This window comes from Burkholderia sp. HI2500 (assembly GCF_002223055.1).
Classification (GTDB): Bacteria; Pseudomonadota; Gammaproteobacteria; order Burkholderiales; family Burkholderiaceae; genus Burkholderia.
In genome coordinates, this window is the sequence record NZ_NKFL01000006.1 from 685,873 (window position 1) to 741,847 (window position 55,975).

Below are 55,975 nucleotides of genomic sequence, written 5' to 3' on the forward strand. Positions count from 1 at the left end.
CGTGCTCGACCTGAAGCGCGCGGTCGAGGCGACGTGCGGCGCGCGCTTCAACAGCGTGCTGCTCAATCGCTACCGCAACGGGCAGGACAGCCTCGGCTGGCATGCGGACAACGAGCCCGAGCTGGGCGATGCGCCGGTGATCGCATCGGTGAGCCTCGGGGCGATGCGCGTGTTCGACCTTCGCCATCGCAAGACCGGTGTCACTCATGCGTATCGCCTCGGGCATGGCAGCCTGCTCGTGATGCGAGGCCGCACACAGGCCGAATGGCAGCATCGCGTGCCGAAGGCGCCGGGCGTGCAGGGCGAGCGCGTGAACCTGACGTTTCGGCGCGTGATGCCGACGGGTACGGGCAGGTAACCCCGCCCATCACCGACGTGACTGGATCGCCGGGCAATGCGCGCCCCGTTTTTGCGATTCATGGGCGATCGATACAGGCAAGCGGTCGCGTGTGCGGCACGTTGCCGCACGACTGCTGAACCATGCGCGCTGAAACGCCGCTGAGGCCCGTGCCATATGGGGTTTCAGGAAATTTGATCGACCGCCCGGTTCCGATAGATGAGTGAAACCTCTGATGGTGCGTCGCAACAATCCTTGACTAGACTGTCGAATGGCAAAAGCGCGTCGCATCCCGGCGCGATCCTTTCGACATGCCCCGAGCGCTGCCGATGCGGTGCGCAAGGGGGCAGGAGCAAACCGCGTGACCGTATTCGACCCTTCCTTCGAACCCTCGCTGCACGTCTTCGAACAAGACGGCGGATGGCAATGGGCGCTGACGGTGAAGCGGGCGACCGGCGTTGGCGTGAAAGTCGTTGCGTTCAGCCGGGACGGCTTTCGCGGCGAAGCCGAGGCCTACGCCGCCGGCCAGCTTGCCCGCGCCGCGTATGACGCCGCCGTGACGGCCTGACGCCGTCGCGTCGATCCCGCCGCCCGAGGATCGTCTTCATCGCTTGCCGCCCGCCGCCGGGTGGCTTTTCCCGATCGTTTTCAGTTTTCCGTCGCCTGTCGCGCTCTGCGCGACAGCGCGTGCGGCGCGCTTGCGCGCCTGTCCGCCCGAGCTCGCCGCGCCAAATGGTCCGTACCATTCGACACGTGTGTGCCATACGCCGCGCTTAACGTCCCTGCACAGGGTCCGTCGCGCCGGCGATGCGCCTTCGCGCTGCGATTGGAGTGCCGGACGCCGGACGCCGACCCATCGACAAGAACGCAGGCCTGCGATGACAGAACCGACTACAACCGCCATGCGCGCGGCGGCTCGCGCACGGCGCGGGCGCCGGAACGGGGATTCACGCTGATCGAGGTGCTGATCGCGCTGGCGATCGTCGCCGTGGCGCTGGGCGCCGTGATGTGCGCGATTGGCGCCGGACGTGCACGCGCTGTCGGATCTCGGGTGCGATCGTCGGCGAGCCGCCGCCGCCCGATATGCTGCAGCCGTTGCGCGTGCGCCTGCGGCTCGCGCCGAATCCTGATGCGGCCGCCGCGTGCCGGCGTCGGCGGCGCGCATGCCGTGACGCACGGGGCCGTGCCCGGAAGTGGCGCGATATCGTAATAACATATGACGTTATTGCGTTGGCGGGACGATGACGTCCTGCTTCTTCACCAGGAGCCACCCATGCAACTCTCCCAGCTAGGCGGGCATGTCGCCCAGTCCGGTTTCGCCGAACGGCAGAAGCACGCCCAGGCGCTGATGTTCGGCATGGCCGACATCAACGAGTATGTTTCCGGCGGCGTCTGCTACGACGCCGCGGCTTATGTCCGGTACCTGCTGCGCAGCGATGCGATGATCGCACCCGGCGCGCTGCTCGACACGATCGGCCAGCACTGGCGAACCCGTTTCAACTTCGAGACCGGCGGTGAATGGGACGGGCGCGCGAGCATTCCGGCGGGAACCGCGGTCGGCTTCTCGCGCGGCGGCACGGTCTTTCATGCGGCGATTGCCGTCGGCGGCAGCCGGATCCGGGCGATCAACGGGGGCCGCCTGGGCAGCGGATGGATGTATGCGGTCGACTTGGCGCGCGTGCTCGAGCCGGATGCGGCCGGCGGCTTCACGTACGATCGCGCGAACATCCGGGTTCACCTGTCGCGCCTGTAGGCCGCCCGGCCTTGCCTGCCGCGCCGGCCGCCATGCGTTGGCCGGCCGCCGCGCACGCGGCTGCCTTCCCGCGCTGCCGGCCATTCCGTCATGGCGTCGCGCTGTCCATCGCTGCTATCCTCTCGACCGTGATTGACTCTCCACGGCGTCACGATCCGCATGCTGCGGTGCGGCGATGCACGCGGTGTGAACCCCGTGCGCGCTGAGGTAGCATGACTGAATATCCACGACGATCCGTGACCTGTTACGTGACTGATTTCCTACCGTCCATGTCCACATGGTCAAGACAACCATGAGCGACGCACCTGAAACCGCGACGCCCGGCGACGACGAAGCGTCCGGCGGCGCGTCGTCCTATCTGGTGCCGGGGCTCGAACGCGGGCTGCGGATCCTCGCCGAATTCTCCGCGCGCGAGCCGGTGCTCGGCGCGCCCGAGTTGTCGAAGCGCATCGGCATTCCGCGCACGACCACGTTCCGCCTGCTGCAGACGCTCGAAGCGCTCGGTTTCCTCGAGCGCGTGAACGGCGACCGCTATTTCCGGCTCGGCGTCGGCGTGCTGCGGCTCGGCTTCGAATACCTGAATTCGCTCGAACTGACCGATCTCGGCGCGCCTGTGCTCGAACGGCTGCGCGACGCGACCAGCCTGTCGACGCATCTGCTGATCCGCGACCAGCGCGACGTCGTGTTCGTCGCGAAGGCGCAGAGCAACACGTCGATGTTCGGTTCGGTGAAGGTGCACGTCGGCACGCGCCTGCCCGCGCATGCGACCGTGCACGGCCACGTGCTGATGGGCGACCTGACGCGCGACGCACTTCGCCAGCTTTATCCGGAAAAGCGGCTCGAGCAGTTCACCGAGCGCACGCCGGGCACCGTCGACGAACTTTACGAACGCGTGCGCCATTACGCGCGGCTCGGCTACGCGGTGAGCGAGGCGGCGTTCGAGAGCGGCATTTCGGCCGTGACCGCGCCCGTACGCGACCATTCGGGCTCGATCGTCGCGGCGATCACCGCGACCGTGCCGCGCTCGGAGATCGGCGAGGCCCGCGAGAAGGAACGGCTCGTCGAAGCCGTGTGCGGCGCGGCGGTCGACCTGTCACAGCGGCTGAACTATCGTCCGCTCGAAAGCGATCCGACCTTCGCGCACGCGCGCCACAAGGTCGCGATGTTCTGAGTGTTCCGATGCGCGGCCGGCGGTCGTGCAAATGCAATACGCGAATGACAAAAGCGGCCTGCGGGCCGCTTTTGTCGTTTCAGGCGACGCACGCCCGACATCGTTCAGAACGAGTGGTGGATCCCGGTGAGCACGATCACCTGGTTCGCCGTGCTCGATACACCCGCCGTGAAGAACGCGGCCTTTGCACCGCCCGAACCGTGCTCGTACAACACGTTCGCGTAAAGCTGCGTGCGCTTCGACAGCGCATAGATGTCGCCGAGCTCGACCTGCGTCCAGCGGCGGCCGGCCAGCGTCGTAGTCGCCGCGCCGCCCGCGATCGTGTTGAACGCGCTGCTGCGGTAGTTCACCCCCGCGTCGTAGCTCTGGAACGTGTCCGAAAAGCCGTTCGACTGCATCTTCGTGCGCGTGTACAGGCCGTGCACGAGGAAGTCGCCGAACTGGTAGGACGCGCCCGCGCCGATGTTCTCGACCTTGCTCGCGGTGTAGCCGTTCGCGGTGTTCTGCCCCTGGAACGACGTGATGCCGGTCGTGCTGATCAGGATCGCGCGGTCGTGCTCGTTCGAGTATACGGCCGACGCCTTGAACGGCCCGTTCGCATAGTTCAGCGCGACGCCGACCGACTTGCCGGTCGAGAAGTTCGTCGTGTTGCCGAGCGCCATCGTCGCCGCGGCCGAGAAGCCCGCGAAAGTCGGTGAGCGGTACTTGACCGAGTTGTTGTACGGCACGTTGCCGGTCGCGGCGAGCCCGTCGATGTTGCCGGGGTGGAACGCGTACCAGCTCATCGCGAGGTAGGCCGTGCTGAGCGGATCGAGATAGTCGAACGACAGCGGCGTCTGGCGGCCGAGCGTCAGCGTGCCGTAGCGCTCCGAGCCGAGGCCGACGAAGGCCGCGCGGTTCCAGATCGTGTTCGCGGTCGCGAACTGGCCGTTGTTCGTATAGAAGCCGTTTTCGAGCTGGAAGATCGCCGACAGGCCGTCGCCGAGGTCTTCCTTGCCCTTCAGGCCCCATCGGTCGGGCTGCGTATTGCCCTGGATCATCGCCCATTTCGCATGGCCGCCGACGTTGTTCACGTACGCGACGCCCGCATCCATGCTGCCGTACAGCGTCACGCTGCTCTGCGCCCACGCGCCCGACACGGCGCCCACTCCGATCACTGCTGCTGCTACCGCATGCTTGACCATTTGATCTCCTGAATCTCCAACCTGATGAATACGTGCCGTGGCGGCATGCGCGGGAACGGCCGGCCGTCGCGCGTGTTCGCCATCGGGTGGGCATTCGTATGTTCCATATAAGGAACAGTGTGCCTCTGATGGAATGGAGTATAGGGGTGTCTCGCACCGTATCAAAAATAATTTTTTCGGGACGGATGGGTTTCGGACCGCTGCTCGGCGTCGGGCAGCGAAGCCCGCGTAAACCCGGTAACTCCCCGTCGTATAACAAAAAATTTCATTTGATGAGATAGACGAACGTGATTGCCGACCCGGCGGTCAGTGTTTTCCCTAGGGCGTGCAGCTTTTTGTTTTACTCGTGGAAAGTCGCTCCTATAATCACCATCCATAAACTGCTGTTCCGGATATGGAACAAATCGGAACAAACCGAGAGTCGATCAGAAGGAAGGGTGTGAGATGTCTGAACAATGGGTTTGCGCCGGGCACGCCGGCGCGCTGTCGGAAGACACGCCGATCGAGTTCAAGCGGACCGACGGCGTCGAAATCGGGATCTACCGCGTCGGCGACGACGTGTATGCGCTCGAGAACGTGTGCCCGCATGCGTACGCGCTGCTGACGCAGGGGTTCGTCGACGAAGGCACGGTCGAATGCCCGCTGCACGAGGCCGTGTTCGACATCAAGACGGGCGAATGCCTGAAGGGTCCGGGCGGACGCGCACTGAAGCAGTACGCGGTGCGGCTCGCCGGCGAGGAAATCCAGATAAAGGTGGAGTGACATGAAAGAAGCGACCGTGAATTTCAATCCCTTCCTGAAGCCGTGGGTGGCGCCGCAGCCGAACAACGTCGCGGGCAAGGGGCAGATCGAGATCCCCGGCCAGGTCGAGAACCAGGTCTGGCAGAACCGCAAGGCCGCACCGACCCAGTACGAAAACGACCTCGGCGATGCGCTCGAACGCGTGTTCGAAGCCGGCGCGATCGAGCTGGACGAGGTCGTCGCGGGCCTGAACCGCATCGGCTTCCGCGCGCCGGACGGCACGGTCTGGACACCTGAGCGCTTCCGCGCCGAAATGGCCTCGCTCGCGGAATGACCGCGTAAGCGCCGACCGCCGACCCGACGACAACCGCATCCGGAGCACACTGATGACGTCCCCCGAACAACACGCAGCACAACACGACCCGGTCCGTGCCTATCTCGACCGCGGCATCAAGAACTACTGGTATCCCGTCGCGCCGAGCTGGCAGGTGTCGAATGCACCGGTCGGCCTCACGCGCCTGTCCGAGCAGATCGTGCTGTGGCGCGATCACGACGGCAAGGTCCACGCGCTCGAGGATCGCTGCCCGCACCGCGGCGCACGCCTGTCGCTCGGCTGGAACCTCGGCGGCAACATCGCGTGCTGGTATCACGGCATCGAAGTCGACGGCGGCGGCACGGTCAACCGCGTGCCGGCCGTATCGAACTGTCCGCTCGAAGGCACGAAGTGCGTGAAGTCGTATCCGGTCGAGGAGAAGGCCGGCGCGATCTTCCTGTGGTTCGGCGACGAAGCGCACGGCGAGCCGGCGCCGTTGAACCTGCCCGAGGAACTGGTCGACGACGCGTACGGCCACTTCCTGTGCGTGTCGAACTGGAAGTGCAATTACCAGTACGCGATCGACAACGTGATGGACCCGATGCACGGCGCGTACCTGCATGCCACCTCGCACTCGATGGCCGAAGGCGACAAGCAGGCCGACATGCGCGTGCGCAAGACGGAAACGGGCCTGATGTTCGAGAAGATCGGCCAGCGCGACGTGAACTTCGACTGGGTCGAGCTTGGCGAAACGGGCTGCCTGTGGATGCGCCTCGCGATCCCGTACAAGCAGAAGTTCGGCCCGGGCGGCAACTTCGGGATCATCGGCTTCGCGACGCCGGTCGACGGCGACAACTGCCAGGTCTATTTCTGGCGCACCCGCAAGGTCAGCGGCTGGCAGCGCGACGTGTGGCGCTTCATGTATCGCAACCGCCTCGAGGGCCTGCACTGGGACGTGCTCGAGCAGGACCGCTACGTCCTCGAAAGCCTCGCGCCGAATGCGCGCGATCACGAATACCTGTACCAGCACGACGTCGGCATGACGCGCGTGCGCCGGATGCTGCGTACCCGTGCGCAGGAGCATCTTGCGGCGCTCGACGCACATCGCGCGGCGCAGGCGCAGGTCGCCTCGGAGCCGGCAAATGGCTGAGCGCGCTCCGGTCGTGTCGCTCACGGGGCGCCGCGTGCTCGTGACGGGTGGCGCGCGCGGGCTCGGCGCGGCGTTCGTGAAGGCGCTCGTCGAAGCGGGCGCGCAGGTCGCGTTCGGCGACGTGCTGGCCGACGAAGGCCGCGCGCTGGCCGCGCAACTCGCCGAAGCCGGCCATGTCGTGCATTGCTTCGCGCTCGATCTCGCCGATCCGGCGAGCGTCACCGCGTTCGTCGCGCAGGGCGCGGCGGCGCTCGGCGGCATCGACGCGCTGATCAACAACGCGGCGATCACGAACTCGGGCGGCAAGCTGTCGACCGAGCTCGACGTGTCGACCTGGGACGCCGTGATGAACGTAAACGTTCGCGGCGTGTGGCTCGTCAGCAATGCGGCGCTGCCGTATCTCGCGCAGTCGGGCCGCGGCGCGATCGTGAACCTCGCGTCGGACACCGCGCTGTGGGGCGCGCCGAAGCTGCTCGCGTACGTCGCGAGCAAGGGCGCGGTGATCGCGATGACGCATGCGCAGGCACGCGAGTTCGGCGCGCACGGCGTGACGGTCAATGCGATCGCGCCGGGGCTGACCGAAGTCGAGGCGACCGCCTACGTGCCGGCCGAGCGCCACGCGTTCTACCTGCAGGGCCGCGCGCTGACGCGTGCGCAGGTGCCCGACGACGTGACGGGCCCCGTGCTGTTCCTGCTGTCGGACGGCGCGCGCTTCGTGACGGGTCAACTGCTGCCGGTGAACGGCGGCTTCGTGATGAATTGATTGAATTGAAGTTTTCACTCTGATGAAGGAGAGGACGATGGCGGACGCCGATCTCGAACGCAAGTCGTGGGACCAGCCGGAAGGCGCAAGCTTCAACGACTGGATGGAAGGGCGCGTGGCGCGCTACGCAACCCGTCGCTACGACTGGGACGCACTGAAGTTCCAGGCCGACTACGACCCGAAGTACCGCCGTGCGCAGATGCGCTACGTCGGCACGGGCGGCACGGGCGTCGCGAAGGACGTCAACACGGTGCCGGCCGGCGGCTTCACGTTCTCGACGATGGTCATCCCGGCCGGCAACATCGGCCCGAGCCACATCCACATGGACGTCGAGGAAATCTTCTTCGTGCTGCGCGGCAAGATGAAGGTGATCTGCGAGCGTGACGGCGAGACGTGGGAAGCGATCCTCGGCGAGCGCGACCTGATCTCGGTGCCGCCGGGCGTGTATCGCACGGAAATCAACATCGGCGAGGAAGATGCGCTGATGTGCGTGATGCTCGGTTCGCCGAAGCCGGTCACGCCGACCTATCCGCCCGATTCGCCGCTCGCGAAGATCAAGCGCTGAGACGGAGCGGGTGAGGCAATGAGTGTCATCGACAAACGTGAACGCGACCGCACCGCGGCGTTCGCCGCGCTGCTCGGGCAGTTTCCGGAACAGCGTTGCGCGGCCGGCGCGGCGGGCACGATCGGTTATCGCGAGGCCGGCGCGCAGCATGCAGGCCGTGCGCTGCCCGTCGTGCTGCTGCACGGCATCGGCTCGGGCGCCGCATCGTGGGTCCGCCAGCTCGACACGCTCGGCGCATCGCGGCGCGTGCTCGCGTGGGATGCGCCCGGTTACGGCGTGTCGACGCCGGTGCACGGCGCGTCGCCGACCGCCGCCGATTACGCGGCATCGCTGAACGCGTGGCTCGAGGCACTCGGCATCGAACGCTGCGTGCTGGTCGGTCATTCGCTCGGCGCGATCATCGCAGGCGGTCTCGCCCGCGTGATGCCCGCGCGGATCGCCGGCCTGCTGCTGGTGTCGCCCGCGGGCGGCTACGGCAGCGCACCGGCCGAAACACGCGAATCGCGCCGCGACGCGCGGCTCGCGATGCTTGCCGAACTCGGCCCGGCCGGGCTTGCCGAGCAGCGCAGCAGCAACATGCTGTCCGGTTTCGCGAACGAGGATGCGCGTGCGTGGGTGCGCTGGAACATGGCGCGCATCGTGCCGGCCGGCTACGCGCAGGCCACGCATCTGCTCGCGAACGCCGATCTCGCCACCGATCTCGCCGGCTTTCGCGGCCGCACGGCCGTGGCCGTCGGCGCGAACGACGCGATCACGCCGCCCGCCGCGTGCGAGCGGATCGCCGCGGCCGCGCACGTCGGGCTGCAGGTGATTCCGCAAGCAGGCCATGCCGGCTACGTGGAAGCACCGGCTGTCTATTCCGCACTGATCGACACGTTCTGCCGTCAGTGCGACCAACAGCGGGGACTGGCATGAACGAACCGCTGCAACAACCCGAACTCGAAAGCGGCAAGGCCGAAGCCAGCTACGTGGTCCCCGGCCTTGAACGCGGGCTGCGGATTCTCGCCGAATTCTCGCCGCGCGAGCCCGTGCTCGGCGCGCCCGAATTGTCGAAGCGGCTCGGCATTCCGCGCACGACGGTATTCCGTCTGCTGCAGACGCTCGAATCGCTCGGCTTTCTCGAGCGCGCGGACAAGGATCGCAACTACAAGCTCGGCATCGCCGTGCTGCGGCTTGGCTTCGAATACCTGAGCTCGCTGGAGCTGACCGATCTCGGCCTGCCCGTGATCGAAAGCCTGCGCGATGCGACCGGCTTCACGACGCACATCGTGATCCGCGATGGCCGTGACGTGGTGTTCGTCGCGAAGGCGCAGAGCCAGGCGCCGGTGTTCAGCTCGATCCGCGTGAACGTCGGCACGCGCTTGCCCGCGCATGCGACGACGCACGGCCACGTGCTGATGGGCGACCTGTCGCTGAAGGAGCTGCATGCGCTGTATCCGGAAGGCGCGCTGAACCGGATGACGAACGCGACGCCGGAAACGGTCGACGCGCTGTACGAAGTGATCCGCGAGGATGCGCTGCGCGGCTACGGCGTCAGCAATTCGTCGTTCGAGCGCGGCATCTCTGTGGTCACCGCGCCGGTGCGCAACGAGACGCAGAAGATCGTCGCGTGCATCACCGTGACGGTGCCGAGGCCGGAAATCGACGCGGCGCTGATCGCGGACGGCCTGATCGACAAGGTGCAGCGCGCGGCGGCGGAACTGTCGCGGCGGCTCAATTACCGCTCGGATGACGAGCACACGTTTCTCAAGGCATTAGGACTCCGATGATTCAGATCGATCTGACCGGGCAGGTGGCGGTGGTGACGGGCGGTTCGTCCGGCATCGGCCTGGCGACCGCCGAACGGTTCCTGCAGGCGGGCGCGTCGGTCGCGATTTGCGGCCGCGACAGCGAGCGCCTCGCACGCGCCGAAGCGATGCTCGTCGAAAAGTATCCGGGCGCGCAACTGCTCGCCGCGCGCTGCAACGTGCTCGACGAAGCCGACGTGGCTGCTTTTGCGCAAGCCGTATCGGCGCGCTTCGGCCGTGCCGACATGCTGGTCAACAACGCCGGCCAGGGCCGCGTGTCGACCTTCGCCGACACGACCGACGACGCATGGCGCGAAGAACTCGAGCTGAAGTATTTCAGCATCATCCGCCCGACGCGCGCATTCCTGCCGCTGCTGCGCGACGCGCAGGCGCCGACGATCACCTGCGTGAACTCGCTGCTCGCGCTGCAGCCGGAGCCGCACATGGTCGCGACGTCGTCGGCGCGCGCGGGCGTGCTGAGCCTCGTGAAGTCGCTCGCGACCGAACTCGCGCCGCAGCGCATCCGCGTGAACTCGATCCTGATCGGCATCGTCGAGTCGGGCCAGTGGCGCCGCCGGTACGAAACGCAGGCGCAGTCCGGCGAGAGCTGGGAGGACTGGACGGGCGCGATCGCCCGCACGAAGAACATTCCGCTGAACCGCTTCGGCAAGCCTGACGAGGCCGCCTGGGCACTCTTTTATCTCGCAACGCATCTGTCGTCCTACACGACGGGCAGCCATATCGACGTTTCTGGAGGCTTTGCACGCCATGTCTAAAAAAACCACGGTTGGCGAGCTGATTGCCGCCTTTCTCGAGCAGTGCGGCGTGAAGACCGCATTCGGTGTCATCTCGATCCACAACATGCCGATCCTCGACGCGATCAACTCGCGCGGCAACATCCGGTATGTCGGTGCACGTGGCGAAGCCGGCGCCTTGAACATGGCCGACGGCCTGGCCCGCGTGTCGGGCGGCCTCGGCGTCGCGTTCACGAGCACGGGCACGGCGGCGGGCAACGCGGCCGGCGCGATGGTCGAGGCGCTGACGGCCGGCACCGCGCTGCTGCACGTCACGGGGCAGATCGAGACGCCGTACCTCGACCAGGATCTCGCGTACATCCACGAAGCGCCGGACCAGCTTTCGATGCTGCATTCGATCTCGAAGGCCGCGTTCCGCGTGCGCACCGTCGAAACCGTGCTGCCGACGATCCGCGAAGCCGTGCGCATCGCGCAGACCGCGCCGACGGGCCCCGTGTCGGTCGAGATTCCGATCGACATCCAGGCCGCTGAAATCGAATGGCCGGAAGACCTCGCGCCGGCACACGTCGCGGTGCGCGAGCACGACACCGCCCGCGTCGCGAAGCTGGCCGATGCCCTCGCGGCCAAGCGCCGCCCGCTGCTGTGGCTCGGCGGCGGCGCGCGCCAGGCACGCGCGGAAGTCGAACGCCTCGTGAAGCTCGGCTTCGGCGTCGTCACGAGCGTGCAGGGCCGCGGCGTGCTGCCCGAAGATCACCCGGCGACGCTCGGCGCGTTCAACGTGCACGCGTCCGTCGAAGCGTTCTACAAGACCTGCGATGCGCTCGTCGTCGTCGGCTCGCGCCTGCGCGGCAACGAGACGCTGAAGTACAAGCTCGCGCTGCCGCAGCCGCTGTTCCGTGTCGACGCCGACGCGCTCGCCGACAACCGCGGCTATCGCAACGAGTTGTTCGTGCACGGCGATTCGAAGCGCGTGCTGGCCGAGCTGGCCGACCAGCTCGAAGGCCGCCTGTCGGTCGATCCGCAGTTCGCGGCCGATCTCGCGGCCGCCCGCGAGCAGGCGGTGGCCGACGTGTCGAAGGGCCTCGGGCCGTACAAGCAGCTCGTCGATACGCTGCAGGGCGCGGTCGGTCGCGACTACAACTGGGTGCGCGACGTGACGATCTCGAACAGCACGTGGGGCAACCGCCTGCTGAAGATCTTCGAGCCGCGCTCGGGCGTGCATGCGCTCGGCGGCGGCATCGGCCAGGGCATCCAGATGGGCATCGGCGCGGCGCTGGCGGATGCGGCGGCGAAGACGGTCTGCCTCGTCGGCGACGGCGGCCTGATGGTCAACGTCGGCGAGCTCGTCACGGCCGTGCAGGAAAACGCGAACGTGATGATCGTGCTGATGAACGACCAGTGCTACGGCGTGATCCGCAACATCCAGGACGCGCACTACGGTGGTCGCCGCTGCTTCGTGCAGCTGCACCAGCCCGATTTCGCGCAGTTCTGTGCGAGCTTCGGCCTCACGCACTACCGGATCACGTCGCTCGACGACGCGGAAGCGATCGTGCGCGAAGGGATGGCGAAGGCAGGCCCCGTGATGGTCGAGGTCGACATGCTGTCGGTCGGCGCGTTCGCGTCGAACTTCGCAGGCCCGCCGGTCAAGAAGGAAGAGCCGTCGGAGCGCCAATATGCTTAACGGGCACAAGCGGGCTCACGCCCCCGTCGACGTCGCGATGATCGGCTTCGGTGCGATCGGCGCGGCCGTGTACCACGCGGTCGAGCACGATGCGTCGCTGCGCGTCGCGCACGTGATCGTGCCGGAACACCAGCGCGCGGCGGTGCAGGGCGTGCTGGGCGGCGCGGTGGAGGTCGTGTCGTCGGTCGACGCACTGGCCCGCCGCCCCGAGTTCGCGCTCGAATGCGCGGGCCACAGCGCGCTCGTCGATCACGTCGTGCCGCTGCTGAAGGCCGGCACCGATTGCGCGGTCGCGTCGATCGGCGCGCTGTCCGATCTCGCGCTGCTCGACGTGCTCGCACAGGCGGCCGACGAGGGCGACGCGACGGTCACGCTGCTGTCCGGCGCGATCGGCGGGATCGACGCGCTGGCGTCCGCGAAGCAGGGCGGCCTCGACGAAGTGCTGTACGTGGGCCGCAAGCCGCCGCTCGGCTGGCTCGGCACGCCCGCCGAGGAGCTGTGCGACCTGCGTGCGATGACCGCGGAGAAGGTGATTTTCGAAGGCAGCGCGCGCGACGCAGCGCGCCTGTATCCGAAGAACGCGAACGTCGCGGCCACCGTCGCGCTCGCGGGCCTCGGCCTCGACGCGACGCACGTGCGCCTGATCGCCGATCCGGCGGTCGAGCGCAACGTGCACCGCATCACCGCGCGCGGCGCATTCGGCGAGATGTCGCTGGAAATGAGCGGCAAGCCGCTGCCCGACAACCCGAAGACGTCCGCGCTGACGGCGTACAGCGCGATCCGCGCGCTGCGCAACCGCGCGGCCCGCTGCGTGATCTGACCGGGCCCTTGAATGCCTGCCCGCGCCACCGCGAGGGTGGACGTGCAGAGACAGATTTGTGGGACTTGTGACATGACTCCTTTCGATACGAGCCTCGTACCCGACGGCAACATCCTGATCGGCGGCGAATGGCGGCGCGGCCGTGGCGCGCCTTACGCGAGCATCTATCCGGCCGACCAGTCGCTGAACATGGAAGTGTCGACCGCGAATGCGGACGACGCGGCCGAAGCCGTCGTGGCCGCCGATGCCGCATGGCGCCGCGCCGACTGGGCCGGGCTGAAGCCGCACCAGCGCGCGCAGGTGCTGTACCGCATCGCCGATCTGATCATGCAGCGCCATGAGGCGCTCGCGAACCTGCAGCGCCGCGACAACGGCAAGCCGATCGGCGAGACGCGCGTGCTGGTGGCGAGCGCCGCGAACACGTTCCGCTATTTCGCGGCGTGCCTTGAAACGCTCGACGAGGAACTGACGCCGTCGCGCGGCGATTACCTGACGATGAGCGTGTACGAGCCGATCGGCGTGATCGCGGCGATCACGCCGTGGAATTCGCCGATCGCGTCCGATGCGCAGAAGCTCGCGCCGGCGCTGGCGGGCGGCAATGCGGTGGTGCTGAAGCCGGCCGAAGTCACGCCGCTCGTGTCGCTCGCGCTGGCGCGCATCTGCGAGGAAGCGGGCGTGCCGAAGGGCGTGCTGAGCGTGCTGCCGGGCAAGGGTTCGGTGATCGGCGACGTGCTCGTGCGTCATCCGCTGGTGAAGAAGGTGTCGTTCACCGGCGGCACCGAAGTGGGCCGCGGCATCGCGCGCATCGCGGCCGAGAAGCTGATGCCCGTGTCGCTCGAACTCGGCGGCAAGTCGCCGACCATCGTGTGCGACGACGCCGATCTCGACCACGCGGTCAACGGCGTGCTGTACGGCATCTTCAGCTCGTCGGGCGAAGCGTGCATCGCGGGCTCGCGGTTGTTCGTGCAACGTTCGGTGTACGACGAATTCATGAAGCGTTTGGTGGCCGGCGCACGCAAGCTGCGCGTGGGCGATCCGACGCGCCCCGACACGCAGATGGGGCCGTTGATCACCGCGAAGCATCGCGAATCGGTGGAGCGCTACGTGGCGCTCGGTCTCGAGGAAGGCGGCCGCCTGCTGTGCGGCGGCGAGCGGCCTGCGGGCGACGGGCGCGAGGACGGCTTCTTCTATCAGCCGACGATTCTCGAAGGGCTGCCGAACAGCGCGCGCATCTGCCAGGAAGAAATCTTCGGCCCGGTGCTCGTCGCGATGCCGTTCGACGACGAAGCGTCGCTGATCGCGCAGGCGAACGACAGCGTGTTCGGCCTGGCGGCCGGCATCTGGACGCGCGACTACAAGCGCGCATGGCGCATCGCACGTGCGCTGGAGACGGGCACCGTCTGGATCAACACGTACAAGCTGTTTTCGATCTCCACGCCATTCTCGGGCTGGAAGGAGAGCGGGATGGGGCGCGAGAAGGGGCGTCTCGGCATCCGCGAGTACATGCAGCAGAAGAGCCTCTACTGGGGCTTGAACGACGCGCCGCTGCCGTGGGCGAACTGAGCGAAGGGGAATGACGCAATGAGCATTTTGGGAATCGAGCAGATCACGTACGGCGTCGACGACCTCGCGACCTGCCGGCGCTTTTTCGCCGACTGGGGGATGAAGGAAGTCTCGCACGACGACACGCGCGCACGCTTCGAGACGCTGAACGGCTGCACCGTGCTGGCCGTCAAGGCCGACGATCCGTCGCTGCCGCCCGCGTTCGAAGCGGGCCCGACGCTGCGGGAAGTCACGTGGGGCGTCGCGACGCGGCAGGAACTCGACGCGCTGCGCACGAAGCTCGCCGGCCAGCCCGGTTATTACGCGCAGGACGATGCGGTCGGCTGCATCGACCCGAACGGGATGGCGATCCGCATCGAAGTTACGCGCAAGCGCGCACTCGACATCAAGGGCTCGCCGTCGAACGTGTGGGGCCAGACGCTGCGCGTCGACCAGCCGAGCCCGATCTATGCGCGCGCGGAGCCGGTCGAGGTCGGGCACGTGGTGTTCTTCACGAACTGCCTCGACGCGCAGGAAAAGTTCTATCACGACCTGCTGGGCTTCGAGACGTCCGACCGTTATCCGGGGCGCGGCGCGTTCATGCGCTGCGCGCCGCACGGCGGCCACCACGACCTGTTCCTGCTCGCGCTGCCGAACGGCAAACGTGGCCTGAACCACGTCGCCTTCACCGTGCGCGACATCCACGAGGTGTTCGGCGGCGGCATGCACATCGACCGCTGCGGCTGGGAAACGCAACTCGGCCCGGGCCGCCACCCGGTGTCGTCCGCGTACTTCTGGTACTTCCAGAACCCGGCCGGCGCGCTGATCGAGTACTACGCGGATGAAGACGTGCTGACGCCCGAATGGCAGCCGCGCGAGTTCGAGCCGGGCCCGACCGTGTTCGCCGAATGGGCGGTCGACGGCGGCCTCGACGGCAACACGCGCCGGCAGAAGAACGCGAAGGCGCCGGAAGGGAAGTTCATGACGGAGCGCAAATCATGAGCGAAGGGAACGCACAGGAGCATGCCGCGCCCGGCACGGTCGTCGTGATCGGCGGCGGCCAGGCCGCCGGCTGGGTGTTGAAGACGCTGCGCGCGGAAGGCTTTGCGGGCCGCCTCGTGATGATCGCCGATGAACCGCATCTGCCGTACGAGCGCCCGCCGCTGTCGAAGGCCGTGCTGGCCGGCGACGCCGACATCGAAACCGTGCGCGTCGTGCGTCCGGACGAATTCGACGCGCTGAACGTCGAGGCGTGGCAGCCGGAGCGCGCCGCATCGATCGACCGCGCACGCCGCGTCGTGACAACCGAAAGCGGCCGCGAGATCGAGTACGACCGCCTCGTGATCGCGACCGGCGGCACGTCGCGCCGCTTGCCGGACGCACTCGTGAGGACCCCGAACCTGCATTACCTGCGTACGCTCGACGAAGCGGCCGCGCTCGGCGAGAAGCTGCGTGCGAGCCGGCGCGTGCTCGTGATCGGCGGCGGCTGGATCGGCCTCGAAGTCGCGGCGACCGCGCGCAAGCTCGGCGTCGACGCGGTGGTCGTCGAAGGCGCGCCGAGGCTGTGCGGCCGCTCGGTGCCGCAGATCGTGTCGGATTTCCTGCTCGACCTGCACCGCGCGAACGGTGTCGACGTCCGCCTCGGCGCGGCACTTGCGTCGCTCGACGCGCAGCCGGACGACGCGTCGAAGGTGCGCGCGACGCTCGCCGACGGCACGACGATCGACGCCGATTTCGCGGTGGCCGGCATCGGCCTCGCGCTGAACGCGTCGCTCGCGGGCGACGCGGGGCTGGCGATCGACGACGGCATCGTCGTCGACGAATTCGGCGCGACCAGCGACCCGGCGATCTTCGCGTGCGGCGACGTCGCGAACCATCTCAACGGCTGGCTGAAGCGGCGCGTGCGGCTCGAATCGTGGGCCAACGCGCAGAACCAGGCGATCGCGGCGGCGAAGGCCGTGCTCGGCGTGCGCGCCCCGTACGCGGAGATTCCGTGGTTCTGGTCCGATCAGTACGACGTGAACCTGCAGATCCTCGGTGATCTGCCGGCCGATGCGCAGCTCGTCGTGCGCGGCGATCTTGCCGCGCGCCGCGCGACGCTGTTTTTCGTGGGCGAAGGACATGTGAGAGGTGTCATCGCCGTCAACAACGCACGTGAGCTGAAGCTCGCGCGCAAGTGGATGAACCAGGGCCGGGCAGTGGATACGGAAGCCCTGGCAGACACGAGCAGGACACTGGCCTGACCGGGCGACGAGACACAGGAGACTCCCCGCATGAGCACTTTCGACAACGTCGTGGCCGGTCGCGCCACGATGGAAGCTGCCGCCTCCACGCCCGGCGCGATCATCGCGCGGCTCGAGCGGCTTCCCGCCAACGCGATGCAGATCCGCGCGCGCGTGCTGATCGGCACCGCGACGTTCTTCGACGGCTTCGACGTGATCACGATCGCGGCGACGCTGCCGCTGCTGATTCACAAATGGGGGCTGTCGCCGACACAGATCGGCATGCTGATCGCGTCCGGCGCGATCGGCCAGCTGATCGGCGCGTTCCTGTTTCCCGCGCTGGCGGAGAAGCACGGCCGCGTGAAGGCGATCGCGTGGAGCTCGGCCGTGATCGGCATCACGAGCATCGCGTGCGGCTTCGCGCCGACCTTCGAGATCTTCGTGCTGCTGCGGATTTTGCAGGGCCTGGGTCTCGGCGGCGAGTTGCCGGTTGCCGCGACGTACATCAACGAGATCACGCGCGCCCATGGCCGCGGCCGCTTCGTGCTGCTGTACGAGATCGTGTTCCCGATCGGCCTGCTCGTGTCGATGGCGCTCGGTGCGTGGCTGGTGCCGCGCTTCGGCTGGGAAATCATGTACTTCGTCGGCGGGTTGCCGCTGATCCTGTCGCTGGTGCTCACGCGCCTCGTGCCGGAATCGCCGCGCTGGCTCGCGTCGCGCGGGCGGCTCCCGGAAGCCGGACGGGCGGTCGGCGTGTTCGAAGCGTCGGTGCGCGGCGAACTGCCGCCGGTCACGCAGGCGGCGGCGTTCGACGAGATGGTGCGCCAGCATCCGAAGCGCAAGATGAGCGACCTGTTCAGCGCCGCGTATCGCAAGCGCACGCTCGCGGTGGCGACGTTGTGGGCGACCTGCGGGTTCATCCAGTACGGGCTGTCGACGTGGCTGCCGACGATTTACAAGAACTTCTATCACGCGCCGTTGCAGCTCGCGCTGAACCTCGCGGTGATCGGCTCGGTGATGGGCGTGCTCGGGTCGCTGGCGTCGGCGCTGCTCGTCGACAAGCTCGGCCGCAAGCCGGTGATCGTGTGGTCGTTCGTGCTGTGCGCGCTGTCGCTGGCGTTCGCGGGCTTCTATCACGCGTCGTCGGTGTATGTCGTGTCGATCTTCTGCTCGCTGTCGCTCGGGTTGATGGCGTCGGGGTTCATTACCGCGTACGTCTATACGCCGGAGCAGTATCCGACGAGCATCCGCGCGTCGGGCTGCGGGCTCGGCAGCGCATGGCTGAAGATCGCGTCGTTCGTCGCGCCGATGGTGGTGCCGCACGCGATCATCGGCGGCAACCTCGCGCCGGCGTTCTACCTGATCGGCGTCGTTCCGTTGATCGCGGCGGTGACCGTGCACTTCGTCGGGATCGAGACGAAGGGCAAGGTGCTGGAGGCGCTCGAAGCGTAAGCGCTGGCGGCGGTAACGGATGAGGTGAGTAGGTCCGGGCGATGCCCGGGCCTTTTTGTTGGGCGGCGGTCCGATTGCTGCGGAGGGGCGGGGCGTGCGGATGCACGAAATGGCCGACTTGCGCCGTGCATGTTCTAATTCACGATCCCGTTTTTTGACCGACCGTCGCCATGCCCCTGTTCGAACCCGTCACGCTGCATACTTCCGGCCTCGTCCTGCGGCCGCTGCGCGAAGCCGACGCGCATGCCTTCTTCGAGATCTGGTCGGATGCGGAGGCGATGCGCTATTTTTCATTCTCGCCGATGACGCAGATCGAGCAGGCCGAAGCGCGCGTCGCGCGCAACGTGCAGACGTCCGCGAGCGGGGAGAGCCTGACCTGTGTGCTCGAATCGCGGGAAACCGGTGAGGCGCTCGGCGAATGCGCGCTGTTCCATGCGAACGAGCAATGCCGGCGCGCCGAGATCGGCTTCAGCTTGCGGCGAAAGTACTGGCGCGGCGGATACATGCGCGAGGCGGCATCGGCCGTGATCGATCACGCGTTCGGCACGCTGCGGCTGAACCGGCTCGAAGCCGATATCGATCCGCGCAACGTCGCGTCTGCGGGGCTGCTCGAACGACTGGGCTTCGTGCGGGAAGGGCTGCTGCGCGAACGCTGGATCGTCGGCGACGAAGTGTCGGACAGCGCGCTGTACGGGTTGCTGGCGAGCGATCGGCGCGGGTGACTTGCCGGATTCACGGCGCGAACGTACCCTTGGTCGACACCATCCTCCATCGGCAGGTGCTCGACCATGCAAGCCCACCCTCTGCGTCTTTCCCCCGGCGACGACCTGCGCGCGTCGATCGAGCATGCATTGCGTCAGCACGACGCGCACGCGGCATTCGTGATCCAGGGCATCGGCAGCCTGAGCGTCGCGCAGCTGCGCTTTGCCGGGGCCGACGTGCCGACCGAGTTGCGCGATGACCTCGAAATCCTGACGCTGGCCGGCTCGGTATCACCGGACGGTGCCCACTTGCACATGGCCGTTTCCGATGGGGTCGGCCGCGTGTCGGGTGGCCATGTGGCCAGCGGCTGCGTGGTGCGCACGACCGCCGAGATCCTGCTGGCCGTGCTGCCCGGGCATCGCTTTGCGCGCGAACCCGATCCGCACACCGGCTTCAACGAACTGGTGATCCGCCGCGAACCGGGTGGCGAGGACGCGTGAGCGTCGCGACGCAGCGGCAGAAACGCCGGTCATCGCGGCTTTCCCGCTATCTCCGGAGAGGCTTGTTTCGAAACCGCATAAAAAAATGGCGCCGCGGGCATTCAGCCTGCGACGCCATTGCGCGGCGAGCTGCGACGTCAACCACCCGTCGCAGCGCGCTCCGCGTGCTTACATCTGCACGGTGTCGGCCACTTCCTTGAAGTCTTCGATCTGGTCGAAGTTCATGTACTTGTAGATCTGGTCGCCGTTCGCGTTGAGCACGCCCATGTCGGCCATGTACTCTTCCTTGGTCGGGATCTTGCCCAGGCGCGAGCAGATCGCCGCCAGTTCCGCCGAGCCGAGATACACGTTCGTGTTCTTGCCGAGACGGTTCGGGAAGTTGCGGGTCGACGTCGACATGACCGTCGCGCCTTCGCGCACCTGAGCCTGGTTACCCATGCACAGCGAGCAGCCCGGCATTTCGGTACGCGCACCGGCCGTGCCGAACACGCCGTAGTGGCCTTCTTCGGTCAGCTGCTTCTGGTCCATCTTGGTCGGCGGCGCGACCCACAGCTTGACCGGGATGTCGCGCTTGCCTTCGAGCAGCTTCGACGCGGCACGGAAGTGACCGATGTTGGTCATGCACGAGCCGATGAACACTTCGTCGATCTTCGCGCCTGCGACGTCCGACAGCGTCTTCACGTCGTCCGGGTCGTTCGGGCATGCGACGATCGGCTCGTGGATGTCGGCGAGGTCGATCTCGATGACGGCCGCGTACTCCGCGTCGGCATCCGGCGACAGCAGTTGCGGGTCGGCCAGCCACTGCTCCATCGCCTGGATACGGCGCTGCAGGCTGCGCGGATCCTGGTAGCCCTGCGCGATCATCCACTTCAGCAGCGTGATGTTGCTGTTCAGGTACTCGATGATCGGTTCCTTGTTCAGATGCACCGAGCAACCGGCTGCCGAACGCTCGGCCGACGCATCCGACAGCTCGAACGCTTGCTCGACCTTCAGGTCGGGCAGGCCTTCGATTTCGAGGATACGGCCCGAGAAGATGTTCTTCTTGCCTTGCTTGGCGACCGTCAGCATGCCTTGCTTGATCGCGTACAGCGGAATCGCGTTGACGAGGTCACGCAGCGTGACGCCCGGCTGCATCTTGCCCTTGAAGCGGACCAGTACCGATTCCGGCATGTCCAGCGGCATCGTGCCGGTGGCGGCCGCGAACGCGACCAGGCCCGAACCTGCCGGGAAGCTGATGCCGATCGGGAAGCGCGTGTGCGAATCGCCGCCGGTGCCGACGGTGTCGGGCAGCAGCATGCGGTTCAGCCACGAGTGGATCACGCCGTCGCCCGGGCGCAGCGCGATACCGCCGCGCGTGCTGATGAAGTTCGGCAGCGTCTGGTGCGTCTTCACGTCGACCGGCTTCGGATAAGCGGCGGTGTGGCAGAACGACTGCATCACGAGGTCGGCCGAGAAGCCGAGGCACGCGAGATCCTTCAGTTCGTCGCGGGTCATCGGGCCCGTGGTGTCCTGCGAGCCGACCGAGGTCATCTTCGGTTCGCAGTACGTGCCCGGGCGCACGCCCTGGCCTTCCGGCAGGCCGCAGGCGCGGCCGACCATCTTCTGCGCGAGCGAGAAGCCCTTGCCGCTGTCGGCCGGCTGGTGCGGCAGGCGGAACAGCGTCGACGGCGCGAGGCCGAGCGCTTCACGTGCCTTCGCGGTCAGGCCGCGGCCGATGATCAGCGGAATGCGGCCGCCGGCGCGCACTTCGTCGAACAGCACGTCGGACTTGACCTGGAATTCGGCGATGACCTTGCCGTCCTTCAGCGCCTTGCCTTCGTACGGACGCAGTTCGACCACGTCGCCCATTTCCATCTGCGACACGTCGAGCTCGATCGGCAGCGCGCCGGCGTCTTCCATCGTGTTGTAGAAGATCGGGGCGATCTTGCCGCCGAGGCACACGCCGCCGAAGCGCTTGTTCGGGACGAACGGGATGTCTTCGCCGGTGAACCACAGCACCGAGTTGGTGGCCGACTTGCGCGAGGAGCCGGTGCCGACCACGTCGCCCACGTAGGCGACCAGGTGACCCTTTTCCTTCAGCGATTCGATGAACTTGACCGGGCCGCGCTTGCCGTCTTCTTCCGGCGTGATGCCCGGGCGTGCGTTCTTCAGCATCGCCAGCGCGTGCATCGGGATGTCCGGGCGGGTGGTGGCGTCCGGGGCCGGCGACAGGTCGTCGGTGTTGGTTTCGCCCGTCACCTTGAACACGGTGATGGTCAGGCTTTGCGGCACTTCCGGACGGCTCGTGAACCATTCGGCGTCGGCCCAGCTCTGCAGCACGGCCTTCGCGTGCGCGTTGCCCTTGTCGGCGAGTTCCTTGACGTCGTGGAACTGGTCGAACATCAGCAGGGTTTTCTTCAGTGCGTCAGCGGCCACGGCGGCGACGGCTTCATCGGACAGCAGCTCGATCAGCGGCTGGATGTTGTAGCCGCCCAGCATCGTGCCGAGCAGTTCGGTCGCGCGTTCGCGCGAGATCAGCGGGCAGGCGGTCTCGCCCTTGGCCACGGCGGCCAGGAAGCCGGCCTTCACGCGGGCGGCTTCGTCGACGCCGGCAGGCACGCGATGGGTGATCAGGTCGAGCAGCGTCTGCTCTTCGCCGGCGGGCGGGTTCGTCAGCAGTTCCACCAGTTCGGCGGTCTGCTGAGCCGTCAGCGGCAGGGGAGGAATACCGAGCGCGGCGCGGGCGGCCACGTGAGCACGAAAGTTTTCAAGCATGGGGAGACCTGCTGATATTGCGTTTGAGGGGAAGGCCTTGCCGGCACTCCGGGGCTGTTCCAGACACTGCTTTGCAGCGGGATTCTAATCTCAATGATCTTTAACGTCAAATGTCTTATGTCTTATATAAGAGTTGAGGTTGGCGCGCGGGGAGTCGGTCGTTTCGGACGTGTGGCGGAGGCGCGGATGGGCGTGCGTGCGGGCCAGGTGTCGCGGGTGGTTCCGGTTGCCGCCGGGACGCGTGGAGGGCGGTGGGGCTGTGGGGCGGTGGTGGGCTCGACTGCGCCCCGGGATCGTCCGTTCGCATCAGGTGCTTCCGTCGCCTGCTTTGGCTGCAGTCATGTGAACCGGCGCGAACCGCTCGAGGTCGCGACCGGCGAGGTGTGCTACCGGTAATGAAGCATCAGGAACCCGGGTTGCCGGCGGCGCCATATATCTGCACAAGCACGCAAGAAACGTTACATACCGGCCGCTTTCGCGCGCCTACGCTCTATTGCACGTGACTTTCAATCGGGTTTCAAAAGGTGGGGCGGGCGTCGGTGCGTGCCGGTCGCCCTGTCCTGGAATGATCCGGACGGTCGCGAGTCCTCAAATCCCGTCGCTCACGAACATGCGCTCCAGAGATTCGATTTTCTTCGTGTTGTCCCTCGTCGCAGCGTCGGTCGCTCATGCGGCGGCGACCGACGACGGCGCGCGTGGCGCCGCCAGCCGTCCCGTCGCCCTGGTCTATCGCGGCCCGGCCGCGTGCGATGGCTGCCCGGAGACGATTGCGCAGCGCCTGCGGGAATCGGACCACCAGTTCCGGGTGATCTACGTCGGGCCCGCGGAGAAACTCAAGATCACGCCCGCGGTCCTGGCCGGCGCCGCGCTCTATGTCCAGCCGGGCGGCGGGCAGGACATTCCCGGCGCGGCGGCCAGCATCGGGAAAAAATCGCTCAAGGCCGTGCGGCATTACGTATCGAACGGCGGGCGCTATTTGGGCATCTGCATGGGCGCCTACCTCGCAGGCGACCCGGGTTTCGGGCTGGTCTCCGGCGAGTTCGACTCCGAGGTCGACCGGCCGGGCTCGACGCTGCACGGGATCGCGGACACGGTGACGCCAGTGGTCTGGCGCGGGAAAAAACGCTGGATCTATTTCCAGGACGGCGCGATGCTCCCGGCCGCCCCCGGCGCGGTCGTGCTGGCGACTTATCCGAACCGCGACATCGCGGCGGCGACCTATCGCTACGGCAAGGGGCGCGTCGGGCTCGTCGGCCCGCATCCCGAAGCCGACGAAAGCTGGTATCGCCAGAACGGCCTGAAGAATCCGGACGGCGTTCGGCCGGACATGGCTCACGACCTGATCAACGCGACGATGAAGCCTTGACGGTGGGTGCTATTTCCGCCTGGCGCGATACGCATCGAGGTTCTTCCGTGCCTGCGCGCGGATCGCGCGTTGCACGAAAGGCGTCCAGCCGAGCAGGGCGCCTTTCAGCCCAAGCGCCTGACGCGCCCAGCGCCACAGGTCGAAGCTGTCGCGATGCTCGACGATGCGTCCGTCGCGAAACCGGAACCGCGCGTCGATCCGGTTGACCACCATCCGGCCGGTCGCGGTGAAGCGGTACTGGGCGATCCACTCGGCGCGCCCGGCCTGTTGATCCGCGGCGACTTCGCCGAACGTCAATGAAAAGTCCTGCGCCCGCGCGACCAGCATGCGCCACATGTCGCGTGCGAGGTCGCCGCGCAACTCGCCGAATGCGGGATCGCTGAACACGATGTCATCGGCATAGCAGGCGAGCATCCCGTCGATGTCGCGCTGCTGGAACGCCGTGTAGAAGCGCTGGATCAACTCGGTGTGTGCGTGGCTCATCGTTGGGTGGGGTGTCGTTGGAGATGAAGCGGGGACTCGACGCGGCGGCCGGGAATGCGGCCGGTTGAACGTCTGGTGAGTGCCATACGGCAAGGACGCTCCGATCGACTCGATGTCGACGCATCTTCCCCGCCGCGATGCAGGTTACGCCCAGACGTTCGGTGTGACCACCGTCCCAGCCGTGACATGCGTCGCGACATCGATCGAAAAGCGGGAATGGATGCGGGCGTATGTAGCCCCGCCTCGGCCATCGTGACCCGAACGCGGCCTGCGCGTCATCGGACGCCCATCAGCGGTTCGCCAGCGCGACATCCTGGTTGCTGCGCCCCGTCACCAGGCAGCCCGACATGAATGCTTCGCTCTGGCTGCTGGCAGCGGCTTCGCCGAAGCCACGGCCGAGCGCGTCGACCTTCACTTGCGCGGCGCCTTGTTCGCACGCGAGCGGACTGGTGTCGCGGCCCTGCGCGTGCAGGATCGCGCGATCGCCAATGAGATACGCCAGCAGCGCGAAAACAGCGATATGTACGGCTCGTCTCATGGTTCGTCTCCTCGTGGCTCAAGCGTAACGCGGACCCGTTCGACGAAGCACTTGGGGGTTCCCCCGGTAAACGTCTGCTGAAATAACGGCGCGGCGGGTGATCCTGTCCCGTTTTCGTGGTTTGCGGGAGGAGGGAAGGCGCGGTTTCAATGCGCGTGGCAGGCGCAACCGGACGCGCGACGACACATGCGTGCGACGGTTTTCTGCGCGACAGGCGCGCGATTCACGGGAGTTTGACGAATGTCAGGGTACGGACGGGAGGGGGCGGTCGCGCAGCCGTTCAAAGCGATAGCATGAATGCATGATTTGACGGAGCGCGATCGCGGACGCATGCATCGGTTCCGGCAAGCAGGTGCGTGTTGAACATCGCTATCGAATTAGTGAGGAATCCAAATGCTTAACGTCTCTTCCGTCCTGATCAGCCTCGCTCCGCTGTGGGCCATCCTGCTCGTTGCGTCTTCGGCCGCTGCCTATTTCGTGTTTTGGCGCAAGGTCATCGACTAAGCGCTGCATGAACGCCGATGCAACACGGGTGAGCGGTAACGCGCACACGTGTTGCATCGCTCGTTGCAAACCCGGGGCCCGTCAGCGAACGGACCTTCGACGCGTCGCCGCGCGTCATCCCGTCATTGCACGGCCGTCACCGGCACATTCGAAATCCGCACTAGCCGGCTCATCACGCTGCGGCGGAACACTGACATCAGCGCATGCAACGGATCGTGCCGCGGCGCGACGACCACGATCTCGTCGCAACCCGTCTCGGCTGCCACGGACGCGATCGTATCGGCCACCGGGCCCACCTTCATCACGACGCTGTACTTGACGCCGGCTTCCCGCAGGATCCGCTCGGCCACGGCCAGATCGTCGGACGCGAACTTCTCCTCGATCGAACGCAGCCGCGACAGCGGATAGTAGGCCTCGAGCCGCGTCGATTCGAGCGGCGCCTGGACGTTGATCAGCACGATTTCCGACGCGCATCGTTCGCGATACAGGAACGTCGCGTGGCGAACCGCCTGAAGCGAGCGGGGAGAGTGGCCGACCGGAACCAGCAGCTTGAGCATGGACGTTGTCCAGGAAACGAGATGATTCCAGCGTAGCGTGCCGCCGGACCGAACGATCTAAAGAGAATGGCCGACCGCGTAAAAATGTCGTCAACACGTGCCGCGTCGTGCTGCGCCTAATAGAAATATAAGAAATTTAAGTTTATGCGCATAAACGATTTCATCGACCTGAGCAGCGCGCGCGAAGCGTGGCCCGCCGCCCCGATTCAGTCGGAACCGCAATGAATCGCCGCGGAAAATATCGGAGGTCGCCGATCCGGCGTCGCGTAGAGTAGTGCATCGGCCGCGGCGCGGCCGCTCCCGGCCGGTTCGGGCGCGACCGCCGCCATGCGGCCCGCCATTCCATTCCGATTCCAGGAGACTCCGCATGCCGCACGGCGCCCCGCAGCTTCTCGCACCCGCTTCCATCCCCGTCGACCCGATCGTGCGCCTGTCGGCGGGCGAGCTCGCGTCGGCGATCCGCGGCAAGGCCGTGTCGTGCGTCGAGACGATGCGTGCGTACCTCGATCACGTCGAGCGCGTGAACGGCGCGATCAACGCGATCGTCGCGCTGCGCGATCGCGACGCACTGCTCGCCGAAGCCGCGGAAAAGGATGCCGCACTGGCGCGCGGCGAGTACCACGGCTGGATGCACGGGATGCCGCAGGCGCCGAAGGATCTGGCGATGACGAAGGGGCTGCGGACGACCTACGGCTCGCCGATCTTCCGCGAGAACGTGCCGCAGACCGATTCCGTGGGCGTCGCGCGGATGCGTGCGGCCGGCGCGATCTTCATCGGCAAGACCAACACGCCCGAATTCGGGCTCGGCTCGCACACGTTCAACGAGGTCTACGGCGCGACGCGCAATCCGTACGACCTGACCAAGAGTGCGGGCGGCAGCAGCGGCGGCACGGCGGCGGCGCTCGCGTCGCGGATGCTGCCGGTGGCGGACGGCAGCGATTTCGGCGGCTCGCTGCGCAATCCGGCCGCGTTCTGCAATATCTATGGCTTCCGCCCGTCGCAGGGCCGCGTGCCGCGCTGGCCGGGCGTCGACGTGTTCGTGCAGCAGCTCGGCATCGAAGGGCCGATGGGCCGTACGGTCGGCGACGTCGCGCAACTGCTCGCGATCCAGGCGGGCTACGACCGCAACGATCCGCTGTCGCTCGCAGACGATCCGGCCGTGTTCGCGCAGCCGCTCGACGCCGACCTGCGCGGCAAGCGCATTGCATGGGTCGGCGACTGGAACGGCTATCTCGCGACCGAGGCGGGCGTGCTCGCGCTGTGCGAGCAGGGGCTGGCGACGCTGCGCGAGATCGGCTGCGACGTCGATGCCGCGTTGCCGGCGTTCGCGCCCGACCGGATCTGGCGCCTGTGGCTCGCGCACCGGCACCTGCTGTCCGGCGGCGGGCTGCTTGCGCACTATCGCGACCCGGCGCGGCGCGCGCTGCTGAAGCCCGAGGCGATCTACGAGGTCGAGGGGCTGCTCGCGATGCAGGGCGCGGCCGTGTTCGACGCGAGCGTCGAGCGCACCGCATGGCATCAGGCCGTGCTCAGCTTCTTCGACCGCTACGACTTCATTGCGGCGCCGACCGCGCAGGTGTTCCCGTTCGACGTCGACCAGCGCTGGCCGAAGGAGATCGCGGGCCGCGCGATGGATACCTACCACCGCTGGATGGAAACGGTCGTGCCGTGGACGCTGGCCGGCTGCCCGGTGATCAGCGTGCCGGTCGGCTTCAACGACGCGGGGCTGCCGATGGGGATGCAGCTGATCGGGCGTCCGCGCGCCGATCTCGCCGTGTTGCAGTTGGCGCGCGGCTACGAGCAGGCGGCTGACTGGGTCGGCGGGCGGTTGCCGGCGTGGATGGCGGCGTAGCACCGCGCTGGCCGAAAGCCGAAAGCGGGTGGCCGACCACCGGCCGCCTCACTTTGCCAACCTCTCTGCCGCCATCGCCATTCATGCGGCACGCGAACGAATTCCAGCTCCCGCGCGAAATCGCACACAATCGCGGAAGAATTCCCTCGAGCACGTACGTGACACGCGCAATTGCAAGCGGCCGCGCGGCGTGATTTCGTTTCGATGTGTTTCAGTCGTTGCGGCCGCGCGCGGCGCGCTTCGACAATATCGGGCTCAACCATTCGGGCACGAGGACAACACATGAAGCAGATTCGCGCGACGGGCCGGCACCTGGCCTCGGCATGCATCGCGTTCGGCATTCTCGCAAGCAGCACCGCGCACGCGCAGCTCGACCTGCAGTCGATCGGCGCGTCGCTGCTCGGCGGCGGGCAGCAGCAGGCGGCGCCCACGCAGGGCGGCGTCGCGCAATTGCTGCAGGCCTATGTCGGTGCGAACCAGCAGGTGCTGACCGGCCAGTCGTCGCTCGCGTCGGCGATGGGCCTGACCGGTGCGGCCGGGCAGGCGCAGCAGGCCGCGAGCCAGCTCGCCGGCGGCAATGCGCTGACGCCGGCCGCGCTGTCGCAGATGGGCGGCGCGCAGCAATCGGTATCGCAGGCGCTCGGCCAGGCCTTCGCGAGCGGCGGTGCGACGCACGGCCCGATCGACAAGCAGGCGTTCAGCAACGGCCTCGCGTCGCTCGGGCAGGGGCTCACGCAGTATTCGCAACTGCAGTCGGGGCTCGGCAATCTCGGTTCGACGAGCGCGGCGTCGCTGTTGCAGTCGGGCCTGAATCCGCAGAACATGCAGGCTGCGTCGTATATCGCGCAAAGCGCGCCGGGCCAGTTGCAGTCGCTCGCGACGACGCTCAGCCAGGCCGTGCAGTTCGCGACGAGCCAGGGCATTTCGGTGCCGTCGGTCGCATCGTCCGCGCTGAAGCTGCTGCCGTAACGTTGCGCGGGGCCGTGCGCGATGCGGTGCCGGCATCGCGCGCGACACGAAGATGACCCCGCCCAACATGGGGATTGCGCACGATGCTATCGTGGCGTGTCCCTTTTTTCGGTGCAGGTTCATGACAGACTCGTTTGACCTCTCGCGCTATTTCTCCCGCATCGGCTACGACGGCCCGGTCGAGCCGACGCTCGACGTGCTGCGCCGGCTGCATCTGCTGCACCCGCAGGCGATTCCGTTCGAAAACCTCAATCCGCTGACCGGCGCGCGCGTCGCGCTCGACCTGCCGTCGATCGTCGACAAGGTGCTCGCGCATCGCCGCGGCGGCTACTGCTTCGAACTCAACAAGCTGTTCTACACCGCGCTCACGGCGATCGGCTTTCGCGTGACGCCGATGATCGCGCGCGTGCGCTGGATGCTGCCGCCGGAAGTCGCCACCGCGCATACGCACATGCTGCTGCGCATCGATCTCGACGGCGCGGCCTGGCTCGCGGACATCGGCTTCGGCAGCGCGACGCTCACCGCGCCGCTGCGTTTCGTGCCGGACGAGCGGCAGCTGACGCCGCACGGCGCGTTCCGCGTCGTCGCCGCGCCGGTCGACGGTGAATTCGACATGCAGATCGAGACGCCCGACGGCTGGCAGACCACCTACCGCTTCCAGCCGAAGCGGGTCGAGTGGATCGATTACGAGGCCGCGAACTGGTTCACGTCGACGTATCCCGAATCGATCTTCCTGCATAACCTGATCGCCTGCCGCGTGCTGCCGGACGGCCGTGCCGCACTGCGCAACACCACGCTGACGATCCGTGACGCGGCGGGCGTCGGGCGCACCGTCACGTTCGACGATGCGGCCGCTTGGGGCGCGTGCCTGCGCGACACGATCGGCATCGACACGACGGGATTCGATCTCGACGCGCTGTTTGTGCGACTGGCGGCGCGCGCCGCCGCGTAACCCGGATTCACGACCGATCTCCAACGGCGGCCCGCACCCACGGGTCGCGCTTGCGATTGACTTTTACTAGATTGCTAGCATACTAGTAACCATGACCGATGAAGAAGTGAAGCAGTTCAACGTGTACCTGCCGCTCAGCCTGATCCGGCAGGTCAAGCATCGCGCCATCGAAACGGAGCAATCGCTGTCCGCGCTGGTGGCCGACGCATTGCGCGCGTACCTGGCCGCGCCGCCGCCGGGCGAGGGGCCGTCCACCAAGGAGGAGTGACATGTCATCCGAGCGAATCGAAGCCGTGTACCTGACGACGCACAACTGGGGCAAGTCGGCGAAGTTCTTCCAGGCGCTGGGCTTCAAGCTGGAGTTCGAAACCGATCACCACTCTGGCCAGCTGCGCAGCGGCGACGGCCCCTTTCTGTTCATTGCCGAAGTGCCGCCGGGCGAGAAACCGGGCATGCAGGTCGTGCTCAAGGTGGCGGATGAGCAGGCGGTGCAGCCGCAGCCGATCGTCGACGTCGTCACGCCGTTCGAAGATACCCACTGGGGCACGCGCGACATGACCGTGCGCGATCCGGACGGCCGCGTATGGCGCCTGCAGGCGCCGGGCAAGCAGGGCGCGTGAGGCGGCCATGAACGAACCCCGAGAAAGCGCTCCCGACAGCACCGCCGCACGCGTCGCACTGTGGCGCGCACTGCACGTCGAACTCGATGCGCCACCGCACGTGCTCGCCGATGAAGTCGGGCTGCAATTGCTCGCGCCGGAACCCGGCTGGCAGCAGCGCGGCGACATGGATCCGCAATTCACGCGGCCGTTCCGCGCGTCGATCGTCGCGCGGGCGCGCTTCATCGAGGATCTCGTAGTCGAACAGGCCGCGCGCGGCGTGAGCCAGTACGTGATCCTCGGCGCGGGCCTCGACAGCTTCGTGCAGCGTCGGCCGGAGATGGCGTCGCGCGTGACCGTGTTCGAAGTCGACCCGCCCGCGCCGCAGGCCTGGAAGCAGCGCCGCCTGGTCGAGCTGGGTTTCGGCGTGCCCGACTGGTTGCGATTCGTGCCGGTCGATTTCGAGGCGAAACAGTCGTGGCGTGCTGCGCTGGTCGGCGCGGGCTTCGATGCCGGCAAGCCGGCGGTCGTGGTGTCGACCGGCGTCAGCATGTACCTGACGCACGAAGCAAATGCGGCCGCATTGCGCGAAGTCGCGTCGCTCGCGCCGGGCTCGACGCTCGCGATGACGTTCCTGTTGCCGCTGGAGCATGCGGATCCGGACGTGCGCCCCGGGCTGGAAATGGCCGCGAAGGGCGCGCGCGCCAGCGGCACGCCGTTCATCAGCTTCTTCATGCCGGCGCAGATCCAGGCGCTCGCGCGTGAGGCCGGTTTCGCAGAGGCCGCGCACGTATCGGCCGCCGAACTGACGCGCCGTTACTTCGCCGATCGCACCGACGGCCTGCGGCCGCCGAACAACGCGGAAGAGCTGCTGGTCGCGACGGTCTGAGGTGTTGCGACCATAGCGACCACGGCAACCACAGCGACCATTACGCCCGTTCGAGCACGGCCATTTCCCGCACGACCACGAGCAGCACCGCGAGGCTCGCGCCGCCCGATGCGCGCAAGTCCGCGAGCAGGTGCTCGTAGCGCACGAGCGCGGCTTCGCGGCGCGCGCGCCATGCGCCGACGATCGTCTCCGGCGTGGTCGAATCCGGTGATTCCGCGAGTGCGCTCGATGCCAGCGTGCGCTTGAGGCGCGCGACTTCCGCGAGCGCGGCCGCGCGCGCCAGCATGTCCCAGTGCGTCGGCGTCGGCAGCGTCGCCGCGCGCTCGCCGATCCAGCTGTAGTTAAGCAGCGTGCCGAGCGAGAAATAGACCCCCGCGACGAGTTCGAGGCTGCGGTTGCTGGTCGCGGCCACTTCGGCGATGTCGAGCAGCGCGGCCGAGATGTCGCCGCTCGCGACGCGCACCGCGAGCGCGCTGTCGACACCGGCTTCAACCAGCACGCGCTGCCGTTCGGACAGCGCTTCGAGATCGGCGGCCGGCAGCAGCGACGGCAATTGCGGTGCAAGCCGCTCCGCCGCGTCGCGGCAGCGCGCGATCAGCTCGGAGACGCCACCATCGGCCACCGCGCCGGACTGCAGGTGCCGCAGGAACCACAGCGCCGCGCGTTCCAGCAGCCGCGCGACGTCGACGAACATGCGCGCCTGCACGTCGTCGGCGACGCGGTTGTCGAGCGCGTCGATATCGCGCCACACCGCATCGAGGTCGAACACGTCGCGCGCCATGATGCACGCCCGCACGATGTCGCCGGGCTTCGCGTCGGTCTCCTCCATCAGCCGGTGCACGAACGCGCAGCCGACGCGGTTCACGAGCGCGTTGGTCAGGTGCGTCGCGAGGATCTCGCGGCGCAGCGGATGGCGGCGCATCGGTTCGCTGAAGCGCTGCTGCAGCGGCTTCGGGAAGTAGTCGACGAGCATCGCTGCCACCAGCGGATCCTCGGGCACGTCGGATTCGAGCAGCGCGTCGTACAGCCACATCTTGCTGTACGCGAGCAGCACCGCGCGTTCCGGCGACGTGAGGCCGAGCTTCGCGGCCTGCCGTTCGGCGACTTCGTCGTCGGTCGGCAGGAATTCGATCACGCGGTTCAGGCGGCCCGCGCGTTCGAGCCAGCGCATCAGGCGCGCTTCGGCGTCGAGCAGCTCGACCGCGTAGCGGCCGGCGATCGACAGCGCCTGCGTCTGGTAGTAGTTGTCGCGCAGCACGAGCAGCCCGACTTCGTCGGTCATCTCCGCGAGCAGCGCGTTGCGCTGCTTCTCGGTCATCTCGCCGTCGGACACGACGAGCCCGAGCAGGATCTTGATGTTGACTTCGTGATCCGAACAATCGACGCCGGCCGAATTGTCGATCGCATCGGTGTTGATGCGGCCGCCGCGCTGCGCGAACTCGATCCGGCCGAACTGCGTGCAGCCGAGGTTGCCGCCTTCGCCGACCACCTTGCAGCGCAGGTCCGCGCCGTTCACGCGCACCGCGTCGTTCGCGCGGTCGCCGACCTGCAGGTGGGTTTCGCGCGCGGCTTTCACGTAGGTGCCGATCCCGCCGTTGTACAGCAGGTCGACCGGCGCCTGCAGGATCGCGCGGATCAGCTCGGCCGGCGGCAACGCATGCGCGTCGATGCCGAGTGCGGCCTGCACGGCCGGCGACAGCGGGATCGTCTTCGCGGTGCGCGGGTAGACGCCGCCGCCCGCCGAAATCGCGGCCGGATCGTAGTCGGCCCAGCTCGAGCGTTCGAGCGCGAACATGCGCGCGCGCTCGGCGAAGCTCGTCGCGGGATCGGGGTTCGGATCGAGGAACACGTGCCGGTGATCGAACGCGGCGACCAGCCGGATATGCGGCGACAGCAGCATCCCGTTGCCGAACACGTCGCCGGACATGTCGCCGACGCCGACCACCGTGAAATCGGTCGTCTGCGTATCGATGCCCATCTCGCGGAAGTGCCGCTTCACCGACTCCCACGCGCCGCGCGCGGTGATCGCCATCTTCTTGTGGTCGTAGCCGACCGAGCCGCCGGACGCGAACGCGTCGTCGAGCCAGAAGCCGTATTCATGCGAGATCGCGTTCGCGTAGTCGGAGAAGGTGGCCGTGCCCTTGTCGGCGGCGACGACCAGGTACGGGTCATCCGGATCGTGACGCACGACGTCGGGCGGCGGCACGATTGCGTTGCTCACGAGGTTGTCGGTCAGGTCGAGCAGGCCGCGCAGGAAGGTCTGGTAGCACGCGATGCCTTCGCGCATCCACGCTTCGCGATCGCTCGGCGGCGGCGGGTTCTTCACGACGAAGCCGCCTTTCGAGCCGACCGGCACGATCACGACGTTCTTCACCATCTGCGCCTTCATCAGCCCGAGCACTTCGGTGCGGAAATCCTCGCGGCGATCCGACCAGCGCAGGCCGCCGCGCGCGACGCGCCCGCCGCGCAGATGCACGCCTTCGACACGCGGCGAATACACCCAGATCTCGAACATCGGCTTCGGTTCGGGCAGGCCCGGCACCTTCGCCGGATTGAACTTGAACGACAGGTACGGTTTCGATTCGCCGTTCGCATCGGCGAGGAAGTAGTTCGTGCGCTCGGTCGCATTGATCACGCCGAGGAACTGGCGCAGGATGCGGTCCTCGTCGAGGTTCGGCACCTGGTCGAGCGCGCCTTCGATCGCCTTCAGCCGCCGCTCGGCCTGCACGTCGCGCGTGTCGCCGGTGGCCGGGTCGAAGCGCAGCAGGAACAGCTCGACGAGCTGCCGCGCGATCGCCGGGTTGCCGGTCAGCGCGCGCTCGATATACGCGTCGCTGAAGGTCGAGCCGACTTGCCGCAGGTACTTCGCATACGCGCGCAGGATCGTCACTTCGCGTGCGCTCAGGTGGGCGCGCAGCACGAGGCGGTTGAAATCGTCGTTCTCGATCCGGCCGCTCCAGATCTGGTCGAACGCATCTTCGAACAGGCCCTTCACGCGCTCGATGTCGAATTCGGTATCGTCGGCGAGCTCGAGGCCGAAGTCGTGTACCCACGCATGCGCGGCGTCCTGCGTCTGGATCCGGTACGGCCGCTCCTCGTCGACGCGCACGCCGAGATGCTCGAGCATCGGCAGGCTGCGCGACAGCGCGATCGGGTCGCCCGCGCGATAGACCTTGAAGCGGAACGCACGCGCCTCGGCCTCGATCGGCCGGTACAGGTTCATCGCGAGCTGCCCCGAATCCTTCACGCGCTCGATCAGCTCGATGTCGCGCACGGCCGTGCGCGCCGGATAGTCGTCGCGATAGCCGGCCGGGAACGAATCGGCATAGCGCTGCAGCAGGCGGTTGCCTTGCTCTTCGCCGAAGGCGTCGAGCAGCGCGTCGGCGAGATCGTCCTGCCAGCGGCGCGTGACCTGCACGAGCCGCGTTTCAAGCTCGCGCGTGTCGACGTCGGGCATCGTGCCCGGTTCCGCGTGCACGACGAAATGAATGCGCGCGATCGCCGATTCCGACAGCAGCGGCGTGAACTCGACGTTCACGCCGTTGTACGCGTCGATGAGCAGCTTCGCGATGCGCCGGCGCAGGTCGGTGTTGTACTTGTCGCGCGGCACGAACACGAGGCACGACACGAAGCGGTCGAAGCGGTCGCGCCGCACGAACAGGCGCGTGCGCTGATGTTCCTGCAGCCGCAGGATGCCGAGCGCGATGTCGTAGAGCTGGTCTTCGTCGGCCTGGAACAGCTCGTCGCGCGGATAGGTTTCGAGCACCGTCACGAGCGACTTGCCGAGGTGCCCCTTCGGCAGGAAGCCCGCGCGCCGCACGATGTTCGCGCATTTGCGGCGCACGATCGGGATCTCGGCGCTCGACACCATGTACGCGGTCGACGTGTAGAGCCCGATGAAGCGGCGCTCGCCCGCGACCTTGCCGTCGGGGCCGACGAGCTTCACGCCGACGTAGTCGAGATAGCCGGGCCGGTGCACGGTCGCGCGCGAATTCGCCTTGGTCAGGAAGATCGGCCAGGAGCCGGTGATGATGTCGGCGGCGGCCTGCGGCAGCGGCGTCACGTCGGGCGCGCCCGACGTGCGCAGCGATTCGCGCAGGATGCCGAAGCCGGTGCCTTCGATGCCGCGCAGCCCGAAGCCCGTGCCGTCCGATACCAGCGCGTAGTCGCGCTGGCCGAGGAACGTGAAGTGATCGGCGGCCATCCATTCGAGGAACGCGCGCGCCTCGATGTCTTCCGCGGTCGATTCGCGCGCCTTCATTTCCTTGATCGTCGCGCGCGCGATCTCGACGATCTTCGGCCAGTCTTCCACCGACGCGCGCACGTCGCCGAGCACGTGCGCGATGTCGTTGCGCAACGTGTTGAGCAGCGCGGCATCGCCGCAGCGGTCGACTTCGAAATGGATGAACGACGCGAGCTGCGACTGGCCGTCGCCGGGCGTCGCGCCGCCCGCGTCGACGCGCTCGATGCCGCCGTCGCGACCGCGCCAGATGCGGAATACCGGGTGCAGCGCCGAATGCAGCGCGAGCCCGAGGCGGTTGACGGCCATCGACACCGAATCGACGAGGAACGGCATGTCGTCGTTGACGATCTCGATGACCGTGTGATCGGAATGCCAGCCGTGCTGTTCGAGGATCGGGTTGTACACGCGCAGCCGCTCGCTGCCGGGCACGAATTTCTGGGCGGTCTGCCAGTGCGCCATCGCGGCGCCGTAGAGATCGGCGATGCTGCGGCTTTGCAGATCATCGGCGTCGACGAAATCGTAGTAGTGACGCAGGAAGGGTTCGACGATCCGGAACGTGGCTTCGGGCAGGCGCCCGCGCGCGAATTCGACGACGTCCGAGAGCAGGTGTGCGACGACTTCCTCGTTCTTCGCTTCCATGGCGGTCTCCTCGTCGGGTGGCCATCGGCTGCTGCGTCTGTCCGGCATTATGCGCCGATTGCGTGACAAAGCGATGTGCGGGCGCACAACGAGGGGCGGCTGGAGAAGGCCGCGTGCAGCGCCCGTCGCGGGCGCTGCAGCGTGTCGATTAGTGTGGGGCAGGCCGCGTCGAAGCGACGCCGCCGTTGATGCTCAGCGCTCGTCGCTCCACAGCTTCCCTGCCGTCGCCCAGTTCTCCTTCTTCACGTCGGTGAGAATGATGTCGACCGAGCCCGGTTCGCAGCCGAGCGTCTCGCACGTGACGCGCGTGATGGCTTCGACGAATGCGCGCTTCTGGTCGACGGTGCGGCCTTCGAAGAGCTGGATATTGAAAGTCGGCATGACGGAGTGCTCCGATTGGTTGGGATGAATGAGGCGTTGGGAGCCGGCGTCGTCAGTCGCGATACGTCGGATCGATCCGGTCGAGCCGGCGCAGCAGCGCCGGCCATTCCAGTTCGCCTTCGATCGCGCCGCCGTCGCGCAGCTGTTCGGCGGTTCGGTCGGCAACGGCCGGGGCGGGCAGCACGAGCGGCCCGCCGCCGGCCTGCGCGCGCACCTGGATATCGCACGCCTTGATCAGCGTATCCATCAGCACATAGGCTTCGGCCACGGTGCGGCCGACCGTCAGCGTGCCGTGGTTGCGCAGCAGCATCGCGGATTTCGCGCCGAGGCTCGCGGTCAGCCGCGTGCCTTCGGCCGGCGAGAACGCGAGCGCTTCGTAGTCGTGGTACGCGAGGTCGCCATGAAACCGCAGCGCGTGCTGCGACGCGGGCAGCAGCCCGTCGCGCTGGATCGACACGGCGATGCCGGCCGTATTGTGCAGATGCATCACGCACACGGCGTCGGCGCGCGCGGCATGCACGGCCGCGTGCAGCGCGAAGCCCGTCACGTTGACCGCATGCTCGCTGTCGCCGATCCGGTTGCCGGCCAGGTCGATCTTCACGAGATTCGACGCGCGGACTTCGTCGAACGTGAGGCCGAACGGGTTGATCAGGAAGTGGCCGGGCTCGCCGGGCACGGTCGCCGAAAGGTGCGTGTAGATCAGGTCGTCCCAGCCGTTCAGCGCGACGAGCCGGTACGCGGCGGCGAGGTCGACGCGCATCCGGCGTTCGGCGTCCGAGATCGGGCCGCCGGGTTTCACGGCATCAGGACGGTGTGCGAATGACGACATCGGGTTCTCCGAAGGTGAAGCGGCGCGCGACGATCACCGTGATCCACGACGCGAGCGCGAACGGGGCCGTGAACGCGGGAATGCCGGCGCGCGTCGCGAGCCACTGGATCAGCGCGGCGAGTGCGGCGGCCGCGAGCGCCGCGCGCGGGCCGCGCGGCATCAGCGCGAGTGCGGCGAGCGCGCCGTTGAAGCCGAGCAGGCCGTCGGCGAACGATGCGCCGCTCGCGCCGAGCGCGACCAGCAGCACGGTCGACACCAGTGCGCCGCCGAGTGCGAATGCGGCCGCGCGGCGGGACGCGACGGCAAGGCCGGTGGCGATCAGCGTGCCGGCCCATGCGCCTTGCGCGAAAGTGGTCTGCGCGATGCCCGAGAGCAGCGCGTCGGCCGCGGCTGAAAACGTCAGCGCCGGGCCGGCCGTCGCGCCGCCTGCCTGCTGCAATGCGACAAACGGAAACCATAGCGCGGTAACGGCGAGGCACGGGCTCGAATACGGGCACTGGCGCCAGCGCGCGAGCGGCACGCGCATCGCGCGCTGCACGAGCGCCGCGCCGATCGAGGCCAGCGGCACCAGTACGATGGCCGCGAGTTGATGGGGCGCGAACAGCACGGCGATCAGCGCGGCGAGCGCGCCGTTGAAGCCGTGCAGCCCCTGTTCGACGTCGCGGCGCTCGGCGCCCGTCAGCACGGCCGTCATGCTGGCAGCGGCCGAGCCGACCAGCGCCGCGCTCGCGAGCCGCAGGTCGGTCAGCGCCAGCGCGGCGAGCAGCAGCGCGCCGGTGAGCGCATTCGCCTGCAGCACGATCTGCCCGATGCCGCGCAGCAGGATACGCAGGTCGATCGACGGCGGGACGGGGCGGGCGGTAGGCATGATGGCGGCGGAACAGGACGAGCCGCGAGCATAGGACACAATCCGATGCACCGGAATAGGGAATTCTGGATAGTCAGGATTTGTGGTCGATGCCCCGAAACGGTGAATCCGGAGGTCGATTCGTGCCCGAACGTCGCGCCGTTGGCGCTTTCGGCGGGCTGTCCCGCTCGGGACTCGAATCCTGGCGATGGCCGGCCCTTTCGTCGGGCGATTCGTGCGACGATGCCTCGCATCGGGAATACCGGGAGGTGGAAAGATGCGCGAAGTGCGTTGGGCGTCGCTCGAAGGCGACGGGGTCGAACATCTGACGTTCGACCGGAGCGGCGGCGGGATCGTCGTCGAAAGCGCGGTGGTCGGCCAGCGGTACGGCCGTGCGTACGGGCTCGCGTATCGCGTCGAGTGCGACGCGCACTGGCGCGTGACCCATGCGGTGCTCAAGGTGATGGGCGGCGGCACGCTCGAATTGCGCGGCGACGGCGCCGGCCACTGGCACGACGGCTCGGGCCGCGCACTGCCGGAACTCGACGGTTGCATCGACATCGACATCGCGGCGACGCCGTTCACGAATTCGCTGCCGATCGGCCGCCTCGGGCTCGCGCGCGGTGAGCGGCGGCCGATCGACGTCGCGTACATCTCGACGCCGGACCTGAAGGTCACGCCGGTCAAGCAGGCCTATGCGTGCCTCGAGCCGGGCCGGCGCTATCGCTACGAAGGAATCTTCCGCGACTTCACGGCCGAGATGGAGATCGACGACGACGGGCTCGTCATCGATTACGAGACGCTGTTCAGGCGCCTGCCGGCGCCTGCGGTGCGCTGAACCCGGGCCGCGACCGGGGCGAGTGCCGGCCGCTCCTGCGCGGACGCGAAGCGGTCGATCCGCGACGCGATCATGTCGGGGTGGCGCAGCACGATCCAGTGCGTGCCGTCGATTTCCTCGCGCACGTGGTCGCCGAGCCAGCGGTCGAGGTCGACCGACATCTCGGGCGTCACGTAGCGGTCGCGCACCGGCACCAGGATCTGCACGGGCGCCTGCGCGTACCGCTCGCGCGGCTTGCGGGCCCGTGCGATGAAGTTCGCGCGGTACAGCTGCAGCCCGTTCAGCGCGTTCTTCAGTTGCACGGGATCGCGCTCCGCACGCACGCGCTCGGTGAGCTGCAGCCAGCGCGGCCACAGTGCCGCGCCGCCGAGCCGCCACACCAGCGACGGCACGAGCGGCATGTGGAAGAACGCGATGTACCACGACTTCAGGCTTTGCTTGAGCCGCATCTTCGCGCGGAACACGTGATCGAGACACGGGCCCGAGATCGACGTGTACGACGCGATCCGGCCGCGGAACGCGGGGTCGGTCACGGCCTCCCAGCACTGGATCGACCCCCAGTCGTGGCCGACGAGATGGAACGGCCGGCCGCCGCAGGTTGCGTCGGCCACCGCCTTCAGGTCGGCGGCGAGTCGCTCGAGCGTGTAGTCGGCACGGCGGCGCGGCGCATCGGACGCACCGGCGCCGCGCACGTCGTACGCGATCACGCGGTAGCGCTTCGCGAGCCGCGCCCGGATCGGCGCCCACACGGCCGCCGAATCGGGGTAGCCGTGCACGAGGATCAGCGGCGGGGCGCGACGCGACCCGCTTACGTAGACGGCGAGTTTCACGTCGCCGGACTGGACGGTCAGCATCTCGTGGGCGCGCGCCATGGCGTCATGCCTGCGGAACCGGGTGCAGCGGCACGCGGCGCGGGGCGGCTTGCGCGGCGTAGCGCGCGTTGGTCGCGTCGATGTTCTCGAGCAGCGTGTCGAGCTCCTGCAGGTACTGATGGTTGTCGTGGTCCCACGGGTGGAAGCCCGGGCGGAAGTAGTCGAGCCATTCGCGCGCGATGCTCGGGAACACGCCGTGCTTGGGGCCGTACAGGTACTTCACGAGGCGCCACATGCCGCCGAACTTGCCGTGCTCGCGACGGTGCGCGCGCATCAGCCGCACGTGGAAGTCGAACACGATGGCCCAGAAGAACACGGTCGTCGTCAGCATCGTGCCGGTGCGCAGCAGGTAGCTGCCGAGGCCCGGCTTCATCACGGTGCGCCACACGTCGTAGGACACCGCCTTGTGCTCGGTTTCCTCCATCGCGTGCCACATCCACATCTGCTGGTAGCCTTCGACCGAGCCGTCGATGCGGTGCTCGTGGCCCGACAGCAGCTGGTTCGCGAGGATCGCCGTGTAGTGCTCGAGCGCGATCGTGATCGCGAGCTGCATCGAATGCGGCAGCACCTTCTTGAACCAGCCGAGGATCGTCCACAGGCGCTTGTCGAGCTTGTGCGCGGGCAGGCCGGACGCCTGCAGCAGGTCGTTGTATTCGATGTGCTCGCGCGTGTGCATCGCTTCCTGGCCGATGAACCCGAGCACCTGCTTCTTCAGTTCGGGATCCTCGATCTGGTCGCGGTAGTTGCGCACCGAATCCATGAAGAAGCGTTCGCCGGCCGGGAACAGCAGCGACAGCGCGTTCATGAAGTGCGTGACCGGTACACCCTGCACGTGCCAGTCGCGCGCGCGTTCGGGGGGCAGCGCGAAACGGATGTCGCGCCGCACGGGCATCATGTTCGGGGTCGTCATGATTGTTCTCTTCCCTGGTTGCCTGCATTGTTGTAGGTGGCGTGCAGCGGCGCGGGCGCCGGCGTGCCGCGCGCGGCGCGGCGGGCTTTCGCGGCCTCGCGGCGCGTCGCGAGCACGACGAGCGCCTGGTACGCGGCGGGCAGGATGCGCGCCATCCAGTCCGCGCCCTTCGCGTCGCGGCCGATCAGCACGCGGCGCTTGTTCTTGCGCACGCCGGCGAGGATCGTGCGCGCGGCGTCGTCGGCGGTCGTGATGAAGAATTTCTCGAAGCTGTCCTTGCCTTGCTGTTCGCTCTCGACGATGAAGCCGACCATGTTCTTCGCGACGCGGCTCGATTGCGCGATGTTCGTGCGGATGCCGCCCGGATGCACGCAGGTCGCCGACACGCCGCACTTCATCATGTCGAGTTCCTGGCGCAGCGATTCGGTGAAGCCGCGCACCGCGAACTTGGTCGCGTTGTAGCCGCTCATGCCCGGCTGCGCGAAGATCCCGAAGATGCTCGACGTGTTGATCACGTGGCCGTCACCCGTGGCCTTCAGGTGCGGCAGGAACGCCTTCGTGCCGTGCACGACGCCCCAGAAGTTGATGTTCACGATCCACTCGAGATCGCTGTATTCCATCCCTTCGATCGTGCTCGACAGCGCGACGCCCGCGTTGTTGAAGATCAGGTTGACCTTGCCGTGTTCCTTCGCGGTGTCGTCGGCCCACGCGAACATCGCGTCACGGTCGCCGACGTCCAGCACGCGCGTCGACACGCGCACGTTCGGCGCGATCGCGCGGACGATCCGTTCGGTTTCAGCGAGGCCGACGCCGTTCTTGTCGGCGAGCGCGACGTGGCAGCCGGCCTGCGCGAGCTGGATCGCGAGCGAGCGGCCCATGCCCGAGCCGGCACCCGTGATGGCGGCGACCTTGTTGGCGAAATCTCTCATGTCGGTGGCTCCTTGTCTGGCTCAGGCCGCTTCGGCGGACGGGGAAGTCGAAGCGGAAGCGGCGGGCGCGGCGGCAGGCCGCGCAGTGGTGTCGTGTTGCGGCGCGCGATACGCGTGGTAGTCGGCGATCGAGAAGTGCGCGGTCGCCTGGCGGAAGCGCCACGTGAAGCCGGGCCACAGCGTCGTGTTCTTGCCGGTGCGCGGATCGAGGTACCAGCTCTTGCAGCCGCCCGTCGACCAGATCGCCTTCTTGAGCTTGCCTTGCAGGTCGCTGTTGAACTGCGCCTCGACGAGCGGGCGCACCTCGATCGCGTCCGCCCGTTCGCGGCGCATCGCCTGCAGTGCGCCGAGGATGTACTCGATCTGCGACTCGATCATGAACACCATCGAGTTGTGGCCGAGGCCCGTGTTCGGGCCGACGATCATGAAGAAGTTCGGGTAGCCCGGCAGCGTCGAGCCGAGATACGCGTGCGCGCCGTCGCGCCATGCGTCGACGATGTCGAGCCCACCGCGGCCGATGATCGCGCCGCGCGGATACGGATCGGCCACCTGGAAGCCGGTGCCGTAGATCAGGCAGTCGACTTCATGACGCTTGCCGTCGGTCGTCACGACCGCGTCGGCTTCGATGTGGTCGATGCCGGTCGTGATCACGTCGACGTTCTTGCGCGACAGCGCCGGGTAGTAGTCGTTCGAGATCAGCACGCGCTTGCAGCCGAGCGTGTAGTTCGGCGTGACGATCTTGCGCAGCTCCGGATCGGGAATCTGCTTGCGGATATGGCGCAGCGCGAGCTTCTGCACGTTCTTCATCAGCGACGGATGGATCGCGAAGCCGAGCACGCGCGATTCGAGCATCCAGTAGATGCTGCTGCGCACGGCCTTCTGCGTGAACGGCAGCGTGCGGAACAGCCACTTCTCGAACCCGGTCAGGTTGCGGTCGGGCTTCGGCATGATCCACGGCGGCGTGCGCTGGAACAGCGCGAGCGCCTTCACGCGCGGCGCGATCTGCGGCACGAACTGGATCGCACTCGCGCCGGTGCCGATCACCGCGACGCGCTTGCCTTCGAGCGCATAGTCGTGATCCCACTGCTGCGAGTGGAACGCGCGGCCCTTGAAGTTCTCGACGCCGGGAATCGACGGCAGCGCGGCGCGCGACAGCCCGCCCATCCCCGACACCAGCACGCGCGCGGACAACCGCTTGCCGTTCGCGAACGTGAGGCGCCAGCGTTGCGCGGCTTCGTCGTATTCGGCGCGCTGCAGTTCATGGTTCAGGCGCAGGTGCGGGCCGACGCCGAAGCGCTGCACGCAGTCTTCCAGATAGGCGCGGATTTCCGGCTGCGGCGCGAACATGCGCGTCCAGCGCGGGTTCGGCGCGAACGAGAACGAATAGACGTGCGATTGCACGTCGCATGCACACCCGGGGTAATGATTGTCGCGCCACGTGCCGCCGACCGACGCGGCCTTCTCGAGGACGACGAAGTCGGTCACGCCTGTTTGACGCAGGCGGATCGCCATCCCGAGGCCGGCGAAGCCGGTGCCGATGATGGCGATGTCGATGGTTTCGTCCAGGCCGTCGTGGCCGGGCGGACCGAAAGGCAACGTGCGAGCATTCATCCGGGTGTCTCCGATTTGGCTCATTTTCGAATGTTACATTGTTTGATGTAACGATAGTGGGTGAACCCGGAAACCGCAAGAGGCTAGAAGCGGCGCTCTAAGGGCCGGAAGCCAGGCGGGAAAAGGCTGAGCGGGGTTTGGAACGGGCCGGTTTCCGCATCGCGGGATGCGCGGGAAGGGCCGTCGCCAGGGCGAGAGAGGGTGCGGGCGAGACCGCCGGCGCGCGGCGGGCTGTTTGAAACGGTATCAGGGACGGATCGGTCGACCGGCTGTCTCATGGAAAACCCCGGCCACGATCGTGACCTGCGCGAGCGCGTAGAGGCCCCAGATCAGGTAATCGATGCCCGGAAAACCGCCGAGGAAGCGGCCGACGCCGATCAGCGTATCGGAGCCGACGAAGATCAGGCTGCCGATGGCCACCAGCGGGCCGCGCGTGCGGGCGGCGAGCGCGAAGCTCGCCATCGCGCACAGCACGAGCATGTAGACGGCGACCGGTGCCAGCAACTCGCCGAGGTGCGGGAAGAACGCCACGTAGAACGCCGGCGCGGCGATCCACAGCCCGACGAGCGCGACGATGCGCCAGCCGTGAGGCCGCGCGCGCCAGCGCATGAAGATCGCGCAGTAGCCCAGGTGCGTGAGCAGGAACGCGCCGAGGCCGAGGACGAACGACAGCGGCCAGTCGGGCAGCGCGAGCAGCACGTCGCCGAGCACGGCCGTCACGAGCGCCGCGCACAGCCACGCGCGTTCACGCGGTGCGGCGCAGGTGCTGCCCGCCGCGAGCAGCAGGATGCCCATCGCGGCTTTCGCGACGGCCTGGCCGGGATAGGGCGCCGCGGCGAGCGACAGTCCGTATAGCAGCGCGGCGACGACGGCGAGCGGCCAGAGCCGGCGGTAGGTGGCGGGAAGCGTGGCGATCAAGGCGGGTGTCTCCGGTTTGTTGTCGTCTGCGGTGGACGGCGCGCGGTCGAGGGCGCGGCTGTCGGCCATTATCCGGAAGAAAGGACGTGCCAAAACCGGCGAATCCTTCTAGGAAGCAACCGGGATCGCCATGCACGAGGATTGCCCGCCGGCGCGGCAATCCGGCGATGTCGAGCTCCGATGCGTGGGTGCCGCCGCCGGATTTTCTCCGCGCGTTGCCCCGGTTGAACCGGGGCAACGACTGCAATTCGGCTTGCTATGATCGCCGCGGTATTGCCGTTGTCGATGTGGTGGTTGCTGTCGTTGTCGTTGTCGTTGTTCCGCCCGGCCGCGCGACTGGATGCGCAAGCCGATGCGGGCCCGATGAATCCATGCCGTGCCCGGCCCGTGCGCTCAGGCGAACCGGGCGGGCTGGCCTTCCCCACGAAAACAGGTCCGACCATGACCGAACTTCTCCACGGCGACGGCGCGATCCGTCGCACGACGCCGTACGGCTCGTCGATCGAAAACACCTATGCGGGCGTGCTGTCGTTCATGCGCCGCAACTATTCGCGCGCGCTCGACGGCGTCGACGTCGCGATCTCCGGCGTGCCGCTCGACCTCGCGACGACCTACCGCTCCGGCGCGCGGCTCGGGCCGGCCGCGATCCGCGCGGCGAGCGTGCAGCTCGCGGAGCTTCATCCGTATCCGTGGGGCTTCAACCCGTTCGAGGATCTCGCGGCCGTCGACTACGGCGATTGCTGGTTCGACGCGCACAACCCGCTGTCGATCAAGCCCGCGATCGTCGAGCATGCGCGCACGATCCTCGGTTCCGGCGCGAAGATGCTGACGCTCGGCGGCGACCACTACATCACGTACCCGCTGCTGGTCGCGCATGCGGAGCGCTACGGCAAGCCGCTGTCGCTGATCCATTTCGACGCGCACTGCGATACGTGGGCCGACGACGATCCGGACAGCCTCAATCACGGGACGATGTTCTACAAGGCCGTGAAGGAAGGGCTGATCGATCCGGCGACGTCGGTGCAGGTCGGGATTCGCACGTGGAACGACGACTTTCTCGGGATCGAGCGGCTCGATGCGGCGTGGGTGCATGACCACGGCGCGCGTGCGGCGGTCGAGCGGATCGTCGCTATCGTCGGCGCGCGGCCGGCGTACCTGACGTTCGATATCGATTGTCTCGATCCGGCGTTCGCGCCCGGCACCGGCACGCCGGTCGCGGGCGGGCTGTCGTCGGCGCAGGCGCTCGCGATCGTGCGTGCGCTCGGCGCGGTGAACCTGGTCGGTGCGGATGTGGTCGAGGTCGCGCCCGCGTACGACCACGCGGACATCACGGCGATCGCGGCCGCGCATGTCGCGTGTGACTTGCTGTGTCTGTGGCGGCAGAAGAAGGTGGCGGGAGCGCTGAAGTAAGTCGGCATGCCGGGCATGCGCGTGCCGCTGGCGCGGTGCGCGCATTGCCGGATCGAGGTGCCGTGTGCTGTTCGTATCCCGTGAATCGGGAGAAAAGTCTTTGCGGATTCCCGTGGAGGGGCGTTGCCGACCCGTTGGCGAAATCCGCGAAACGTCAGTGGTTGGCTGCTTCCGTACGTCAACGACGCGCTGACATGTCACCGATGACGTGCCGCGACTTCATCAAGCAAAAACCTATCTACTCCTGAAGAAAGCCGCAAGCATGTCGTCTTTCGGCGCTGCCGGTTGCGTTGTTTGCTGCTTTCCCGCCCGTCCGCGAGATCGAGAATGATCCGCTCCGGCACCGTCTGGCCAGGCCCCCGTATAAACCGCACGCGGCCGGATGAGATCGGATTGCTCGCGCTGCTCCAGCCCGTGCGCGATCCAGCCGATCGAGCGGCCGAGCGCGAACAGGCCGAATGCCGCGCCGACGGGAAGCCGCAAATGTCTGCGTAACGCCACCAGCGCGAGATCGAGCGAGGGCTTCTGGCCGACGAGCGTGCTCCCGGTATCGATCATCCTTTTCCATTGAGGATGACGCGGCAGGATCCGCGACAACAGATACGTCGCACGCACGTCGCCATCGGGATAGAGCGCATGTCCGAAGCCCGGCAAGCCGTCACCCCGGGCGAGACGCGCGACCATTTTTTGCTCGACGTCCTTTTTGCCCAGTTCGTCCCACAGTGCTTCGCCGCGCGCGGTGGTGGCGCCATGCCGCTCGCCCGACAAGCCGGCCAGGCCGCCGACCACGACGGCGCGCAAGCTCGCGTTCGTCGACGCGATGCACCGCCCCGTGAAGCTCGACGCGTTCAGTTCGTGATCCGCGCACAGCACGAGCGCCATCCTGATCAGCTCGGCGCCCGCCGGCCCGACGCCCCATGCCCGCGCGCATTGCGCGTGGATGGGGGCGGTATCGATCCGGGTGCGCAGCAGGCATGCCGCCAGAATTCGCACGAGATCGCCGCAGCCCTGCGCCTGACGATCGGCCGACTGATGCCAGATCGCCGTCGGCGCGTCCTCGCTTGCGACGGTGAAGAGCGGCAGCAGCGCTTGCTCGGTGCGTTGACCGTCGTAGTGCCTGAAGAGCGTTCGCAGTACTGACGGCGTCGTGGGGACGTGACGGCCGAAAGCGGTCTGCTCGTCGCATCGCCACAGCAGCGCCGCGACTTCCTCGAGACTCGCGCGGGCAGCGAGATCGAGTGCATCCACGCCGCGATAGAAGAGCCGGCCGCCATCGATCAACGTGATGCTCGATTCGAGCACGGGCGCCCCCCAGTTCAGCGCGGCCTTCGCCACTTCCTTCGGCTTGCGGCCGCGTGCGCGTTGATCCGCGAGGCGCTCGACCTCGGCCGCGAGGTAGCGGCTTTCACGGTGGCTGCCGCCCGGCTCCGCGCGAAGCAGGCCGCGGCTGACGTACGCATAGAGGGTTTGCCGCGAGACACCGAGCCTTGCCGCGGCTGCGGTCGAATTCAGGTAGTTCGACATCGTGCGCAGGGGGAATCGTTCGACAGGTTGATCAGGATAATCAACGTTGACAGCAAATGCGAGCGGGACGATCTTTGCGTCACCTGATTCATGCGAGGCGAACATGGGTGTCGATCAAATGTCGAGGGAACGGGCTCCGGCCGATGACGAGCGGGTGTCGCGTCAGCTACGGGCGTTCTGGCGCGCGGCGGGTGGGTCTCAGGCTTTTCTCGAGTCGTGCAGCTTCAGCGGGGCGGGCGAACTGGTTTCGGCATTTCGCGTCACCGACATGGCCACGGCGGCGATCGGCGCGGCCGCGGCGTCCGTTGCCGAATTGCTGCATGCAGCGACCGGGACGTTGCCGGCGGTTCGGGTCGACCGGCGCATGGCGTCGCTATGGTTCGGCACGTCGCTGCGTCCGCAAGGCTGGTCGATGCCGCCGCAATGGGATCCGGTGGCCGCCAACTATCGGGCGCGCGATCGCTGGATCCGCTTGCACACGAACGCGCCGCATCATCGGCTGGCCGCGTTGTCGGTGCTCGGCTGCGCCGCCGATGCGCAGTCGGTCGCACAAGCGGTGAATCGCTGGGATGCCGGCGCGCTCGAAGAGGCGATCGTCGAGCGCGGCGGTTGTGCCGCGGCGATGTACTCGGCGCAGGAGTGGGCCGGGCATCCGCAGGGCAACGCAGTCGCGACCGAGCCGTTGCTACATGTCCGTGCCGCGACCGATGCCGTCGCGCGCGACTGGCGGCCTTCGAAAGACCGGCCGTTGCGTGGCATTCGCGTGCTCGACCTGACGCGCATTCTGGCCGGCCCCGTGGCGACACGGTTTCTTGCGGGCCTGGGCGCCGACGTGCTGCGCATCGATCCGTACGGCTGGGAAGAGCCGGGCACGGTGCCCGAAGTCGTCCTCGGCAAGCGGTGTGCGCGGCTGAACCTGAAGGATGCCGCAGATCTGGATACGCTCAAGCAGTTGCTGCGCAGCGCGGATATCGTCGTGCACGGTTACCGGTCGGACGCGCTCGCGCGACTCGGGCTCGATGCCGCGCATCGGCGCGAGCTGAATCCTGCGCTCATCGACGTGTCGCTCGACGCTTATGGCTGGAGTGGTGAATGGCGTTACCGGCGCGGCTTCGACAGCCTCATTCAAATGAGCACGGGAATCGCCGACGCGGGTATGCGCGTGACGGGCAGTGATGAGCCGGTGAACTTGCCTGTCCAGGCGATCGACCATGCGACGGGTTACCTGATGGCGACCGCCGCGATCCGCGGGCTGACGACGCGAATGAAAGAGGGCGTCGGTACCGAGGTGCGCACTTCGCTGGCGCGCACGGCGGCTGAGTTGCAGTTGCGGTCGGAGCCGATGAGCGAGGTGATTGAGCTGGTTGCCGACGATCAACGTGATCGTGCGGAACACGTCGAACCGACGTCGTGGGGGCCGGCATCCCGGCTCCTGCCGCCCGTACGGATCGACGGTGCGCCGCTGCGATGGTTTTATCCGGCGCGCGCGCTGGGTGCGTACGAGCCCGAATGGTTGTCGTCGAACGACGATCTGTGACGCGATGCGATGAGTCGGTTGGTGTCGGTGAGTGGCGACGGGACGGGAAACGACGTGGCCACGGCGATGAATGTTGCTCAGCGCAATGCGCAGGTCGTCATCATCGGGCAGCCCGCGAACGTGCTGGAACACGTGACCGAAGCGATCGGCGGCGTGTTTACGGATGTCCCCCCCACCGCACCTTGGCCGCCGATCAGGATGTGCCTGAGCAGACGGAACGCGTTCGGCGGAGAGGGGGCGGCCTAGTGAAGCAAGTCGGCCGGCGAAGACCGCCGGCGCGCTGCGCGTCGCTGGATCGACGGCCGGGCGTTGTGTTTAACCGCGCGTGTCGACCCAGTTGCGTGCCCAGCGGGCCGAATGCTGCAACGCCTGCTCTTCGCTCGTGAAGTAATCGAGCGAATAGAACTGGTAGCGGCCTTCGGTGCGTGGGCTACCGGCGCGTTCAAGCAGCAGGTTGGACGAAAAACTACCGTCGGGCAAACGATGCGCCGAGGGTTGGACGGCATAGCCGTTGTATTGATGAATTTGTTCGTTATGCATTTTAATTTTAATGATGTTCGAGTGCGCGCGTGCCGTGCGGATGTGCACGGGTATGCCGATTCAAAGCCATTGCGAGCTGAATCTGACGCAGTCGTAAAGCGAAAAAGGGCTTGGCAGCCAGAGGGGGAATGAAGTGCAACGAGGTGTGTGGCGCGCGGCGAGCTGCGGAATGAACCGATGCAGCCAAGAGCAATCGCGCCAACTTTGGGAGACCAGGCTCCGCGAGGATGTCGCTGCAACCCGGCGCCCGTTACGGGGCGCCGGGTCCTTCAAACTTTACAGCGGCTTGATGTTGGCCGCTTGCAGACCCTTCGGGCCTTGCTTCGTTTCGAAGCTCACTTTCTGGTTTTCAGCCAGCGTCTTGAAGCCGTCGGCGCGAATTTCGGAGAAGTGAGCGAAGAGGTCGTCGCCGCCGTTGTCGGGCGTGATGAAGCCAAAGCCTTTGCTGTCGTTGAACCACTTGACGATACCGGTATCCATGAAGATTCCTTGAGAAAAAAATATGAAGATTTGCTCTGGAAAGAGCGCTGGAAGCGTCAAGGAGGGAGAGGACAACGAATACCGCTGAGGAGCGATCAATTGATGAACAGCAATCGGACTTCTTGAACTTCGACCGAGACATTAACCGCTGGGCGGCGGTGGCGTCAATCATTAACTTGTAACTGTTTCACCGCGCGGCCTGTTTGCGGACGAAGCGATGTGGCCCTGCGTAGCGGAGCGTGCTGCGCGGCATGGCGTGCAGGGGCGTCCACGATAAACGCAAACGCGAGACTCGCGCGCTGGCGCTTACGCCGACAGTGCGTCGCGCATTTCCCGAAAATTCGACAAGAACAAGAAAGGCCGACGAGTCGTGTGCCCGGCGGCCGTTTCGGCACGTTGCGCGCTGGGTTCCCGCTACTTTGCCGCGAGCGCACGCTGCGCGTTTTGGTCGACCCATGCGTTGTCGGCCACGTTCAGCTTCTGCGGAATCAGCTTCGCCGCATAAAACGCATCGGCGACGCGTTGCTGGGCCGCGACGATCTTTTCGTCGAGCGGCACCGCGCCAAACGGGACACGCTTGATCCACGTCTCGACAATCGGTTGCGGCAGGCCTACCTTCGGTGCGATCAGCGCCGCCGTGTCGGCCGGATGCGTGTTGACCCACTGGCCCGTCTCGCGCGCCTGCTTCAGGATCGCGCCGACCACGTCCGGATGCTGCTGCGCGAAATCCCGCGTCGCTTCGTAGAAGTTGTTGGTCGCCGCGAGGCCCGTGTAGTCGGACAGCGTGCGCACCTTCAGCGCATTCTGCGCGGCCGCGTAGTACGGATCCCAGACGACCCACGCATCGACGTTGCCGCTCTCGAATGCGGCGCGCGCGTCGGCTGGCGGAAGATACACGGGGCGGATTTCGTCGTAGCGCACGCCGGCCTGCTTCAGTGCTTCGAGCAGCAGGTAGTTCGCGCTCGAGCCCTTCTGCAGCGCGATCTTCTTGCCGCGCAGGCCGGTGACCGAACCGATCGGCGAATCGGCCTTCACGATCACGGCCTCGTTGTGCGGCGCCGGCGGTTCCGCGCCGACATAGACGAAGTGCACGCCGGCCGCCTGTGCGAACACGGGCGGCGGCGCGCCCGTGTAGCCGAAGTCGATGCTGTTCGCGTTCAGCGCTTCGAGCAGTTGCGGGCCGGCCGGGAATTCGAACCACTGCACGCCATAGCCGAGCGGCTTGAGCCGCGCTTCGAGCGAACCTTGCGCCTTGATGACCGACAGCAGGCCGGCCTTCTGGTAGCCGATGCGCACGACCTTGTCGGCGCCGCCTTGCGCGAAAGCCGACGCGGCGGACAGCGCGACGAGCGTGGTGACGGCGGCGGTGCGGGCGATCCAGCGGGTGAAACGAATCATCGAACGGACTCCATGCAAAACGTCTTCGGGCGAGCGGCGGTGCCGCTCGGTTGGAAGAATCGTCGCATGGGCAATCACGCCCGCAAACGAAGCATTGCCGATATCAATATGACTGCGGCGCGCCTATGCTTCGTCGCCGCCGTTTTCCGGTGAAGGTGTGCCGGACTGCCGCGCGGCCTCGTCGCTGAGCTTCTTGTCGAGGATCGTCGCGACGCGGCCGCCGAGATACGCGCTCGCCGCGGTTTCCAGTGCGCGGTTCGTCTCGCCTTCGACGAACACGGCCGCGAGCGGGCGCAGGCGCCAGATCGCATCGACCAGTTCGGGCACGTCGGTGGCGGGCGGCAGCGTGCCCGCGTCGTAGCGGTCGAGTCGCTTCACGACGAGATCGACCAGCAGCCGCGCGATCGCGTCGAAATGCGGCCGTGCGAGGCTGATCACGTCGAGCAGCTCGCGCGGCGGAATGCCTTCCTTGGTCATCGCGGCGGCCGCTTCGAGCAGCGCGGGGCTCTTGGCGACGAACGACAGGCCGCGCCGTTCGAGCAGGCCGAGTTCGGTCACGCGCGACAGCTGCGTGGTGGCCTGCGGGCCGAACATCTGCGCGAGCGCGGCAAGCGAATAGGTCTTCGGCAGTTCGTGCGACCAGCGGCCGCCGATCGCGTTTTCGAGACCGAGGATCGAGCGCAGGTCGTGGCCTTCGTCGATCGCCTTGATCAGGTCCTGGATGTTCGACAGCGTGTAGCCGCGCGCGAGCAGGTGGTTGATCAGCTTCAGCCGCGCGACGTGCGTGTCGTCGTAGATGCCGACGCGGCCGCGCTTTTCCGGCGGCGCGAGCAAACCGCGATCCTGGTACGCACGGACATTGCGCACGGTCGTGTCGGACACGCGTGCAAGTTCGTCGACCGTGTACTCGTTGCGGGAGTCCGGCGCCGCCTCGTCGGGTGTGGAATGAGTCTGTTTTGACATGCGGCCATTCTAGCGCGACGTGGGAGGCTCCGGCGAGACGGGAAGCGTGCGCGCGCCGTCACCGAGCGGGCGCTGCAGCAGCGCCGTATCGATCCAGCGGCCGTGCTTGAAACCGACCGCCTTCAGCATGCCGGCCGGCTCGAAGCCGAACGCGCGATGCAGCGACGTCGAGCCGCCGGTGCCGCCGTCGGCGATCACCGCGATCATCTGCCGCCACGGGCCGGCCTCGCAACGTTCGATCAGCGTGGCGAGCAGCGCGCGGCCGATCCCGCGCCCGCGCTGCGCATCGTCGATGTAGATCGAATCCTCGATCGTGAAGCGGTACGCGCTGCGCGTGCGGTACGGCGTCGCGTACGCGTAGCCGGCCACGCGGCCGTCGCATTCGGCGATGAGGTACGGCAGCCCGTCGCGCAGCACCGCGTCGCGGCGCGCGCGCAGTTCGGCGACGTCGGGCGGCGTTTCCTCGAACGACGCGACGCTGTGGTGCACGTGGTGCGCATAGATCGCGTGGATCGCATCGAGGTCGGCGTCGGTCGCGTCGCGAACGACGCAGGCGGGAGTGGTGAGCATGGCGGCGGGTCCGGTGCATTCCGAATGGAGACCGCTACTATGCCGGCCGCTGGCGCGTATGGCAAAGCCGTGTGCGGAGGCAGCTGCCTACAGCCGTCCGTCCGCCGCGTGAACGGCTTCGGCGATCGCGTCGGCGACGCGCTGCACGCGCGGCGACCGGCGCACGTCCGGGTGGACGACGAGCCAGATCTCGCGCTCGATGTCGCAACGCGGTGCGGCCGTCAGCTCGACGAGCGGCGCGCCGGCATGCGCGGCCGGATCGTCGACGAGAAACCGTGGCAGCAGCGCGACGCCGGCGCCGGCCGCGCACGCGCGATGCTGCGCGGCCAGGTCGTTGGTGACGAACGCGAAACGGCGCCCGGCCGCGAAGCGGGCGAGCCACTGATGCTGCGGCGTCTGAGCGAGCGCGTCGTCGTAGCCGACGAACGGCCAGATGTCGGGCGGTGCGTCCGCCCATTCCGGCGACGCGCACAGCGCGAAGCGCATCGTGCCGAGCCGGCGCGCGGCGAGCCCCGGCTCGGTCGGCCGCGACAGCCGCACCGCGAGATCGGCTTCGCGTGCGTACAGGTTCGCCGCGTGCATCTCGCCCAGCAGGTCGATCCGCAGCGCCGGCCATGCGCGCTGCGCGCGGGCGAGCCGCGGCGCGAGGAAGTGGCTGGCGAACACCGGCGACGCCGATACGCGCACCACGCCGTCGAGCGCCGCCGCGCCCTGGGCGGCGCGCGCGAACGCATGCGCGTCGGTTTCGATGCGTGCCGCGTGCTCGGCAAGGTGCAGCCCTTCGTCGGTCGGCGGCCAGCCGCGCGGCAGCCGGTCGAACAGCCGGATGCCGAGCGCGGACTCCAGCGCGTCGATGCGCCGCGCGACCGTCGAGTGCTGAACCTGCAGCGCCCGCGCGGCGGCCGACAGGCTGCCGCCGCGCATCACCGCGAGGAAATAACGGATGTCGTCCCAGCTCATCGGCAATGCGGATGCGGAAACGGGATCCTGATCGGTCGAATTTTGCACAGTAGGTGGGCGGTTGGCGGGAATTCCGTTCGATTATGCACGATGGGATGATCGTGTCACTTCATTCGATTACGAGGAACGTCATGACCCAGACTGCCACCGCCATCCGGATCGGGATCGACCGTTACGGCGACGCCGGCGTGCTGCGCCGCGTCGATGCGCCCGTCGCGCCGCCCGGTGCCGGCGAAGTGCGGATTCGCCAGACCGCGATCGGCGTGAATTTCGTCGACATCTATTTCAGGTCGGGCGCACACGCGTTGCCGGCGCTGCCGGATGCGCTCGGTGTCGAAGCGGCCGGCGTGATCGATGCGGTCGGGCCGGGCGTGATGGAGCTCGTCCCTGGTCAGCGCGTCGCGTATGCGGGTATGCCGACCGGCAGCTATGCGAGCCTGCGCACGATGCCGGCCGAGCGTGTGTTGCCGCTTCCCGACGGCCTGAGCGACGAAGGCGCCGCGGCCGGACTGCTGAAAGGGATCACCGTTTACATGCTGCTGCATCGCGTCCGTCATGTCGGCGCCGGCGACACGGTGCTCGTGCATGCGGCGGCCGGCGGCGTCGGGCTGCTGGCGACGCAATGGGCGCGTGCGCTCGGCGCGCGGGTGATCGGCACGGTCGGGTCGGCCGCGAAAGCCGCGCTTGTTCGCAAGCATGGCGCCGACGCGGTCGTCGATTACCGCGAGGAGGATTTTGTCGCGGCGGCCCGCGCGTTCGGCGGCGGCGCGGGAGTCGATTATGCGATCGACGGGATCGGCGGCGACGTGCTGACGCGCACGCTCGGCGCGGTCCGTCCGTTCGGGATGGTCGCGAGCATCGGGCAGGTGGCCGCGATCGGTGCGCGGCAGACGTTCGATCTCGACGAACTGGGACCGGCGCGGTCGATCGCGCTGGCGCGGCCGAGCGTGCTCGGCTTCATCGCGCGTGACGTCGACGGATATCGCGAGGCTGCGCGCGCGACGCTCGAACGGCTGGCAGGCGGGATGCACGTGGAGATCGGCGCGCGGCTGCCGCTCGAACAGGCGGCCGATGCGCACCGGTTGCTGGAGTCGCGCGCGACGACGGGTGGGGTCGTGCTGGTGCCGTGATGGCGGGGGGATGGGGATCGCGATGCGGGTCGATGCTCGCATCGCGATCCACGGGAGGCTCAGTGGTGCTTGCGCAGCGGCGCATCCTCGACGAACCACGCGAGCACGAACGCGATCGCGATGACCGTCGCCGCGGCCAGATACACGACGTGCAGCGAACCGGCGAACGCATGCAGGTACGCGTCGCGCACGGCATCCGGCAACTGGTGCACGGCAGCCGGGCCGAGCGCGGGCGGCAGCGCCGTGCCGGCCGGCAGCGCAGCCATCACCCGCGACTGCAGCCCGTGCGAGAACAGCGCGCCGAACGCCGCGACACCGAGCGAGCCGCCGATCGAGCGGAACAGCGTTGCACCCGACGTCGCGACGCCCATGTGCCGGAATTCGACCGTGTTCTGCACGGCGAGCGTCAGCACGGGCATCACCATGCCGAGGCCGATCCCGAGCAGCGCCATGTACGTGTACATCGTGTGCAGCGGCGTATCGAGCGTCAGCGTCGACAGCAGCGCCATCGCGATGCCGCCGGTCAGCGTGCCCAGGATCGGGAACATCCGGTACGAGCCGAGCCGCGAGATCAGCCGGCCGCTGACGATCGACGTCACGAGCATCCCGCCCATCATCGGCAGCAGCTGCATCCCGGCCTGCGACGGCGTCGAGCCCTTCACGACCTGCAGGTAGAGCGGAATGAACGTGACCGAGCCGAACAGCGCGATGCCGACGACGAAGCCGATCAGGCTGACCAGCACGAAGGTGCGATGGCGGAACAGTTCGAGCGGCATGATCGGCTCGGCCGCGAGCCGCTCTTCGTAAATGAAGCCGCCGATCGCGACGATGCCGAGCACGAGCGTCATCCACAGCTGCGGCGACGTCCACGGCAGCAGCGAGCCGCCTTCGCTCGTGAACAGGATCACGCAGGTGAGGGCGGTGGCGAGGAACGCGGCGCCCATGTAGTCGATCCGGTGCTTCACGTGCGCGGTGTGCGGCCGGAACGCGACGCCGATCACCGCGAGCGCGAGAAAGCCGAGCGGCAGGTTGATCGTGAAGATCCAGCGCCACGACAGGTGCTCGACCAGGAAGCCGCCGAGCAACGGGCCGATGATCGTCGCGAGGCCGTACACGCCGCCGAACATCCCCTGGTAGCGCGCGCGGCGATCGGGCGGCACCAGATCGCCGATCGCGGCCATCGTGACGACCATCAGGCCGCCGCCGCCCAGCCCCTGCACCGCGCGCAGCACGATCAGCTGCGTCATGTCCTGCGCGACGCCGCACAGCGCGGAGCCCGCGAGGAACAGCACGATCGCGGCCTGCAGCACGATCTTGCGGCCGTACAGGTCACCGAGCTTGCCGTACAACGGCAGCACGACGGTGGAGGAGAGCAGGTACGCGGTGACGACCCACGACAACTGGTCGAGCCCGCCGAGCTCGCCGACGATCGTCGGCAGCGCGGTCGACACGATCGTCTGGTCGAGTGCGGACAGCAGCATGACGAGCAGCAGCGCGGCGACGATCAGCCCGGTCGGCGCGTCGCGGCGGGCCGTTTCGGCGGCC

At 67.5% G+C, this 55,975-nt stretch carries 55 protein-coding genes (2 of these 55 running past the window's edge); 33 read left to right on the plus strand and 22 right to left on the minus strand.

Annotation, left to right across the window (positions count from 1 at the left end; genetic code table 11):
• The 5 genes from CFB45_RS20840 to CFB45_RS20860 all read left to right on the plus strand — a co-directional run.
• Positions 1-358, plus strand: the 3' portion of a protein-coding gene (locus CFB45_RS20840) for an alpha-ketoglutarate-dependent dioxygenase AlkB family protein (protein ID WP_179255085.1). Its footprint begins 248 nt before the window's first position; 358 of the gene's 606 nt are visible here — the last part of the coding sequence; its start codon lies off the left edge, out of view; the stop codon is at positions 356-358.
• A gap of 340 nt (positions 359-698) precedes the next feature.
• Positions 699-905 (plus strand): hypothetical protein, encoded by a 207-nt coding sequence (locus CFB45_RS20845; RefSeq protein ID WP_089429068.1) that lies wholly within the window; start codon positions 699-701, stop codon positions 903-905.
• Between the two features lie 189 nt (positions 906-1,094).
• On the plus strand, positions 1,095-1,547 hold the full coding sequence (locus CFB45_RS39825) for a type II secretion system protein (RefSeq protein WP_373558418.1): 453 nt from the start codon (positions 1,095-1,097) through the stop codon (positions 1,545-1,547).
• 6 nt (positions 1,548-1,553) lie between these two features.
• A complete protein-coding gene (gene tecA / locus CFB45_RS20855; protein ID WP_226202780.1) occupies positions 1,554-2,090 on the plus strand; it encodes a type 6 secretion system effector deamidase TecA in 537 nt (178 codons plus the stop codon).
• A gap of 277 nt (positions 2,091-2,367) precedes the next feature.
• Positions 2,368-3,261 carry an IclR family transcriptional regulator gene (locus CFB45_RS20860; RefSeq protein WP_089427167.1) on the plus strand — a complete coding sequence of 298 codons (894 nt, stop codon included), beginning with the start codon at positions 2,368-2,370 and terminating at the stop codon, positions 3,259-3,261.
• Between the two features lie 104 nt (positions 3,262-3,365).
• Here CFB45_RS20860 and CFB45_RS20865 read toward each other — a convergent pair whose 3' ends face one another.
• Positions 3,366-4,445 (minus strand): porin, encoded by a 1,080-nt coding sequence (locus CFB45_RS20865; RefSeq protein ID WP_089427168.1) that lies wholly within the window; start codon positions 4,443-4,445, stop codon positions 3,366-3,368.
• 444 nt (positions 4,446-4,889) lie between these two features.
• On the opposite strand from CFB45_RS20865, the gene CFB45_RS20870 reads away from it, so the two are divergent.
• The 16 genes from CFB45_RS20870 to CFB45_RS20945 all read left to right on the plus strand — a co-directional run bounded on the left by CFB45_RS20870 (position 4,890) and on the right by CFB45_RS20945 (position 19,438).
• Positions 4,890-5,207, plus strand: a complete 318-nt coding sequence (locus CFB45_RS20870) for a non-heme iron oxygenase ferredoxin subunit (protein WP_011354710.1) — start codon at positions 4,890-4,892, stop codon at positions 5,205-5,207.
• A 1-nt stretch (position 5,208) separates the two neighbouring features.
• On the plus strand, positions 5,209-5,520 hold the full coding sequence (locus tag CFB45_RS20875) for a recombinase-like helix-turn-helix domain-containing protein (RefSeq protein WP_089427169.1): 312 nt from the start codon (positions 5,209-5,211) through the stop codon (positions 5,518-5,520).
• 52 nt (positions 5,521-5,572) lie between these two features.
• Positions 5,573-6,649 carry an aromatic ring-hydroxylating dioxygenase subunit alpha gene (locus tag CFB45_RS20880; protein ID WP_089427170.1) on the plus strand — a complete coding sequence of 359 codons (1,077 nt, stop codon included), beginning with the start codon at positions 5,573-5,575 and terminating at the stop codon, positions 6,647-6,649.
• Positions 6,642-7,412, plus strand: a complete 771-nt coding sequence (locus CFB45_RS20885; protein WP_089427171.1) for an SDR family oxidoreductase — start codon at positions 6,642-6,644, stop codon at positions 7,410-7,412. Before CFB45_RS20880 ends, CFB45_RS20885 begins: the two co-directional genes overlap by 8 nt.
• A gap of 37 nt (positions 7,413-7,449) precedes the next feature.
• Complete coding sequence (locus CFB45_RS20890) at positions 7,450-7,977, plus strand: cupin domain-containing protein (RefSeq protein ID WP_039344094.1); 528 nt, start codon at positions 7,450-7,452, stop codon at positions 7,975-7,977.
• A gap of 18 nt (positions 7,978-7,995) precedes the next feature.
• Positions 7,996-8,892 carry an alpha/beta fold hydrolase gene (locus CFB45_RS20895; RefSeq protein WP_089427172.1) on the plus strand — a complete coding sequence of 299 codons (897 nt, stop codon included), beginning with the start codon at positions 7,996-7,998 and terminating at the stop codon, positions 8,890-8,892.
• On the plus strand, positions 8,889-9,746 hold the full coding sequence (locus CFB45_RS20900) for an IclR family transcriptional regulator (RefSeq protein ID WP_089427173.1): 858 nt from the start codon (positions 8,889-8,891) through the stop codon (positions 9,744-9,746). The genes CFB45_RS20895 and CFB45_RS20900 overlap by 4 nt, the downstream gene beginning before the upstream one ends.
• Positions 9,743-10,540 (plus strand): SDR family oxidoreductase, encoded by a 798-nt coding sequence (locus CFB45_RS20905; protein ID WP_089427174.1) that lies wholly within the window; start codon positions 9,743-9,745, stop codon positions 10,538-10,540. The genes CFB45_RS20900 and CFB45_RS20905 overlap by 4 nt, the downstream gene beginning before the upstream one ends.
• Positions 10,533-12,200: a thiamine pyrophosphate-binding protein gene (locus tag CFB45_RS20910; RefSeq protein ID WP_089427175.1), complete on the plus strand. Its 1,668-nt coding sequence runs from the start codon at positions 10,533-10,535 to the stop codon at positions 12,198-12,200. Before CFB45_RS20905 ends, CFB45_RS20910 begins: the two co-directional genes overlap by 8 nt.
• On the plus strand, positions 12,193-13,020 hold the full coding sequence (locus CFB45_RS20915) for an aspartate dehydrogenase (RefSeq protein ID WP_089427176.1): 828 nt from the start codon (positions 12,193-12,195) through the stop codon (positions 13,018-13,020). Before CFB45_RS20910 ends, CFB45_RS20915 begins: the two co-directional genes overlap by 8 nt.
• 72 nt (positions 13,021-13,092) lie before the next feature.
• The gene (locus CFB45_RS20920; protein ID WP_089427177.1) at positions 13,093-14,583 is read left to right on the plus strand and encodes an aldehyde dehydrogenase; all 1,491 of its coding nucleotides are present in this window, start codon (positions 13,093-13,095) and stop codon (positions 14,581-14,583) included.
• 18 nt (positions 14,584-14,601) lie between these two features.
• Positions 14,602-15,564: a VOC family protein gene (locus tag CFB45_RS20925; protein ID WP_089427178.1), complete on the plus strand. Its 963-nt coding sequence runs from the start codon at positions 14,602-14,604 to the stop codon at positions 15,562-15,564.
• Positions 15,561-16,805 (plus strand): NAD(P)/FAD-dependent oxidoreductase, encoded by a 1,245-nt coding sequence (locus CFB45_RS20930; protein WP_089427179.1) that lies wholly within the window; start codon positions 15,561-15,563, stop codon positions 16,803-16,805. Before CFB45_RS20925 ends, CFB45_RS20930 begins: the two co-directional genes overlap by 4 nt.
• 30 nt (positions 16,806-16,835) lie before the next feature.
• Positions 16,836-18,236: an MFS transporter gene (locus CFB45_RS20935; RefSeq protein WP_089427180.1), complete on the plus strand. Its 1,401-nt coding sequence runs from the start codon at positions 16,836-16,838 to the stop codon at positions 18,234-18,236.
• A gap of 170 nt (positions 18,237-18,406) precedes the next feature.
• Positions 18,407-18,958, plus strand: a complete 552-nt coding sequence (locus CFB45_RS20940) for a GNAT family N-acetyltransferase (RefSeq protein WP_089427181.1) — start codon at positions 18,407-18,409, stop codon at positions 18,956-18,958.
• A 66-nt stretch (positions 18,959-19,024) separates the two neighbouring features.
• On the plus strand, positions 19,025-19,438 hold the full coding sequence (locus tag CFB45_RS20945; protein ID WP_089427182.1) for a PPC domain-containing DNA-binding protein: 414 nt from the start codon (positions 19,025-19,027) through the stop codon (positions 19,436-19,438).
• Between the two features lie 168 nt (positions 19,439-19,606).
• Here CFB45_RS20945 and acnB read toward each other — a convergent pair whose 3' ends face one another.
• Positions 19,607-22,192, minus strand: a complete 2,586-nt coding sequence (acnB, locus tag CFB45_RS20950; RefSeq protein ID WP_089427183.1) for a bifunctional aconitate hydratase 2/2-methylisocitrate dehydratase — start codon at positions 22,190-22,192, stop codon at positions 19,607-19,609.
• A gap of 637 nt (positions 22,193-22,829) precedes the next feature.
• On the opposite strand from acnB, the gene CFB45_RS20955 reads away from it, so the two are divergent.
• Positions 22,830-23,558 carry a BPL-N domain-containing protein gene (locus tag CFB45_RS20955; RefSeq protein WP_256978297.1) on the plus strand — a complete coding sequence of 243 codons (729 nt, stop codon included), beginning with the start codon at positions 22,830-22,832 and terminating at the stop codon, positions 23,556-23,558.
• Positions 23,559-23,567: 9 nt separating this feature from the next.
• Here CFB45_RS20955 and CFB45_RS20960 read toward each other — a convergent pair whose 3' ends face one another.
• The 3 genes from CFB45_RS20960 to CFB45_RS20970 form a co-directional block, all read right to left on the minus strand.
• Entirely contained in the window at positions 23,568-24,041 is a 474-nt protein-coding gene (locus tag CFB45_RS20960; RefSeq protein WP_089427185.1) for a nuclear transport factor 2 family protein, read from the minus strand.
• Positions 24,042-24,330: 289 nt separating this feature from the next.
• On the minus strand, positions 24,331-24,579 hold the full coding sequence (locus CFB45_RS20965; protein WP_089427186.1) for an adhesin: 249 nt from the start codon (positions 24,577-24,579) through the stop codon (positions 24,331-24,333).
• Positions 24,580-25,205: 626 nt separating this feature from the next.
• Positions 25,206-25,640 (minus strand): universal stress protein, encoded by a 435-nt coding sequence (locus CFB45_RS20970; RefSeq protein WP_089427187.1) that lies wholly within the window; start codon positions 25,638-25,640, stop codon positions 25,206-25,208.
• Positions 25,641-26,007: 367 nt separating this feature from the next.
• On the opposite strand from CFB45_RS20970, the gene CFB45_RS20975 reads away from it, so the two are divergent.
• From CFB45_RS20975 to CFB45_RS21000, 6 genes are all read left to right on the plus strand, one after another.
• Complete coding sequence (locus CFB45_RS20975) at positions 26,008-27,492, plus strand: amidase (protein WP_089427188.1); 1,485 nt, start codon at positions 26,008-26,010, stop codon at positions 27,490-27,492.
• Between the two features lie 282 nt (positions 27,493-27,774).
• Entirely contained in the window at positions 27,775-28,461 is a 687-nt protein-coding gene (locus CFB45_RS20980; protein ID WP_089427189.1) for a hypothetical protein, read from the plus strand.
• A gap of 121 nt (positions 28,462-28,582) precedes the next feature.
• Positions 28,583-29,413, plus strand: a complete 831-nt coding sequence (locus CFB45_RS20985) for an arylamine N-acetyltransferase family protein (RefSeq protein WP_089427190.1) — start codon at positions 28,583-28,585, stop codon at positions 29,411-29,413.
• A 91-nt stretch (positions 29,414-29,504) separates the two neighbouring features.
• Positions 29,505-29,681: a ribbon-helix-helix domain-containing protein gene (locus tag CFB45_RS20990; RefSeq protein ID WP_069251879.1), complete on the plus strand. Its 177-nt coding sequence runs from the start codon at positions 29,505-29,507 to the stop codon at positions 29,679-29,681.
• Position 29,682: 1 nt separating this feature from the next.
• Positions 29,683-30,033 carry a VOC family protein gene (locus CFB45_RS20995; RefSeq protein WP_089427191.1) on the plus strand — a complete coding sequence of 117 codons (351 nt, stop codon included), beginning with the start codon at positions 29,683-29,685 and terminating at the stop codon, positions 30,031-30,033.
• A gap of 7 nt (positions 30,034-30,040) precedes the next feature.
• The gene (locus tag CFB45_RS21000) at positions 30,041-30,901 is read left to right on the plus strand and encodes a class I SAM-dependent methyltransferase (protein ID WP_089427192.1); all 861 of its coding nucleotides are present in this window, start codon (positions 30,041-30,043) and stop codon (positions 30,899-30,901) included.
• Between the two features lie 40 nt (positions 30,902-30,941).
• Here CFB45_RS21000 and CFB45_RS21005 read toward each other — a convergent pair whose 3' ends face one another.
• From CFB45_RS21005 to CFB45_RS21020, 4 genes are all read right to left on the minus strand, one after another.
• Positions 30,942-35,783 (minus strand): NAD-glutamate dehydrogenase, encoded by a 4,842-nt coding sequence (locus CFB45_RS21005; protein ID WP_089427193.1) that lies wholly within the window; start codon positions 35,781-35,783, stop codon positions 30,942-30,944.
• Between the two features lie 192 nt (positions 35,784-35,975).
• Positions 35,976-36,164 carry a 4-oxalocrotonate tautomerase gene (locus tag CFB45_RS21010; RefSeq protein WP_039344138.1) on the minus strand — a complete coding sequence of 63 codons (189 nt, stop codon included), beginning with the start codon at positions 36,162-36,164 and terminating at the stop codon, positions 35,976-35,978.
• Between the two features lie 52 nt (positions 36,165-36,216).
• The gene (locus CFB45_RS21015; RefSeq protein ID WP_089427194.1) at positions 36,217-36,993 is read right to left on the minus strand and encodes a class II aldolase/adducin family protein; all 777 of its coding nucleotides are present in this window, start codon (positions 36,991-36,993) and stop codon (positions 36,217-36,219) included.
• Positions 36,968-37,861: an urea transporter gene (locus tag CFB45_RS21020; RefSeq protein WP_089427195.1), complete on the minus strand. Its 894-nt coding sequence runs from the start codon at positions 37,859-37,861 to the stop codon at positions 36,968-36,970. Before CFB45_RS21020 ends, CFB45_RS21015 begins: the two co-directional genes overlap by 26 nt.
• Positions 37,862-38,117: 256 nt before the next feature.
• Between CFB45_RS21020 and CFB45_RS21025 the strand changes: the two genes are divergently transcribed.
• Positions 38,118-38,678: a putative glycolipid-binding domain-containing protein gene (locus CFB45_RS21025; RefSeq protein WP_089427196.1), complete on the plus strand. Its 561-nt coding sequence runs from the start codon at positions 38,118-38,120 to the stop codon at positions 38,676-38,678.
• On the opposite strand, the gene CFB45_RS21030 is transcribed toward CFB45_RS21025, so the two are convergent.
• The 5 genes from CFB45_RS21030 to CFB45_RS21050 form a co-directional block, all read right to left on the minus strand.
• Positions 38,633-39,550 (minus strand): alpha/beta fold hydrolase, encoded by a 918-nt coding sequence (locus tag CFB45_RS21030; protein WP_089427197.1) that lies wholly within the window; start codon positions 39,548-39,550, stop codon positions 38,633-38,635. The two genes, CFB45_RS21025 and CFB45_RS21030, sit on opposite strands and share 46 nt — an antisense overlap.
• Positions 39,551-39,554: 4 nt before the next feature.
• Positions 39,555-40,460 (minus strand): metal-dependent hydrolase, encoded by a 906-nt coding sequence (locus CFB45_RS21035; RefSeq protein ID WP_089427198.1) that lies wholly within the window; start codon positions 40,458-40,460, stop codon positions 39,555-39,557.
• A complete protein-coding gene (locus tag CFB45_RS21040) occupies positions 40,457-41,389 on the minus strand; it encodes an SDR family NAD(P)-dependent oxidoreductase (RefSeq protein WP_089427199.1) in 933 nt (310 codons plus the stop codon). Before CFB45_RS21040 ends, CFB45_RS21035 begins: the two co-directional genes overlap by 4 nt.
• Before the next feature lie 21 nt (positions 41,390-41,410).
• Positions 41,411-43,000, minus strand: a complete 1,590-nt coding sequence (locus CFB45_RS21045) for a flavin-containing monooxygenase (protein ID WP_089427200.1) — start codon at positions 42,998-43,000, stop codon at positions 41,411-41,413.
• A 246-nt stretch (positions 43,001-43,246) separates the two neighbouring features.
• The gene (locus CFB45_RS21050) at positions 43,247-43,918 is read right to left on the minus strand and encodes a lysoplasmalogenase (protein ID WP_089429069.1); all 672 of its coding nucleotides are present in this window, start codon (positions 43,916-43,918) and stop codon (positions 43,247-43,249) included.
• 441 nt (positions 43,919-44,359) lie between these two features.
• On the opposite strand from CFB45_RS21050, the gene speB reads away from it, so the two are divergent.
• Entirely contained in the window at positions 44,360-45,328 is a 969-nt protein-coding gene (gene speB, locus CFB45_RS21055) for an agmatinase (protein WP_089429070.1), read from the plus strand.
• 234 nt (positions 45,329-45,562) lie between these two features.
• On the opposite strand, the gene CFB45_RS21060 is transcribed toward speB, so the two are convergent.
• Positions 45,563-46,852, minus strand: coding sequence for a citrate synthase family protein (locus tag CFB45_RS21060; protein WP_089427201.1), 1,290 nt, complete (start codon positions 46,850-46,852; stop codon positions 45,563-45,565).
• A 103-nt stretch (positions 46,853-46,955) separates the two neighbouring features.
• Here CFB45_RS21060 and CFB45_RS21065 point away from each other — a divergent pair, with 103 nt between their 5' ends.
• A complete protein-coding gene (locus CFB45_RS21065; protein ID WP_089427202.1) occupies positions 46,956-48,389 on the plus strand; it encodes a CoA transferase in 1,434 nt (477 codons plus the stop codon).
• Positions 48,390-48,398: 9 nt separating this feature from the next.
• Entirely contained in the window at positions 48,399-48,635 is a 237-nt protein-coding gene (locus CFB45_RS21070) for a hypothetical protein (RefSeq protein ID WP_089427203.1), read from the plus strand.
• A gap of 69 nt (positions 48,636-48,704) precedes the next feature.
• On the opposite strand, the gene CFB45_RS21075 is transcribed toward CFB45_RS21070, so the two are convergent.
• The 6 genes from CFB45_RS21075 to CFB45_RS21100 form a co-directional block, all read right to left on the minus strand.
• Positions 48,705-48,929: a hypothetical protein gene (locus tag CFB45_RS21075; protein ID WP_089427204.1), complete on the minus strand. Its 225-nt coding sequence runs from the start codon at positions 48,927-48,929 to the stop codon at positions 48,705-48,707.
• Between the two features lie 276 nt (positions 48,930-49,205).
• Entirely contained in the window at positions 49,206-49,409 is a 204-nt protein-coding gene (locus CFB45_RS21080) for a cold-shock protein (protein WP_006485974.1), read from the minus strand.
• 414 nt (positions 49,410-49,823) lie between these two features.
• The gene (locus CFB45_RS21085; protein ID WP_089427205.1) at positions 49,824-50,807 is read right to left on the minus strand and encodes a sulfonate ABC transporter substrate-binding protein; all 984 of its coding nucleotides are present in this window, start codon (positions 50,805-50,807) and stop codon (positions 49,824-49,826) included.
• 123 nt (positions 50,808-50,930) lie between these two features.
• Positions 50,931-51,770, minus strand: coding sequence for a MerR family transcriptional regulator (locus CFB45_RS21090; RefSeq protein WP_089427206.1), 840 nt, complete (start codon positions 51,768-51,770; stop codon positions 50,931-50,933).
• A gap of 9 nt (positions 51,771-51,779) precedes the next feature.
• A complete protein-coding gene (locus CFB45_RS21095; protein ID WP_089427207.1) occupies positions 51,780-52,340 on the minus strand; it encodes a GNAT family N-acetyltransferase in 561 nt (186 codons plus the stop codon).
• Between the two features lie 87 nt (positions 52,341-52,427).
• Positions 52,428-53,300, minus strand: coding sequence for a LysR family transcriptional regulator (locus tag CFB45_RS21100; RefSeq protein WP_089427208.1), 873 nt, complete (start codon positions 53,298-53,300; stop codon positions 52,428-52,430).
• Between the two features lie 131 nt (positions 53,301-53,431).
• Between CFB45_RS21100 and CFB45_RS21105 the strand changes: the two genes are divergently transcribed.
• Positions 53,432-54,430, plus strand: coding sequence for a quinone oxidoreductase family protein (locus tag CFB45_RS21105; RefSeq protein ID WP_089429071.1), 999 nt, complete (start codon positions 53,432-53,434; stop codon positions 54,428-54,430).
• Positions 54,431-54,489: 59 nt separating this feature from the next.
• On the opposite strand, the gene CFB45_RS21110 is transcribed toward CFB45_RS21105, so the two are convergent.
• Positions 54,490-55,975, minus strand: partial view of an MDR family MFS transporter gene (locus CFB45_RS21110; protein ID WP_089429072.1) — the 3' portion only. The gene runs 29 nt beyond the window's last position; 1,486 of the gene's 1,515 nt are visible here — the last part of the coding sequence; its start codon lies beyond the right edge, outside the window; its stop codon occupies positions 54,490-54,492.

Excerpts from the sequence above, each read along its gene's own strand:
- CFB45_RS20865 (WP_089427168.1), bottom strand. The coding sequence starts at position 4,445 with ATGGTCAAGCATGCGGTAGCAGCAGCAGTGATCGGAGTGGGCGCCGTG.
- CFB45_RS20870 (WP_011354710.1), top strand. The coding sequence starts at position 4,890 with ATGTCTGAACAATGGGTTTGCGCCGGGCACGCCGGCGCGCTGTCGGAA.
- CFB45_RS21090 (WP_089427206.1), bottom strand. The coding sequence starts at position 51,770 with ATGTCAAAACAGACTCATTCCACACCCGACGAGGCGGCGCCGGACTCC.
- CFB45_RS20880 (WP_089427170.1), top strand. The coding sequence starts at position 5,573 with ATGACGTCCCCCGAACAACACGCAGCACAACACGACCCGGTCCGTGCC.
- CFB45_RS20905 (WP_089427174.1), top strand. The coding sequence starts at position 9,743 with ATGATTCAGATCGATCTGACCGGGCAGGTGGCGGTGGTGACGGGCGGT.
- CFB45_RS20965 (WP_089427186.1), bottom strand. The coding sequence starts at position 24,579 with ATGAGACGAGCCGTACATATCGCTGTTTTCGCGCTGCTGGCGTATCTC.
- CFB45_RS20910 (WP_089427175.1), top strand. The coding sequence starts at position 10,533 with ATGTCTAAAAAAACCACGGTTGGCGAGCTGATTGCCGCCTTTCTCGAG.
- CFB45_RS20970 (WP_089427187.1), bottom strand. The coding sequence starts at position 25,640 with ATGCTCAAGCTGCTGGTTCCGGTCGGCCACTCTCCCCGCTCGCTTCAG.
- speB (WP_089429070.1), top strand. The coding sequence starts at position 44,360 with ATGACCGAACTTCTCCACGGCGACGGCGCGATCCGTCGCACGACGCCG.
- CFB45_RS21105 (WP_089429071.1), top strand. The coding sequence starts at position 53,432 with ATGACCCAGACTGCCACCGCCATCCGGATCGGGATCGACCGTTACGGC.
- CFB45_RS21005 (WP_089427193.1), bottom strand. The coding sequence starts at position 35,783 with ATGGAAGCGAAGAACGAGGAAGTCGTCGCACACCTGCTCTCGGACGTC.
- CFB45_RS20900 (WP_089427173.1), top strand. The coding sequence starts at position 8,889 with ATGAACGAACCGCTGCAACAACCCGAACTCGAAAGCGGCAAGGCCGAA.
- CFB45_RS20945 (WP_089427182.1), top strand. The coding sequence starts at position 19,025 with ATGCAAGCCCACCCTCTGCGTCTTTCCCCCGGCGACGACCTGCGCGCG.
- CFB45_RS20960 (WP_089427185.1), bottom strand. The coding sequence starts at position 24,041 with ATGAGCCACGCACACACCGAGTTGATCCAGCGCTTCTACACGGCGTTC.
- CFB45_RS20975 (WP_089427188.1), top strand. The coding sequence starts at position 26,008 with ATGCCGCACGGCGCCCCGCAGCTTCTCGCACCCGCTTCCATCCCCGTC.
- CFB45_RS21065 (WP_089427202.1), top strand. The coding sequence starts at position 46,956 with ATGGGTGTCGATCAAATGTCGAGGGAACGGGCTCCGGCCGATGACGAG.
- CFB45_RS20980 (WP_089427189.1), top strand. The coding sequence starts at position 27,775 with ATGAAGCAGATTCGCGCGACGGGCCGGCACCTGGCCTCGGCATGCATC.
- CFB45_RS21060 (WP_089427201.1), bottom strand. The coding sequence starts at position 46,852 with ATGTCGAACTACCTGAATTCGACCGCAGCCGCGGCAAGGCTCGGTGTC.
- CFB45_RS21075 (WP_089427204.1), bottom strand. The coding sequence starts at position 48,929 with ATGCATAACGAACAAATTCATCAATACAACGGCTATGCCGTCCAACCC.
- CFB45_RS20935 (WP_089427180.1), top strand. The coding sequence starts at position 16,836 with ATGAGCACTTTCGACAACGTCGTGGCCGGTCGCGCCACGATGGAAGCT.
- CFB45_RS21015 (WP_089427194.1), bottom strand. The coding sequence starts at position 36,993 with ATGTCGTCATTCGCACACCGTCCTGATGCCGTGAAACCCGGCGGCCCG.
- CFB45_RS21045 (WP_089427200.1), bottom strand. The coding sequence starts at position 43,000 with ATGAATGCTCGCACGTTGCCTTTCGGTCCGCCCGGCCACGACGGCCTG.
- CFB45_RS20930 (WP_089427179.1), top strand. The coding sequence starts at position 15,561 with ATGAGCGAAGGGAACGCACAGGAGCATGCCGCGCCCGGCACGGTCGTC.
- CFB45_RS20860 (WP_089427167.1), top strand. The coding sequence starts at position 2,368 with ATGGTCAAGACAACCATGAGCGACGCACCTGAAACCGCGACGCCCGGC.
- tecA (WP_226202780.1), top strand. The coding sequence starts at position 1,554 with ATGACGTTATTGCGTTGGCGGGACGATGACGTCCTGCTTCTTCACCAG.
- CFB45_RS21040 (WP_089427199.1), bottom strand. The coding sequence starts at position 41,389 with ATGAGAGATTTCGCCAACAAGGTCGCCGCCATCACGGGTGCCGGCTCG.
- CFB45_RS20940 (WP_089427181.1), top strand. The coding sequence starts at position 18,407 with ATGCCCCTGTTCGAACCCGTCACGCTGCATACTTCCGGCCTCGTCCTG.
- CFB45_RS21025 (WP_089427196.1), top strand. The coding sequence starts at position 38,118 with ATGCGCGAAGTGCGTTGGGCGTCGCTCGAAGGCGACGGGGTCGAACAT.
- CFB45_RS20885 (WP_089427171.1), top strand. The coding sequence starts at position 6,642 with ATGGCTGAGCGCGCTCCGGTCGTGTCGCTCACGGGGCGCCGCGTGCTC.
- CFB45_RS20875 (WP_089427169.1), top strand. The coding sequence starts at position 5,209 with ATGAAAGAAGCGACCGTGAATTTCAATCCCTTCCTGAAGCCGTGGGTG.
- CFB45_RS21000 (WP_089427192.1), top strand. The coding sequence starts at position 30,041 with ATGAACGAACCCCGAGAAAGCGCTCCCGACAGCACCGCCGCACGCGTC.
- CFB45_RS21020 (WP_089427195.1), bottom strand. The coding sequence starts at position 37,861 with ATGCCTACCGCCCGCCCCGTCCCGCCGTCGATCGACCTGCGTATCCTG.
- CFB45_RS20925 (WP_089427178.1), top strand. The coding sequence starts at position 14,602 with ATGAGCATTTTGGGAATCGAGCAGATCACGTACGGCGTCGACGACCTC.
- CFB45_RS21070 (WP_089427203.1), top strand. The coding sequence starts at position 48,399 with ATGAGTCGGTTGGTGTCGGTGAGTGGCGACGGGACGGGAAACGACGTG.
- CFB45_RS20890 (WP_039344094.1), top strand. The coding sequence starts at position 7,450 with ATGGCGGACGCCGATCTCGAACGCAAGTCGTGGGACCAGCCGGAAGGC.
- CFB45_RS21080 (WP_006485974.1), bottom strand. The coding sequence starts at position 49,409 with ATGGATACCGGTATCGTCAAGTGGTTCAACGACAGCAAAGGCTTTGGC.
- CFB45_RS20985 (WP_089427190.1), top strand. The coding sequence starts at position 28,583 with ATGACAGACTCGTTTGACCTCTCGCGCTATTTCTCCCGCATCGGCTAC.
- CFB45_RS21010 (WP_039344138.1), bottom strand. The coding sequence starts at position 36,164 with ATGCCGACTTTCAATATCCAGCTCTTCGAAGGCCGCACCGTCGACCAG.
- CFB45_RS20995 (WP_089427191.1), top strand. The coding sequence starts at position 29,683 with ATGTCATCCGAGCGAATCGAAGCCGTGTACCTGACGACGCACAACTGG.
- CFB45_RS21085 (WP_089427205.1), bottom strand. The coding sequence starts at position 50,807 with ATGATTCGTTTCACCCGCTGGATCGCCCGCACCGCCGCCGTCACCACG.
- CFB45_RS20895 (WP_089427172.1), top strand. The coding sequence starts at position 7,996 with ATGAGTGTCATCGACAAACGTGAACGCGACCGCACCGCGGCGTTCGCC.
- acnB (WP_089427183.1), bottom strand. The coding sequence starts at position 22,192 with ATGCTTGAAAACTTTCGTGCTCACGTGGCCGCCCGCGCCGCGCTCGGT.
- CFB45_RS21035 (WP_089427198.1), bottom strand. The coding sequence starts at position 40,460 with ATGACGACCCCGAACATGATGCCCGTGCGGCGCGACATCCGTTTCGCG.
- CFB45_RS20920 (WP_089427177.1), top strand. The coding sequence starts at position 13,093 with ATGACTCCTTTCGATACGAGCCTCGTACCCGACGGCAACATCCTGATC.
- CFB45_RS20915 (WP_089427176.1), top strand. The coding sequence starts at position 12,193 with ATGCTTAACGGGCACAAGCGGGCTCACGCCCCCGTCGACGTCGCGATG.
- CFB45_RS20990 (WP_069251879.1), top strand. The coding sequence starts at position 29,505 with ATGACCGATGAAGAAGTGAAGCAGTTCAACGTGTACCTGCCGCTCAGC.
- CFB45_RS21095 (WP_089427207.1), bottom strand. The coding sequence starts at position 52,340 with ATGCTCACCACTCCCGCCTGCGTCGTTCGCGACGCGACCGACGCCGAC.
- CFB45_RS21030 (WP_089427197.1), bottom strand. The coding sequence starts at position 39,550 with ATGGCGCGCGCCCACGAGATGCTGACCGTCCAGTCCGGCGACGTGAAA.
- CFB45_RS21100 (WP_089427208.1), bottom strand. The coding sequence starts at position 53,300 with ATGAGCTGGGACGACATCCGTTATTTCCTCGCGGTGATGCGCGGCGGC.